The organism is Legionella feeleii, assembly GCF_001467625.1.
GTDB classification, from domain to species: Bacteria; Pseudomonadota; Gammaproteobacteria; order Legionellales; family Legionellaceae; genus Tatlockia; species Tatlockia feeleii.
In genome coordinates this window covers 1-57,671 of sequence record NZ_LNYB01000012.1, presented here as the reverse complement: position 1 = coordinate 57,671, position 57,671 = coordinate 1, and the positions used below count along the sequence as shown (strand labels likewise).

The following is a 57,671-nucleotide window of genomic DNA, read 5'->3' as shown; positions in this document are numbered from 1 at the left end:
AAAAATACTCTCTTTTGCGTTTAAATCACAAGGCACTCGACAGTTCACCACTCCATTATCAGCTAATCGACATTCGCAACAAACCATTGCAACACGGACTGGCTGCCAATACCATCAATACAATTGCTGAACATCTCAAGCAAGGTAATCAGGTACTGGTTTTTATTAATCGGCGGGGCTTTTCTCCTGTTCTATTATGCCACCAATGTGGCTGGATGGCTGATTGCTCTGCTTGTGATAGTCATCTAACTCTGCACCGCCAATCGGGACGCCTTATATGCCACCATTGCGGAGCAACAAAAGCGATTCCGCACCATTGTCTGCATTGCCATGGTAAAGAATTACTACCCATCGGAGCCGGTACTCAACGAATTCATGAGTATTTGGCCGAACAATTTCCTCAGACCAAGCTTCTGCGTATCGATCGCGATGAGATTCAAAAAAAAGATGCTTTGAATAAGCATCTTACAAGCATTCACAACGGCGAGGCCCAATTAATTGTGGGAACACAAATGCTCGCTAAAGGCCATCATTTCCCTCGCTTGACCCTGGTGGTCGTCCTGGATGCCGATGCCGGATTTTATAATCAGGATTTTCGTGCCATTGAGCGCCTTGGCCAGCTGCTAGTCCAGGTCGCCGGCCGCGCCGGCCGCGCTCAATATGCCGGCCAGGTCATTATCCAAACGCATATACCACAACATCCTTTGCTCAATCGCCTCATTCAGGAAGGTTATGAGTCGTTTGCCACCGCCTTATTAGCAGAGCGTCGCGAAGCTGAACTACCGCCCTATCATTTTCTGGCAGTGATCCGAGCCCAAGATAAACAGACAAGTAAAGTGTTGGAATTTCTGCATGCAATCAAAGCACAATTATTTCATCAAAAACTTAAAATCTTAGGCCCGGCACCTGCTCCCTTAGCTCGTAAAGCCGAGCAACATCGTATGCAATTACTTATTAAATCGCCCTCACGTACCCTTTTGCAAGCCACATTGACGGCGTTGAGAGAGTGGTTAACAATAAATAAATTAAGCAATAATATCCGCTGGAATGTGGATATTGACCCTATGGATTTATCATGACTGACACGAAGATAACTGTACACCAAAAAACGTTTGCCATTGAATGGGGTGATATGGATGCATTGGGCCATGTGAATAATGGCCGCTACTTTGATTACTTCCAGCAGGCTCGTATTGAGTGGTTGGAAAGCCTAAATTTGGATATGAAACAACAAGTCGGTCCTGTCGTCATTCATGTCGCTTGCACTTTTCTAAAACCAATCGTTTATCCGGCAACCTTGACAATAAAGAGCAGCGTTCACACTCTCGGTCGTTCCAGTATTACGATGGATCATGATTTATACCAAGGCGAAACCTTGATGACCCAAGGAACAAGTAAAATAGTCTGGGTGGATTATCGCGCCAATCAATCTGTCCCTATACCCGATTCAATACGAAATTTATTTTAGCCATTTTAAGATTAAGCGCTTATTTTTATAACCTGCAAAGCAGCAGACTATTTATTCACCTTTTATTTAGGACTCTTCATGGCCAATATAGAGCAACCGCATCTAATCTCCCACAACATCGCAGAGGAAACACTAGCTGTCGTTGTTGATAAAATTGCAGCCCGAATTAAACAGGAAGGTGATAAACCTTATATTACCGTAGCAGGACAACTTGATTTGCTTAACCAATTAGCGGAATTTGATTTCGGCCGTTTTTTATTACAAAACCAGGGGATTAATGGTTACTGGACTCATTACATGCTCTATCACCCTCAAACTGGGCGTAAAACTGGCAAAAACAACCGCGGCCAACCCTTTACGGAGTTGGAAGCGTTTATTCTCGACCGCTCTCCTATAATTCTTGCAACACAAGAACGCTGTCAAATTTTCTTGCAAGAAAATCAGGAAAAAGTACTCAACGGCGCCAAACTTGCCTGTATTCCCTGCGGCTTAATGGGGGAACTTTTATACCTTAATCTAGAATCGGTCCATGATATTGAACTCATCGGGTTTGATTATGACTCAGCTACTTTAAAGGATGCCACTCAGTTGGCAGAACAACGTGGCTTAAACCATCTAGTGAAATTTTATCAGCAAGATGCTTGGGAATTGGATTTCCACAATGAATTCGATTTAATTTCGAGTAATGGTCTAACCATTTATGAGCCTGAGGATGAAAAAGTGATGGAGTTATTTCGCCTTTTTTACCAAGCTTTGAAATCAGGCGGGAAATTAGTCACCAGTTTTCTCACACCTCCGCCAACCCTTACCGAACACTGCGAATGGGATTTCTCTGTGATTAACCAAAAGGATTTGTTATTGCAGAAAATTCTTTTTGCCGACCTCATGGCCGCAAAATTCCAATGTTACCGCTCTACTGCGTTAACTAAAAAACAACTGACGAGCCTGGGGTACACCGATATTAAGTTTTTTTATGACAAAGCAAAACTGTTCCCAACTGTTATCGCTTATAAAAACTAGCTTGGCATACTCGGTACTCCCCATTAAGCGGTAGAAAAATCACCGCTTAATGGTAAAAAATTAACGCTCGTCACAAACGCTATAATAGCCATGGCGATAAGGATTACTGCGTGATCTAAAAACATAATCACGGCAATGCTGGCCACGATCGTCAACATAACGTTTATCCAATCGGAAAGCAAAATCGCCAAAATTCATATCTTGCTGCCATTCCTGGGCTTGACGTGCTTTATCGTTGGCTTCCATTTTGTTTAAATATTTACTCAACTTACTGGCATGCCCCAGCGTTAGGCACAATACAGCACTCAGAATGACTATTAGTTTCTTCACAATTACAGACCCAATAAAAAGCAAGAAGGACAATATTAAACCATATTATGGGCGAATAACAAAATTACTGGTGCCTTCTCTGCAAGAAATGGCTGCCCGGCCAATAAAATTTATCTAGATATCAATCAGTAAACATAGGCACTGCAGCATACCTTGTAGCAGCCCCTTTAAACAGCAATAGGGGCTTTGATAGCCGGATGGGATTGATAATTCCGAAATTCAAAATCAGCAAACTGATAATCAAAAAGTGAAGGTGCTTTTTGTTTAATAACAAGTTGAGGTAACGGTAAAGGGGTGCGCTCCAACTGAGTACGTGCTTGCTCAAGATGATTTAAATACAAATGGCAATCGCCACCAGTCCAAATGAATTCCCCCACGTCCAGATTGCATTGCTCTGCCATCATGTGAGTAAGTAAGGAATAGGAAGCGATATTAAAAGGCACACCTAAAAAAACATCCGCCGAACGCTGGTACAATTGGCAAGAAAGACGATTATCTGCAACATAAAATTGAAATAAGGCATGACAAGGCATTAAAGCCATCTTGTCCAGTTCACCAACATTCCAGGCGCTTACAAGGAGACGACGAGAGTCGGGATTTGTCTTGATTTGGGTAACGACTTCCATCAATTGATCGATAGAGCGGCCATCCGGTGTAGGCCAGGAACGCCATTGGCGGCCATAGACAGGACCTAAATCCCCCTTACTATCTGCCCATTCGTCCCAAATAGTTACGCCATTCTCATTCAGATAAGCAATATTGGTTTCACCCCGCAGAAACCAGAGCAATTCATGAATAATGCTGCGCGTGTGTAATTTTTTAGTGGTAAGCAAAGGAAAGCCATCCGCCAGATTAAAACGCATCTGATAGCCAAAAACAGATAGGGTCCCGGTGCCTGTTCTATCTGATTTTTTTGTCCCATGCTCTAAAATGTGTTGGAGAAATTGCAAATATGTCTTCATCGTTTAGCCCACCGGAATAAACATAAACCTGCCACTAACATCGGGATAGATAATAATTGTCCCATTGTTAACCAATCAAAGGCAATATAACCTAACTGCGCATCAGGCTGGCGAAAACACTCAGCAATTAAACGGCAAATGGCATAACCAATTAAGAACATTGCTGATATAGCACCCTTAGGCCTCGGTTTGGCAGCATACCACCACAGAAAGATAAATAAAGCAAGACCTTCCAAGCCAAATTCATATAATTGGGAAGGATGGCGGGGTTGTCCATCGGAATGGGGAAAGACTATAGCCCAGGGCACGTCGGTAACGCGCCCCCACAACTCTCCATTAATAAAATTACCGATACGACCTGCAGCAAGCCCCAAAGGTACTAAGGGAGCAAGAAAATCTGTGATCTCTACAAAGGGTTTTTTAACTTTACGGGCAAACAGGAACATTGCTACAGCGACCCCAAGCAAACCGCCATGAAAGGACATACCACCCTCCCATAACTTCAATAAATCCCAAGGCCTGGTAAATAAATGCTGTGTATTGTAAAACAACATATAACCTAGCCGGCCGCCAATAATGACGCCCAGAGCAGAATAAAAAATTAAATCGCTAATTTGCTCAGAAGTCCAATCCAGATGGTAAAGCTTCACCCGCAAGTGGGCTAAAAGCCAAGCGATAAAAAAGCCAGCCAAATACATCAGACCATACCAATGCACCTTGATAGGACCTAGAGAGAATGCAACAGGATCAATAGCCGGGAAGGGCAGCATACAATTACCTCTAAAAAAATCCTTTAAATTAATAAGTTGATGGCAGTGAAAACCAGGATAACAACAAACCCATATTTCAAATGCTTAATGGGCAAAACATACGTCAATTTCGCCCCGACAGGAGCAAAAATACTGCTTGGAATAGCTATACACAATACTGCTGGCCAATAAATATAGCCGGTTGTGTAAGCTGGCAAGCCAACCTCATTTAGACCGGTCATTATAAATGTTATGGTGCCAATAATTGCAACCGTCATTGTACATAAGGCCGATACTGGCGCAATTTTCGGCATTTCCATACCACAATAGCTAAGATAGGGAATAATGACTGTTCCACCGCCAACCCCTAATAACCCCGATTTACAACCGATTAAGAAACTTATCAAATTGTTAATCCAGGGGCGAGGAAATTGCTGTGGGCGAGTGATTTGCATGCCAGATAACATCTTGAAAGCAACAAACAACAAAAATAGTCCAAATAGTATCTCCAACCAACGCGTTGGCAATTGATCGGCAAGCACCCCGCCAGTTATCGCACCGATTATAATACCAGGCCATAAACGATTATAAACACCCCACTGAATACCACTCTGGCGATAATGGGCGCGGATGGATGACTGCGAGGTGAACAACATAACGGCCAGGGAAGTTCCAGCAGCAAAATGCATCGTCAAATTGGAAGGGAAAGCCGGATTATGTTGAAAAATAAAAAGCAATGCAGGTACCACAACGATACCGCCTCCTATCCCCATAAGGCCTGACATAAGGCCAGCAAAAGCACCCGCCAAGGCATAAATGCCGCCATTCACAGCTATTTCCGATAAAATCACGATCTCCCTGCCCTGATTAAGCCACCCAGGCCCTCGTCCTCCAATGCTTTTTGTAAATACAGTCTGATCTCAGCCGGATGTTCAAGTTCTAACACATCCGCCAACACTTTGCGCGCCTGTGCGAGAGAAATATTACGAATCACCCACTTAACTCGCGGCAAGCTTGTTGAGTTCATACTCAAAGTATCAAAACCCATTGCCAGCAATAGGATCACAGCGAGAGGATCACTGGCCATCTCGCCGCAAATACTTACTTCAATACCCGCAGCATGACCACCTTCTACCACTTTCATTAAGGTCCGTAGCATCGCTGGATGAAACCCATCATAAAGTCCTGCTACACGTGCGTTATTGCGGTCAACTGCCAGCAAATATTGCGTTAAGTCGTTACTACCTACAGATAGGAAATCAACACGCTTTGCTAATTCACGCGCAAGATAAACTGCTGCTGGTACTTCAACCATAACACCCAGTTTAGGTCTTTCAATGCGATACCCCTCTTCTAACAATTCTTCATAAGCCTGCCCCACCAGATAGGCAGCCTCTTCTACCTCACTTAAAGTAGTCACCATGGGTAACATGATACGTAGATTATTCAGCTCTTCACTGGCACGCATCATTGCGCGCACCTGCATCAAGAAAACATCGGGATGATCGAGCGTGACACGGATGCCCCGCCAACCCAAGTAAGGGTTATCTTCTTCTACTGGAAAATAAGGAAGTATTTTATCCCCGCCAATATCCAACGTCCGCATTGTTACAAATCGTGGTGCAAACGCTTTAAGAATCTGACGATAGATAATATGTTGTTCATCTTCAGAGGGGAACCGATCACGGCTCATAAACGGCACTTCCGAGCGGTAAAGCCCTACCCCTTCTGCCCCAACACTCATCGATAAGCCCGCATCCATTGCCAGTCCAGTATTCACTTGTAAAGAGACCCGGTAGTTATCCAGTGTTTCCGCAGGCTTATCTCGTAAACTCACCAGGCTTTGATTTAATTCTTGCTCTTCTTGCGCCACCTTTTTAAATTCTGCCAGAACAGTTTTCGAGGGCGACACATAAACGTGGCCGTAATACCCATCAACGACAACAGCACGACGCGATAAATGTTCAATTTTAAGTCCACGAACCCCCATGACCGTAGGCACACCCAAAGCACGCGCTAAAATAGCAACATGAGAGTTATTTGCTCCTTTTGCAGATACAACCCCAACCAAATACCCCTCCGGTACTTCAGCTAATGCTGCAGCAGTGATTTCTTCACCAATCAGGATAGTTCGTCGGGGGTAGATTATTTCTTCCCGTTGAGACCATTGCAGCTCAGCAAGTACGCGTCGACCTAAATCACGAAAATCAGAGGCTCGTTCACGTAGATAGTCATCCTCCATACTTTCAAATAGTTGTACATGTTTTTTGATAACAACCGCCAAAGCGGCCTGGGCACTAAGATGTTCTTCCCGGATAACATGTTCAACTTCAGCACCTAGACTATCCTTATCCAGGATACGCAAATACACATCGAATAAAGCATGCTCATCTTCATCAACGGTAGCTTTCATACGCTTGCTTAAGCGTTGCATATCTTCACGTGCCATTTGTAAGGCATGAAAGAAAGCAGCCAGCTCGGCATCAAGATCTTCGACAGTACGGCGGGGGACTGCATCAATGTCAGCAGGAGGATAAACAACAACGGCTGTACCAATACCAACACCAGGCACGCTACCGACACCAGTCAATGCCATGGGGGCCGAATCAACCTTGTCCGTTCCCAAGGGTTTTGGCTGGGTTAATTGTGCTAATTCGCCTGTTGCTTCAGCATGAGCAATAATACCACCAAGCTGCGCCGCCAAGGTAATTAAAAAGGCTTCTTCAGCATCATCAAAACAACGTTGTTCTTTTTGTTGTACGGTTAGTACACCATACAATTTACGATGTTGAATGATCGGTACACCTAGAAAAGCATTCAGATGCTCTTCACCCAGCAGGCTATGTTGGTAAAAATCGGGATGCGAGGGTGCATTTTCAATATTAATCGGTTCTTCGCGACGCCCCACTAAACCAATCAAACCACTGTCTAATCCAACACGCACTCTTGATTCTGCTTGCCTGTTTAAGCCCTCTGTGGCGATCAATACATATTCGGCGTGCTTGTTATCAATAAGGAAAACGGAAACGGCATCAGCATTCACTGCTTTGCGCACTCGTTGCACCAGGATTGTCAATGCATCGGTTAATTGAGTGGCTGTGGTTACATCCTGTACAATTCGTTTTAATATTTTTAGCATTTATCGACTATGATTACCTCGCTTGCGGCGTGCACCAAATGGAGTGCGACGTTTCTTTAACAAGTACTCTAATTCTTTCATGGCCTGAGCATAGACTTGTCTTTTGAAAAAAATAACCTGCTCTTGCGGCTCGTGATAATCAATCCAGCGCCAGCTATCAAACTCCGGCGAATCACTTAAATCCAGTCGAACTTTCTGCTCAGAAGCAACTAATTTTAATAAATACCATTTTTGCTTTTGACCAATCACCAGAGGCTCTTTGCCATGGCGAAGATATTGCTTAGGCAGACGGTATTTGAGCCAGCGCTTGGTCGAACCTAAAACTTCGATATCCTCTCTATCCAAGCCTATTTCTTCTCGCAATTCGCGATACATGGCCTCTAATGAGGTTTCGCCTGTAGCAAGCCCCCCTTGCGGAAATTGCCAGGCATCATGACCATAGCGCCTACCCCAAAACACCCGGCCAGATCCGTTGACCAGAATGATCCCAACGTTCAGCCGGTACCCGGCTCGATCAATCACCATGTCGCCACTGCTTACACTAAACCATTAATACCTTGATTTTTCCACAAAGTACAAGAGCTTGGCAAATAAATCTGTACTTAAAGGACTGGCGATTCATTTCCAAGGTCATCATTCGTAGACGAAGACACCACAGGATTTGCCCAGGTGGAAGCAACTGGTTGTTCAGACAGTGGTTGATAGTAAGCCGCCATGAGTCCCCAAATCGATTTTTCACCCGTTGCAAATAGCATAGGCGGCGCCTCATCTAAGGAAATACGTTTTATCGCAGCAATTTTTTTAACACTGACTATAACCTGATTTGTCTTTTGATAGGCAGTCATTAGCAATTCGGTTTTAAGCTCAGGGAGCCTCTCTAAAGCCGCATCACGAAACTGGACGATTTCCCTGTTTATTTCAGCAATGAAATCAGGCGAGATAGTCAGGCTGCCGTATAAACTGGAATAAGTACACTGAGCAGCATAGAGATTATTAGCAATATTCTTCAACAATGCTTGCCATGCTCCATCAAAAAAAAGCCAAGCCAATTTAGTATTGTTAGGGAATTTTTTGTAACAGTCTTGCAAATAAAGCCGCCCTCGTTCAAATTGCTCTACAAGTTGCTGTACTTTAAATGGCAATTCCTCGTCAAAGGTTTGAGCCCCCTCATAGACGTTAACAAGCAATGCATTAATCTTTTTCTTGTTCGCTTTTGCCTGCCGTAACCTGTTTTGTAAATCTACTTTTTCCCCAGACTCTGGCAATAGATCTTGCAATTGCTGGGCTAGACAGAGGCACTCTTTATGAGCAGTGAGATCTAAATAAGAATACCTGATCATTGCGAAATAAATATCGCAAATACCCAAACTTATTCGGTAAGCAGTTAAACTATCTACAAATTGCTGCATGAAATCCTGTACTTTGGCGGGATAAGGCTTTTCCAGCTTTAGCTGGTATTGATTATTCAACACAATGACAGGTAAACCACTGGTTACAATATGTTCATCTAAAGCATGTACCAAACTAGGCAGAGTCCTTCCTGATGCCGCATTAAATTGCTCTGCCGTAGCAATAAGCACTTCCTCCTTGACCAGACACCGCTGCACGCCGTCCTCTAACTCGGTCTGGGCTTCTTCAACCAACATTGCCTTTGTTGTTTCATTAGAAAAATGAGTTAACAAGAGCTGTCTTATTTGGCTTGCTGTATTACTAAAATATTCACAACGAGCATGGATAGGCTTATACGCTTTATCGTATTCTTCCTGCAGTGTTTCTAAGAGATTGCCTCCCATAACCGCTCCCATTCAATCCTTGTGGATTTAATTTCTACAAGGCAGTCGTCAGCTTGTCAAGATTGCAGTCAAAACAATGAAGCATTCCACAATGCTTGGGATGACAGGTATAATTTCAACAACTCTCTCAGCAGGCGCGCCCATGAAAAAACGCATTTTGATCCTTAATACCGGTGGAACAATTAGTTCTGTAAAAACTAATCATGGTTATGAACCAGCCATGGGATACGTCCAATCAGCCCTGGCTAAAATCCCCGCATTAAATCATGCTGAAATGCCTGATTATGCTATTAAGGAGTATCAGCCGCTGCTTGACTCATCCAACATGACAGTAATGGATTGGAATCGCATTGCGACCGATATTGCTAATGAATATGCGAAGTTTGACGGCTTTGTAATTTTTCATGGCACGGACACCATGGCATACACAGCGTCTGCTTTATCATTCATGCTGGAAAATCTGGGAAAACCGGTCATTGTTACTGGCTCGCAAATTCCTTTATCTGAGGTTCGTAATGACGCACTGGACAATGTAATTACCTCCCTGTGGCTATGTGCGCATCAACCCATTAATGAAGTATGTATTTACTTTAATCAACATTTATTGCGTGGTAACCGGGCTCAAAAAATCAGCGCGCAACGTTTTAATGCCTTTGATTCACCCAATGCCCCTCATTTAGCAACGATTGGAATCAGCATCCAATTGCATCAAGAACGTCTACTACCGCCACCGATCAGGCCTTTTTGTTTACAAACAATAAGCCCCCAATTTATTGCTAACTTTCGTTTATTCCCGGGTTTTGCCACAAAAGTATTGGAATTTATTTTGCAGCAGCCACTAAAAGGTCTGGTCTTGGAAACCTATGGCGCGGGGAATGCGCAAAACAATGATCCGCAATTTTTGGCTCTTTTAAAGAATGCTTGTGAACGGGGCATTGTCATCGTCAATTGCAGTCAATGCCAGCATGGACGGGTGGAAATGAGCCAATATGCCACCGGGCATACTTTAAAACAGGCTGGACTTATCAGCGGCCATGATATGACACCAGAAGCCGCCCACTGCAAATTGCTCTATCTATTCAGTAAAAACTTGAGTAATCAAGAAGTCAAAACGTTGATGGAAACGAATTTATGCGGCGAACTAACCCCTTAAAGTGCATATTTTATATCCCTACTTACTGACGGTGTATCCTACAGAGAGCAAATAGAGATCTGGGTTACTTCAGGCGGATTAATCTCCGATACTGCCGCTTCAGCACACTCTTGCAAATAACCTGGACCTGGCTTGAAAGTCGGTAGGGCAATACTAAGTGAAGTAAAAAATATCACGCTAACGGGGAGACTAATTTTCGGGCCAAAGCGCTCACATAAAGTTTCATTCTCTTCTTTTAAAGCCTTTAAAGAGGACAAAACACTCTTCTTTCTCAATGCCGGATAATCGACAGGCTTTTTTTCAACAAGAATTTTACTTGGCTTGGGGATTTCTGCATCCTCGATATCCTCATCCTTTATAACCTTCTTTGCTTCTTCCAGAGCCTTCCTTGCTCTTTCAGCCTCACGACGAGCAATTTCTTCAAACTCATTAAGCTCCCTTATATTTTCTTCACATTGTTTTAAATTGGCGATAAGAATTTTTTCCTTCTCTTCTGCCAATTCGTGGCAAGAGGAAATTTTCGGATTCTGTAATAACTTGTTGATGAGTGACTGGTTGCCCGCGTCTTCGACTTTCTGGGCCAGATATCTTATTGTCTGATAACGATAAACATTCAACGGCGTACCATCATCGGGGGTATCAAGAAGTTTGACGCCCTCTTCGCTCTCTTTTTCTACGTCTTTGCTCTCTTTTTCTACGTCTTTAAGTTTTTTGTATATATCATCCAGTAACGTAATTAACGCTTGCAACGCAGGGCCCGAAGTTCCTTCATCATACCCTTTTTTGCTACTTGCTATCTTCGCTGAATTTTTATATTTGCTAATCAACGTTTTCAGCGTTTCCAATGTAGCCTCATCATTCTCGCCATCCTGGACATCGTTAAGTTCAGATAACAAATCATCGTCAAGATCTTGCTTGGTAGCAGATAGTGCTTTATCACGGCCCAAAAAACCGAGGCTAAAAAAAGTAATTGCGAGGTTAGTCAACCCTGTATCCGCACTAACAGAATCATTCCTAATTTGTTTAATTCTTCTAGCGAGAATAATTTTTGCAACCTGAAGAAAATTGGACATGGCACTACTCCTTTGCTCATATTTTTTTTATCATATCCATTAATTATTCTATTCGCAACATACAGACAGATTGCTTAATTCAGTAGCCACCCTGAGTAATGTTGTTCCAAAAAAGGAAATCGTAATCCTATGACACTACAAATTATTATTCTTGCCGCCGGTCAGGGTAAACGCATGTATTCCAGTACCCCAAAAGTATTGCACAAGATTGCTGGAAAGCCGATGCTCGTACGTGTGGTAGAAACAGCACAACAACTCAATCCAGAGGCTGTTTACGTCGTTTATGGTCATGGTGGTGAACAAATAAAAGCAGCGCTTCCCGACCTGCCTGTCAACTGGGTATTACAAAAAGATCAACTTGGCACCGGACATGCGGTGATGCAGGCCCTTCCTCATATTCCGTTAGATTCACAAGTGCTCATTCTTTCAGCAGATGTTCCTTTAATTGAGGCGAAAACGCTGCAAAACCTGATTGATACACACCACGCTGCTCCTGCACAAGCCAATTCCTTAAGTTTATTGCTGGCAAAACTTGATAACCCAACTGGACTTGGCCGCATTGTCCGCAATGCCCAAGGCGATATTTCGGCCATCGTCGAAGAAAAAGATGCCACCGCCGAGCAAAAACAAATCCAGGAAATATACAGCGGCATTTGTTGTGTTCAAGCAGCTGACCTTGCTCGTTGGTTACCACAGTTAGGCTGCAATAATGCCCAAGGCGAATATTATTTGACAGAAATCATTGCCATGGCAGTCAATGAACAGCAAGTGATTACCTCCCTGCAGACACCAAACCTTATGGAAATTCAGGGAGTGAATGATCGTTTACAATTACAGCAGTTGGAGCGTATTTGGCAACAGCGCCTTGCTAAACAACTCATGCTTTCTGGTGTTTCCCTGGCTGATGCTAACCGCTTCGATGTACGGGGTGAACTTCATTGTGGCCAGGATGTATTTATTGACGTTAATAATGTGTTTAGCGGCAAAGTAGTGCTGGGTAATGGCTGTTCTATAGGCCCCAATTGCATTCTGCATAATGTTACTTTAGGTGCTAACTGTGAAATTCTCGCTAACTCTGTCCTTGAAGACTGTCACCTTGGTGAGTCTTGTCACATTGGTCCCTTCGCACGTTTAAGACCAGGTACGCAATTAGCTAATGATTGCAAAATCGGCAATTTTGTTGAAACCAAGAAAGCGGTTTTTGGTGAGGGAAGTAAAGCCAGCCATCTGAGCTATTTAGGTGATGTAACCCTTGGCAAGGAGGTTAATATTGGTGCGGGTACTATTACCTGCAACTACGATGGTGCTAATAAACATCAGACAATCATCGAAGATGGCGTTTTTGTCGGCTCTGACACCCAATTAGTTGCTCCCGTGACAGTAGGAGCAAATGCTACTATTGGCGCCGGTAGTACTATTCGCAAAAATGTACCTGCTAATGAATTGACCTTGACTGAGAGTAAACAAAAAACAATCACTGGCTGGAAAAGGCCTGTCAAAAAATCTTAATTAAAATTTGCCTGTATTCAGCCAGGCTTAGCTTTTACAGCATCCCTGTGAATGCTTGCGTTAGCTGGCCAGTAAACCAGTCGAGTTTTCCATCTGCTTGTGAAATTGATTGCATAACCATAAAATCAACGGCAAACCAATCAAAGTCGCTATTAGTTTATAGAGCCAGTAGGTAATTGCCAGAGTAAAAATTTGCTCATGAGGATAAATACCGGCATACAACAAACTGTAATTAACGATGCAAATCAACGTAGTGGCACAAATATTAGCAATGAGAATCCGCGAATAACGACTCGTGACAAGCTGGGCTTTCTTCAAATACTCCAATAAAGAAGCATTGGTAACAAAATTAACAAATAAAGCCAGGGATGCTGCGGGTATCTGTCGCGGCATCACTAAAGAATAGAAAGGATTCAGATTAAAAAAATCAGGTGATGGCAACGCAACTGCCCCCATTAGCAAGAAATCGAAGACTAATTGTGTGATTAACAGCACGATGATTAAACGAAGATTTGCTTTATAACCATAAAGTTCGCCAATAAGACTACTAGCCATCATTGTAAGGGGAAATAACAATCCACTGGCTGTTAAAGCCCAACCATTGGGAAAAGAAACCAGTCGATATTCACAAGCCAAACAGATCAACAAGATAGCAACCGAAAAACTAACCAAATAATGGTATAAGGGGAATGACAAATACTGGGGTAAGTCTGCAGGCTGTTTTGTTTGATTTGGCCTGTTGGAGAGTAATAGACAAACCAGATAGACAATTCCTATTAACAATAGAAGAGTCAATGCAAGCATTGAAGAGTCAAGATAAATTTGATTAAAGCTATGAATATGCGGATCAGAAAAAAGTAAAACGAAATCCAAACTAAAAAAAGAAAAACCTCCCAAAAGCGCCATTAAAAGGCATTTTCTAGGTGAGGCAAACAGTTTACTGTTTCTTGCGCAGCAAATCATGTGCGGCAAATAAAAACTCAAGCCAAAAGCCAGCGTTGATGCAAAGAATTTTTTAGGAATGTCCTCGAAAACAATCTGATAGGCTGGGTTATCATACATTGTTTCTGCTGCTGGCAAATTTACCAGCAAATAAATCCCTATAGAAAACAAATACAAGGCAAGGAGCGATTGATTAAGTATATGGCGTTGCTGGACAACATTGCATTCTTTTAAAACCAATAAATAAATAAAGGCTATCAAAGGGCAAAGCACTGCACTCGCAGTAAAGATTAAACCCTGGATCATAATGATCTTAAACGAGACATTGATCAACAAAATAAGACAAGTCATCATACCCACAGTAAGAGGGTGATAACTGCGTTTCTGCAGCGCAGTTGAAAAAATCGTCATCATTCAGCCCGGACTCATATTACACATCTGAGACTAATTCTTACCCAGATAGTACTTCGAATTGTGCAGTAATATACCATTGTTATCTTTCTTTTGGCAAATTCTCTCCGTCAAAAACTAGAGAAATAAAACGATATTTCCTTTCCTAAATAAATTATTATGTCAGAATCAATGTTGACTGAATCTTTTTACGAAATCAGAATAGTAGTGATACAGCCTAAGGAATAACTTATGGATTCACATAAGAAAACATCATCAGCAAAAAAAGGGATGCTCCCGGGTTCAGCTATCTATGTTGGTGAAAACCCACCGGTTAAAACCAGGATTTTCATCCACATTTACGATTGTCATCACTATAAAAGAATTGAAGGCTTATCCTTGCCTGCCATTCAGGATGCTTTGAATGCGAATCAGTCTGTCTGGGTAGACGTCTCGGGACTTGAAAATAGCCCACAGATTAGTGAGCTCTGCGCTGAATTTGCCATTCACCCTTTATTTGTTGAAGATATCTTAAATACCCATCAACGTGCCAAATTAGATGAAATCGATGGTGGTTTCTTTATTGTTTTTAAGTTGCTGCATAGCGCTACTCGTCGTCTAAGCTATAATGTAGAACAGCTCAGCATGCTGGTAAAAAAAAATCTATTAGTGACTTTTCGTGAATCCGATAACTATGATTTGCATCCCATTTATAAGTATCTAAGCGCACAACATTCTTTGGTAAGGGAACATGGCAGCGAATACCTGACACATCTCCTAATGGACAATATAGTCGATAATTATTTCAATTTCGTTGAAGAGGTTGAAAAAAATTTGAGCAACATGGAAGATCTGCTCCTCAAAGATCCTCAAGCTATCGATCTCTCCAGTTTGTATACCATTAAAAGACATACAATGACTCTGCGAAAAGCGATCACCCCGCTGCAGGATATTGTCGATTTGTTATTGTCAGAACGTAAGCGTTTTATCGATGTGAAGTGTCGCCTTTATTATCGCGATTTACATGATCACTGCGTGCGTCTTTTGCAATCGATTGATTTACAAAGAGAAATGAGCAACTCCATTCTAGAAATTTATTTATCAACTATTAATAATCGCATGAATGAGACCATGAAGGTCCTTACCGTATTTGCCAGCCTCTTTATTCCCTTGACTTTTATAGCAGGTATCTATGGCATGAATTTCGTCAACATGCCGGAGTTAAAATGGCGTTATTCTTATCCATTTACTCTGGGGTTAATGCTATTGCTAACTATTCTCATGCTTTACTATTTTAAAAGAAAAAAACTTCTTTGATTCAAGCCAGCGTCAATTCGCTATAAAAAGCAGGTTCCTGCTTTTTATAGCGCTAAACGAACATAATCCCTGGGGATAGCCTATATACACTAGCGCTGTTCGATATTAATACGTTGATTAATCCATTCTACCGAGCTGCAGGACTCTTTCCCTGACGCCCCTTTAAGTATTTAAGTATATTGATTACCGGACGGCTCTCCTATATATACCTGCTCCGTACTATCCCCTGAACTTCCAGTCATAATAACGCTTGTGGGATCTGTCTTAAAAAAACGGGAGCCCCCTCTTCCAATTACCGCACTTGCGCTTATTTTTGGGTGATTGGAACGTTTTCGAATAACATTCTCAGCATCCAATTTGGTAGATTTTTCGTGTCTGATAACGGTTTCCGGAGCAATTTTATGCGGTTTACTGGCGGTAGATTCCGGGTTTTGGACCGGTAATTTCTGTCCGACTTGCTTCTCATGACCTCGTAGAGAGGGTGAATCCTCCTCAACCGGTATTGGTGGTGGGGGACCAACATGCAGACCCTCCAATTTTTCACCATAGGTCCCCAAAGCCAGCATAAAGTCTTCATTGCCCATAAGTCTTAATAAAAACGCTGTAAGAGGCTCAGGAACACCAAAAAATGCCTTGGCTGCAGTAGAGGAAGCGCCAGGCAGTTGCCCTGCGAAGAAGATTAACCAGCTTTCCCGCTTTTCTGTAAAGGTTTTAATCTCCTTTACCAACTTATTACGTACACCATTCCAGTTAGGGGAAATGACTGGATCATCAATGAAATACTGCATGCTTTGTAGTGAGTGTGGTAACAAAATAAATCTCACCCTGTCAGCCCAGCGGTGAAGCCAAATGGCCTCTCCCAACTTCCAAATTTTTCCGACCTGGGCTAAAGAAATAGTAGGCAAGCGCTCCTTGTTCACCATACGGGGTAATACGATTCTTGAGCCTGCGAACACAATTTCAAAAACCACCCCGATCGCACGTCTGGCGGCTATTATCGGATCACGAATAGCATAGGTTGACTGAGGTACGGGTGGGGGTAACTTCATATGGGCGGCGATACTGAAAAAAAGAACGAGCAGGGCACTACTGAAAGCCTCTTCGTAATAAAATTTAGGAAGGGCAATCAGGTACTTCGAAGTCAAATATTCTATTAAAAAGGCAGCCCCCTTGGCCGTAAGAGCATGTCCAATCCCCAGAGCCAAAATAAGCCCTGCATATTCATTAAAATATTCTTCCTGGTGGCGATCACAAACCTCGGGAATTATCGTTGACACAATATAACTCCCCTCATTATAGGCCAATGCCAGAGAGGTCAGTGGCTCACCTACAACAGGTATATACCCAATTAGCTTTACCAATTGTTTTGTGGTGGAATACTTAATAGTACTGCGAATGACCCCTTTTAAAAAACGTGCGTCTGTACAGGCCTCTTCACTACAAATAGTCATCTTCGGTTTATTCAAAGTTAAGTCATCGCCTGCCTCCAGGAGCACTACCAGCATACGCATCGTCATTTGCAACCGGTGCCTATTGGTATAGGCCCAAACACTCCAATCTAAAAGTCCTAATGCCATGATTATGCTGGTATCTATACTTAGCCAAGGGACATCTGATTCATTATTTAGATAGCTTTGGCCACTTTGTTGGATCAACGTATTAGCATACGAAGGTGCCATGATAAGGGGTAAATCTTCAACCAGAATACGAGCTACATGACCAGCAACCTTATGGGTTTGGGGATCAACAACCGCTGAATAAAGGACCTTTGGCGCAGCATCGATTTCTTTAGCTAAATGCTCTAAAACAGAATAGGAAGAACGAAATCGATCGACTGCTGTTTTCTTAATATACTCGTTATTCCACAGGGAATTACCCCACTCCTTGACTGTGCTCCATGCATCCCAAAACCCCATATTGCTCTCCAGCAATGGTCAAAATTTTATTCTAGGAGCAACCTTAAAAAATTACCAGAGTAGATTAGGGACTGCGTAATCTGATTATTTGGTTTTATGTTCATATTCGCAGAGATCGCGAATAAGGCAATCGGGGCAACGCGGTTTACGAGCAACACAGACATAACGGCCATGTAAAATAAGCCAATGGTGAGCATCATGTATGAATTCTTTATCCACCTGCTTAAGTAAAGCCAATTCAACAGCCAGTGGTGTTTTTCCTGCGGCTATACCAGTTCGATTGGCAACCCGAAAAATATGGGTGTCTACTGCCATCGTTGGCTGACCAAACGCTGTATTGAGCACCACATTGGCTGTTTTACGCCCTACACCCGGCAACGCTTCCAAGGCTTCACGACTGTCTGGTACTTGACCTGCATGTTTTTCAATCAGGCATTGGCAGGTCTTTATCACATTTTGCGCTTTACTATTAAACAAGCCAATTGTTTTTATATAAGTTTTTAATTGCTCTTCACCCAGAGCCAATATCGCTTGGGGTGTATTGGCAACAGGAAAAAGTTTAGCCGTTGCCTTATTAACACTGACATCAGTTGCCTGTGCGGAAAGCATGACAGCGATGAGCAATTCAAACGGCGAACTATAATTCAATTCTGTTGTAGGATGGGGATTTTGAGCGCGAAAACGTTCAAAAATAGCACGACGATTTGCTTTGTTCATTTCTTCTTTGCCTGCACTCTCATGAGTGCTTGCCTGATATAGTCCTGCTTGGCTTGTACATCCTGCCTGACATCACTGGTTTTAACAGCCAATTGGCGCTTTTCACGATAAATTTGCTGTTTCTCCTGTTCTTCCCTTAACAGACGCGCCTGTTTGGCATGAAACCGTTGGCGAGCAACTGCTTTATCGTAGCCAGGCTCCGGCAAATCCACCAGTTCAATACAATCTACCGGACAAGGCGCCACACAAAGCCCGCAGCCGGTACATTCATGAGCAATAACAGCATGCATCAACTTGGCACTACCAATAATCGCATCGACAGGACAAGCTTGAATGCATTTGGTACAACCGATGCACTCTGTTTCACGAATAACAGCTAAAGAAGGCGGACGGGTATTTGCTTCGACCGTCGCCAGGTAAGACTCTGTATTAACGCCTAACAACTCACCAAGAGCGCGCATTGTCGTCACCCCGCCAGGTGGACAGCGATCAATAGGCGCCGTACCTTGCGCCAATGCTTCGGCATAAGGTAAACAGCCTGAATAGCCACACTCACCACATTGCGTTTGTGGTAATAACTCGTCAATTGCCTTAACAGAAACCATTATTTTATCTTCATACCAGGCTGTGCCCCTGCATCCGGCTGTAAAAGAAAAATATCTTTTCCATCACCCGCTGCCAAGACCATGCCTTCAGATATCCCAAAACGCATGGTTCGTGGTGCCAAATTGGCTACTACCACAGTCAAACGACCGATGAGATCATCGGGCGCATAAGCGCTTTTAATTCCGGCAAATACTTGTCGCTGCCCATCGCCCAAATCCAATTGCAGACGCAATAACTTATCCGCTCCTTCAACAGCTTCAGCAGACATAATTCGAGCTACCCGTAAATCAACCTTGGTAAAATCCTCAATACTGATTGTATTCTCTATGGCCTTAGCCTGGTTTTTTTGAACATCAGTTGCATTCACCAAAGACTCCTTGGTTTGTAATAGCATGGCATCAATTTTCTCTTTTTCTACTCTCACCATGAGAGGTTTAAACGTATTAATCGTGTGGCCAAGTAACGGTTTATCGATATTATCCCAGCCAAACGCTTCGCAATTTAGAAATTGTTCGCAAGTTTCAGCCATCATCGGTAATACTGGTTTTAAATAAGTCATCAACAAACGAAACAGATTCAAACCCATAGTACAAATTGCCTGAACATCAGCCAAGCGCTCATTATCCTTGGCAAGTACCCAAGGCTTGTTCGTATCGATATACTGATTAACCCGATCAGCACATTCCATGATTTGTCTGATAGCACGCGCATAATCCCGCTGGACAAAAGCATCAATAATCTCTGTCTTTTGAGCCAGCAGCTGCTGGTAAAGAGCAGGCTCAGCCAACTCCGTTGCCAATTGATTATCAAAACGCTTATTAATAAAACCAGCACAGCGACTAGCAATATTAACCACTTTACCGACTAAATCTGCGTTCACCCGGTTAATAAAATCATCAAAATTCAAATCCAGATCATCAACACGACTATTTAGTTTTGCAGCAAAATAATAACGTAAATACTCTGGATGCAAATGAGCGAGGTAAGTACGTGCCTCAACAAATGTACCTCGTGATTTTGACATTTTCTGGCCATTCACGGTTAGAAACCCATGTGTAAAAATGGCTGTGGGTAATCGATATCCACTGGCTGCTAATAAAGCCGGCCAAAACAACGCATGGAAATAAACAATGTCCTTGCCAACGAAATGGTACAACTCTGTTGTAGAGTCTTTATTCCAAAACTCGGCAAAGGACAAACCACTTTCATCACAGTATTTCTTAAAACTAGCCATGTAACCAATCGGTGCATCTAACCAAACATAGAAATATTTATCATTTACATTAGGAATTTGAAAACCAAAATAAGGCGCATCACGGGAAATGTCCCACTGTTTTAAGCCAGCCGCAAACCATTCGTCCAATTTGTTAGCTACTTCTGTTTGCAAATGGCCATTGCGCGTCCATTCCTTTAATAATTGTTCATAACGTGGCAAATCAAAGAAATAATGCTCAGACTCTTTTTCAATAGGCTTTGCGCCGGAAATAGCGGAAACGGGATCAATGAGTTCGGTAGGTGCATAAGTTGCGCCGCAAGATTCGCAGTTATCACCGTATTGATCGGCAGTACCACATTTGGGACAAGTTCCTTTCACATAGCGATCGGGCAAAAACATTGCCTTCACTGGGTCATAGGCTTGGCGAATGGTTTTTTTAACAATAGCACCCGCCGCTTGTAATTGCTCATAAATTTGAGCAGACAATAACCGATTTTCCTCGGAATGAGTTGTATGGTAAGAATCATAAGCAATCGCAAATGCTTTAAAATCCTGCTCATGACTCTGCCTCATCTGAGTAGTCAATTCTTCCGGAGTTATCCCTAATTGTTCGGCTTTCAGCATAATTGGCGTACCATGGGCATCATCACCACAAACGCTGATACATTGATGACCTAGCATTTTATGAGTACGCACCCAAATATCAGTCTGGATATGTTCGACCAAATGCCCCAAGTGTAGGTGCCCATTCGCATAAGGGAGTGCGCTGGTCACCAGCATTTTGCGGACTGTTGTCATAAAGTGATTACTCGCAACAATAAAAATGGCAAATTATAACGCATACGCCGCTGGAATGCTCGATTTATACGTTACAATAGAGACTAATATTATAGTTGCACGATGAAAAAGGATAATAATCCTCATGAGTAACCCACGTCTTATTATTGGTATTAGTGGCTCATCCGGTATTATTTACGGTATTCGCTTACTGCAAGTCTTAAAAAATTTTCCTATTGAAACCCACCTGATAGTGAGTAAAGCCGCTCAACTAACCCGTGCTTGCGAAACCAGTTTAACAATGGAAGAGCTTAAAAATTTGGCTGATATTTATCATCCTGCTAATGATATCAGTGCTTCTATCGCGAGTGGATCCTATAAAACAAAAGGCATGATTATCGCCCCCTGCTCCATGAAAACACTCGGCGAAATAGCTCATGGTATTACAGGGACTTTGCTTACCCGCGCAGCCGATGTCGTTCTTAAAGAGCGCCGCCGTTTGGTTTTAATGCCGAGAGAAACGCCCTTGCATCTGGGACATCTGCAAAACATGGTCACCATTACACAAATGGGAGGGATTATTTGCCCACCTGTCCCCGCCTTTTATACTCAGCCACAAACGATCGATGATTTGATTAATCATACCGTCGGCAGAATTTTGGATTTGTTCGATATCGATAGTGGCTTGGTAAAACGTTGGCAAGAATAATCGCTAGCAACCTACAATAAAAAACTGTTACTAGAGCCGTTCTTGCCTCCCTAATTAAAAACAATTATTTTTTCGGGGAGAACCTGTCTCTGTAGAAGGAGAAAGATGGCCATGAACCTTTATGCCTCGGGTCGTCGAATCAATGGGCGAAAAATGATGAGTATCGTCACCATAAGTTTCACCGCCAGTAGTAGGAGCCATCTCACCATTGCCTGATTGTCTCTTTTCCAACCCCCCCTCCTGCATATTACGATGGCTACTGGTTATTAAATGCTCCGACAGTTCGGGCTGCAACAAATGATCCAAACCATTATAAATAGTAACGACTGTATTAAAGAGAATACTGGCAACCACATTCATGCTGAACACAAGGGCCGTTATCGTAAGAACAGCCGCTGGGAGAGGCATAGGTCCTATAAATGCTAAAGGCGTGGTATCAAATAAAGTAAACCCGGCAATTGCCAGAATGAATGGTGGATAAAGAAAGCTAACCGTAGCAATTGCTATAGCAAATGCCGTTGCAATCAGAAGGGCGAAAGTCATCGCCCAATGTTCACTGAGTAATTTCCGTAAATCTCTATTCTTTTCACTGCTATAACCGTCGCCTAAATTAATATCGTCAGGGCGAAAAAAATGGTCCATCGCGTTGTATATCGCAACCACTATATTAAAGAACGTACTAAGAATCAGATTGATGCTAAAAACAAGAGCGGACAAAGTAGTAATGGCGGCAGGAAGTGGCATTAACCCAATAAAGGCCAAGGGCATAGCATCCGATATGGTGAACCCTGCGACTGCTAGTATAATTCCGGGATGAAGAAAAATTATTGTTCCCGTCGCAAGTGCAAGCGATGTTGCAATAAAAAGAGCTGATGCCGCAGCCCAATGCATCCTTGAAAACTCCAAAACAGTCATGTCTTTCTCCTTGTTTTAGTAACCGAGGCGAATCATAACAGGCGGTTAACTAAAAACGAACTGGAAATGTACAACCGTTGTCATAACGTAAAGCAAATGGCTCTAAAACGAACCTATTTCATAGAATGCCCAACCTCTACACGGAATCCATATCCTGGTTCCATATGAGAAATTATTTTTAATATCGAACACGCTGGGGAATACTTTAAAGATACAATGTTGGATCGGCAACTCCAGCAGCCTCGAAGCCTTGTCGGCGGTAGGTACAGCTATCACAGCGCCCGCAAGCATGGCCACTCTCAGTTGCTTGATAACAAGATACGGTCAATGCATAATCCACGCCTAAATGCTTGCCCGCTAAAATGGTTTCTGCCTTACTCAAATGTTGTAAAGGCGTATGTAATTTAACCCCTTCACCTTCCAAGCCAGCCTTGGTTGCCAAATTAGCCATGTGCTCAAAAGCTGCAATATACTCCGGACGGCAATCTGGATAGCCAGAATAATCAACCGCACTGACACCAATAAAAATGTCACGCGCACCAATTACTTCCGCAAAACCGAGTGCAATGGATAAAAATACCGTATTACGTGCAGGGACATAAGTGACTGGAATCAGTCCATCTCCTTTATAATCAGGTACAGACAGTGTTTCATCGGTTAAGGCCGAACCGCCGAATTGACCCAGATCGAGTGTCACGACACGGTGTTCTACTACTGAGAAATGAGCAGCAACGCGCCGTGCTGCCGATAATTCCACGGAATGCCTTTGGCCGTATGCAAAGCTAAGTGCATAACAGGCAAATCCTTGCGCTTTCGCCATCGCCAAACAGGTCGTAGAGTCAAGGCCTCCTGATAATAGAACAACTGCTTTTTTCATTTTTCACTCATTTTATGAAAGGAATAATTTTACACTCTGGTTATTTGACTGCCAACCACCCCTGTTTTTAGTGACAATTATAATTATTTTGGTTACAATTACGTCTCTGGTTTCTTTTTTTTAACAAAATCGCAGCTGATTTCATAATTAATTTATCAATTGTGTAAATTTATTCCTTGCATGCTTGTTCCATAAACAGAGATTATGTTATAAAAAAAGAACATGTTGCACTATTTCAGTGGTGTTCCTTGTGCACTAACTTTTTACTGTTGAGGTGATATTATGCCTACAAGCGTTCCTTTTGTAAAAATAGCCTTGCTTTCGCTTAAGGACCGCGGACATATTATTTTAAATAATTTACTGCTCATTCCCTCGCTTATAAAAAGAATAATCACACGTAGTATGCGTGCTCGCTCTTCATAGCGAGCTTTTTCCCGCCATTGCTGATTACAGCAAATGAGCACTCTCTAAGTAAATTTTTAAATTATTGCTTTGAAACCAGGAAATTATTTATGCCTCCATCTCATCTAAATCAGCTTAAAGACAGCTTTTTTAATAAAAAACCTAAAGTACCAGAAGCCTTTGACTTTAAGGCTGCTGATTTTAACCTAAATCAGCTGGATGCAGAATTTTCATCTTTATATCAGTTATTCATTTCTAATAAAAAGCGCTGGGAAAATGAGCGGAATAACGAGATAGTAAGCTGTATGGAAGCGCTTTGTGATTTAATGATCGTCTATTATCAATGCAACTATGATGAGGCTACGCTTAATGATCTGCAGAAGAAGAAAGCAGAGATAGTTGCTTTTAAAACACCAAGTGTCTCTTCCAAATCTAAAGACGGTAAAAAAGCAGTTCCGCTTTCTTCTTTTATCAGAAATAAAGTATCTGATACTGTGTCTGATTATAAAGCGAGCTTAACTGATTCAGCCAAGTTCCGTGATAACATCTCTAATTTAAATAACAATCGTATTTATTGGATTTACTGTCATGGCATGATCAACAACGCCATTGTTCTTTTGCAAAAAAGTGGTATCCCTGCTTACTTAAAAAGAGTAAACGCAACATTGGGACACCATTACAGTATGGATGACTTTGTCAAAGCGCTCGATAAGCCACAGCAGGTCTTATACGTGTTGAGTGTCGGTATTTATGCATTTCGCTTTATAATTAACCTGGTCACAGTAACAAAACGCGTTATGGATGCCGAATCAGGAAATGTGTTATCAGGCAAAAAAGTTTTAAAACAAGAACTGGAAAAATCTGGCTTTTCCATGCTCAATGATAGCGTTTGGGGCACGGTCAACTTGCTAACCAATTACAATAAGCTTTTCCATATTTCGGTCGCCGCAGCGGATAAAATAACCGTAGCCTTTTTAGTTTTCGATGTAGCCCTCATCATGGCAAGCTGGCTGTTTGAAAAAGCCAAATATAATCATCGTATTGCAGAATTAGAGAAGCAAACTACTGAGTTGCCTAAATCAGAACAACAATTAGCCGTTATTAACCGGCAGATTGATATCTTAAATGACGAATGGGCAGCTCAAACGTCTTATTATGCTTTTAACGTCGCAGCAGCAAGCGCTGTCGTCGCTGGCTTTGGGGCAACCTTGATTTTTACCGGAGGGCTTTCTCTGGCTTATCTAGCTGCTTTAAGCATGCTGGGAACTGCCATGTATGTGTCCGCAGATGACTACAAGACCTATAAACAATCGACCATAGCCGTTCAGCGCGAATTGGTCAATGGTAAACTGGCCGATGATACAATACATCAGGAATTACTTATCCAATTAAAGAAGGAAAGCAGTGACGCCTATTCCAATTTTTGGAAAGGGTTATTCTACAATACAACCGGACCGGCATTCTTTATCACTGCAGCAGCGGTTTCCTGGCCATTAGCTCTTTTAATGACTGCCGCTTATCTATTTTACCAAATAGATAATGCTCATAAAGAAAGTATGGCAGAGAATAACTCAGCACCAGAGACCCCGGGCATTTACCGTTTGATAGGTTAACAAACAAGCATAGACATTAATAATTTGTTCCTTGCAAGGACGCTTCAAGAATCAACTTTTTTATTCATGCTACTTAGAGGTTGGGTATGCTAATAAAAAAATGTATAATTGCTGATTTGTTGCGCAATAGTTTCCTTAAATGAATCTTGAAAAACATTACGACGTTATTGTTGTCGGCGGTGGCCATGCCGGTACTGAAGCAGCACTTGCAGCAGCCCGTCTAGGTGCTCAAACGCTGCTACTTACTCATAACATGGATATGCTTGGGCAAATGTCTTGCAATCCTGCTATCGGCGGTATTGGTAAAGGCCATCTGGTAAAAGAAATTGATGCACTTGATGGTGCCATGGCTTTAGCTGCCGATAAGGCAGGTATCCAGTTCCGTATCCTCAATGCGTCTAAAGGGCCGGCCGTGCGAGCCACTCGAGCACAAGCAGATCGTGTGCTTTATCGGCAAGCAATTCGTCAACAATTACAAAATCAAGTTAATTTAACGTTGTTTCAACAGGCCGTTGATGATTTGCTGGTTGAAGGGGAACATGTCAAAGGCGTCGTCACCCAGATGGGTTTAGTTTTGCGAGCCCATGCTGTCGTTTTAACTGTTGGTACTTTTTTGGGCGGCAAAATCCATGTGGGAATGAGTCAATATGCTGGTGGGCGCGCTGGTGATCCACCTGCTATTGCCCTGGCAAAACGCTTACGTGAATTAGAATTGCCTGTCGGCCGCTTGAAAACCGGAACCCCCCCCCGTATTGATGGGCGCTCGCTTGATTATGCGCAAATGTCGGTTCAACCTGGTGATACGCCTGTACCAGTATTCTCCTATCTCGGGACTACGGCACTACATCCACAGCAACTGCCCTGCTACATAACACACACAACTGCTGCTACTCATGAAATTATTCAAGCCAATCTGCATCAATCACCTATGTATGCTGGTGTCATTGAGGGTATTGGTCCTCGCTATTGTCCTTCAATTGAAGACAAAGTAGTTCGCTTTGCCGATAAAACATCCCACCAGATTTTTGTTGAGCCCGAGGGATTAACCACAGACGAAATATACCCCAATGGCATCTCAACCAGTTTACCTTTCGAAGTACAAGTTCAATTTGTTCGCACTATCAAGGGCTTTGAAAATGCTCATATTACTCGCCCTGGTTATGCCATTGAATACGATTATTTTGATCCACGTGGTCTAACACCTTACCTACAGACCAAACCGCTTTCCAATCTGTTTTTTGCTGGTCAAATCAATGGTACTACTGGCTATGAAGAGGCGGCAGCGCAAGGTTTGATTGCCGGCATGAATGCAGCCTTACAAACGCAGGAAAAGACCTTATGGTGCCCTCGCCGCGATGAAGCCTACATAGGGGTCCTCATTGATGATTTGATTACCTGCGGGACCCAGGAACCCTACCGGATGTTTACCTCCAGAGCAGAATATCGCCTGCTTTTACGTGAGGATAATGCCGACCTTCGCCTCACAGAAAAAGGCCGCGAACTGGGATTAGTAGGCGATGAACGCTGGCAAGCCTTTTGTAAGAAACGGGAAGCGATAGAGCAGGCACAAACCCAACTGAAAGACACCTGGATCCGGGTTGCACATAATGAAGATTTCGCTGCAATAATTGAAAACCCGCTGCAACAGGATTGCCGTGCGGCAGATCTCCTTAAACGACCGGAAATCAACTATAAGGATTTGCAAGCAGTTACTCATTTGGGTTTACCAGAGTTAGCGACTGATATTGCTGAACAAGTAGAAATTCAAAGTAAATACGCAGGTTATATAGAGCGGCAGCTCCTGGATATTGAGCGTTTACGCAAGCATGAGAACACGCAGCTACCGGAAAACCTGGACTATACGGCTGTTCCTGGTTTATCGACCGAAGTCATCCAGAAATTAAGCCGTATCAAACCAAGAACGATGGCCCAGGCAGGACGCATTTCAGGTGTGACACCGGCAGCCTTATCCTTGTTGTTAATTTATCTCAAAAAGCATCGAGAACCGGCATGAGTATCTCACCTGAGCTGGCTTTAACTCTCAATAAGGGTCTGAAAGAACTTGGCATAACAACAGAAGCTGAACCACTGTTGCACTATTTATCATTACTAAACAAATGGAATCGTAGTTATAATTTAACTGCGATTAGAGATATGGATGTCATGGTTACCCGTCACCTGCTTGACAGCTTGGCTATCGCACCATGGATTCGTGGCAAGCGTTTACTTGATGTTGGTACCGGAGCCGGTTTACCTGGTATACCGCTGGCACTTATACAACCTGCCTTACACGTGGTTTTACTAGACAGTAATGGCAAAAAAATACGCTTCCTGCAAGAAGTAAAGCGCGCTCTGACAATAGACAATATTGAAATCGTGCAAACTCGTGTAGAAAACTACCACCCATCACTCGGTTTTGATACAGTAACAAGTCGGGCCTTCAGTGATCTGGCGCAAATGTTAAAATGGACTAACCATCTTGTTGAGACAGATGGTATCTGGCTTGCCATGAAAGGACGCTATCCTGAAACCGAACTGGCGAGCATCAACCTACCCTATCAAGTCCAGTCCTATACAGTACCCGGCCTGGATGGTAAGCGTTGCTGCGTCATTATTGAAAATGCAATCAAGGAATAACCATGGCAAAAGTCATAGCCATTGCCAATCAGAAAGGGGGCGTGGGCAAAACCACGACAGCAATTAATCTAGCAACGTCTATCGCTGCGAATCGTCAACAGGTTTTACTCGTTGATTTAGATCCCCAAGGTAATGCAACGATGGGGTCAGGCGTTGATAAAAGCACTCTGGTGCATACTGCGAATGATGTTTTACTGCGTGATTGTCTCGCCGAGCAGGCTTGTTTAACCACAGCCTGTGGTTTTGATTTAATACCGGCTAATGGCGATTTGACTGTTGCTGAAGTTAGTTTGATGGAAAGAAACCATCGTGAAACCTTCCTGTTTAAGGCATTACAATCCATACAAAGCGCCTATGACTTTATCCTAATCGACTGCCCTCCTGCATTAAATACGCTCACTATCAACGCATTAGTGGCCGCCGATTCAGTGTTAATTCCGATGCAATGTGAATATTATGCGCTAGAAGGTTTAGCTGCCCTGGTGTCAACTATTGAGCAAATTAAGGCCTCGGTAAACCCCCGCCTGCACATTGAAGGTGTTCTACGCACTATGTACGATGCACGCAATCGCTTGTGCTCTGACGTCTCAAAACAGCTATTGGAACATTTTCATAATAAAGTATACCGAACGGTAGTTCCACGGAACGTACGTCTTGCTGAAGCACCCAGTCATGGTTTGCCAGCGCTACACTACGACAAATCATCACCGGGCGCAGCCGCTTATATGGTATTAGCTGCTGAAGTCATTAGTAAGCAACCCGTAGCCGGTTAATCGAGGTAATTATGACAACAAAACGCAGTGGTTTAGGACGTAATTTATCTGCATTACTAGGTAATTCTGCGGTAAATGTGCTTAATGAAAAAGCAACAACTGAGCGATTAAACCTGGCCATAGATAGCTTGCAACCCGGTAAATATCAACCTCGAGCAGAAATCGAGGAGGCACCTCTGGCTGAACTGGCTGCATCAATCAAGCAACAAGGCTTGCTACAGCCATTGGTAGTTCGAGAAATTGCCAATGGACGTTATGAAATCATAGCCGGTGAACGGCGTTGGCGTGCCTGCCAATTAATCGGTTTTACTGAAGTTCCTGTCGTCTTGCGCCAGGTTGATGACGAAACTGCTATGGCTATCGCTTTAGTGGAAAATTTGCAGCGCGAAGATCTCAACGCCATGGATCAAGCTCGCGCCATGCATCGCCTTACTGATGAATTTGATTTAACCCATCAGCAAGTTGCCGACCTATTAGGCAAATCGCGTACGGCGGTTAGTAACTACCTGCGCTTATTGGGTTTGAACACGGAAGTAAAACAATTTTTGGAGCATGGTGATTTGGATATGGGGCATGCGCGAGCCTTACTTATGCTCAGTGATGAGCAACAAAGTCAGGTTGCACAATTAATAGTTGCTAAAAATTTGTCAGTGAGGGAAACAGAAAAACTAGTCGCGCGGGTCAAAAATGGTAAACCTGAAACTGGCGTGAAAGGAGAAATTACCCCGCTAATCCAGGAGCAGATTGAGACACTTACCCAGCAATTGAAAACTCAAGTTAAAATCAAACCAGGCAAAGCGGGTAAAGGAACCATAATCATCCATTACGATACCTTACAAAATTTGCAAACTGTTATTAAGCAATTAATCAATTAGGTACTCAAGTTTTTATCTTATCTGCCGATATTAAGTCATATGGCGGAGAAGTACTATGCAAATCCAACCTGTGCAACCAGTTGCCGTCAAGTTAAAATGCGGGCACGCCCAGGCATCTTGTTGGTTGATTGAGCTCGGGGAAAGTGAAATGCAATTGACTAGTACTGATTACCTTGATAAAGAAAGTCCTGTCGTTTTTAACGCCGATTTTTTTCGTGGTGAAGCGATCATTACTAATATCAGCTTTCATCGCTACCGTTTTACTTACACGTTAACAATTAATTTTATCCAATTTCAACCTGGCTTACTGATCAACACAAAGCTGTAATGAACTTCTTGCGCATACAGGCATGTTTGCTTAAGAGCCATCATCAAAAGTTAAGTTAAGTTAGCACTGGTGACAACCGCCACCTTTGGCGCTGGACATTCATGACTAGCATCATATTCATAGTGGGCGAATAGATCCTCGTCGACTAATGCGGTTTCCTTTATACCCTCATCAAAAGGAACATCCATCCTCTTTACAGTCCACGCCCCGTGGGTGTAACTGGTATACTTGCCAAGCCTCCGATTTGAAACCGGACAGGCTTTCGTCTCGGGACAAGCATCCTCCGATGTTCTAATTCCTGCTTTTTTTAATGCTTCTTCCAGTTCGGAGATCATGGCAACCCATTTTACTTCATCATACTCCGGATTAGCATTACAATAAATCACCACTTCCCTACCGACCATCTTTTTGTCTTGACTCTTATGTAAGTGTTCTGCTTGCGTTTGCGACATCATTTTGAATGTACCTAGATTGAATTTGTTGGCAAAAGTGGCAATGATTGGAAATGCCCTCTCGAGATCCTCCTTATGAATAGCCAAGTTAAGTTTCCAATCAAACTCATCGATTTGTGGGACTACTGGCTTGCAACGCTCATAAGCGATCCACTGAGTGAGTTCCGCGAAAGAATCACTAAAATGAAACCTTTCTAGTCTAAAATTAAAATCTTGGTATTCCACTGTATGATAACGTCGTAAAGAGGTATAATTTCGATCACGAGGAGGATTTCGATAATAATCGACCACTACTTGTTCAAGCGTATCTGCCTTTTGCTCAACGATTTTCGTTTGTTCAGAGGATTGTGTATTAAATAAATCGAAAGCCTTGCCGACTATTCTAAAAAAAGTATAACTAACCCCACCCTGGCTAACAGGGCTTTGAGGAGTCTCTACCATCGTTTTATTTGTTACTGAAGACTTTGTCTTAAGAGAGGAAGGTCGGCCTTTACCTATAAGTAATCCCTGAAGTGTTTTATTTTCACCCAAGAAGCCGCTGTAGACAGAGTCACTTACCTTCGATTTAAGCTTATTGTTAAAATCACTATCCTTGTCGTCATAAGGTTCTGTTTTGATTAAGTCCAAATAAGCAGTTTGCAATATCCTTAGGTCAGATAATTGCTGAGGACTGTAATGTTTACCCATCTTATCCGTGTATAGCTCTTGTGCATTAATAACAGTAGCGAAAGCGACATCCAAGAGTTTTAGTTTCATGAAAAGATTGCCACATTTATTGAGCTTTTTCAGAATGTTCTCAATCGTCATTGACTCCTGTTTCTTGCTACCCAGTAAAGGATATAGAACATACTGCGCAGGAATATGGTCTTCTTCAATGCTCTGGTAACCACAATTGTCTGAATTTAACAGCTCTATGTATGCCATCGATATCTGCTGAAGATAAGCAACTTCTAACTTTTTATTTGCTAAATTAGCTGACACGACATAATCACTCAATGACAGCAAGAATTTAATTTTATTATTGGTAGTGACTGCCGTTTCTTCCTCGCCAGTATAATTTTTTTCAGTGTCACTTAACCTGCTCAGTATCTCTTGCGCTGAAAGTGATTCCTGCCGATCAATTCTTTTACTAAAAGGGTTGGGGATGCTAGAGGGGCATTCACGGCACACTAAGTGTACGGCAAATAACATGTCCTCAGACCAGGACTTCGCAATGATCTGGTTCATTGCTTTTAAATTTCTAGCGACAACCTCTAATTCATCGCTAAATAAACGGGGATGGTGATTGATAATGCTTAAAGCCTTCCATTTATCTACCGCAAAAAGCTCCGCTAATAAAATAACATATGCCTCTTTTAAGACAGACTGAGCTTGGAGTTTCTGTTGTTCTTCGGAAGTATAGGGGGTGTGATTCACCAGTGACGTTAGAAAATTTAGCTGCTTAAAAGACATGATCTCGGTAATGGGTTTACTGTTTTCGCCCTCAGACAAAGAGAAACGCTTATGAGGCTCCTCCTCATCTTGCTCTCTCGACTCAAATTCACCCCAGTCTGCTTCTTGCAGTTTTTTAAAAGCACTTTCAGTAAAGGGAATCGGAACTATAGGAGATTTTTCATTTTTCTTATTAATGTAATAAAGTGCTTTTCCATTGTCTAAGAGTACATAGGCTTCGTCAGCATGAACAGATTTTAGGAGCGTTTCATTATCCAATGATGAAGCCGCTAAAATGAAACTTACTCGTTTTTCACTGACTTCCAAACTTTTTAGTTGTTCGTCGATTAATGCAAGTTTTTTGCTGCCATCGTAAAGTGATTCCCCTGATGTGCCTCGATACTGATTCTCTAATCCTTCCAATTTGCGTATAACATCATTCGCATCAACGTTTTTAGAATTATGGAAGAGTGCAACAAGAGGGTTTTTTATTTCTAAATCGGAAACATTATAATAATGGGCTTTCTTATAAAAACGAACGACATCATCCATTTTAAAGCACCTTACAAATACCCTTTGCAAAGGCTCGACATTCAAATCAGTTCTTCTATTTGCCCATAGCTCCAACCTATAATGCAACGGTGAGCTTTCATTTCTATCATCAAAGTATTCTTGGATCTCCTCAAATGATTTCTGGGAAAGAAGATAAAGGTATTCATTCCTCAGTAATAAAAGCGACTTAAATTGCATTAAGGAAATCTTATCCAGAGGATCGTTCCATAGATACTTGGAAATTCCTGCCCTTTTAGTAATTGAGATAAATAATTTTTCGATATACTGAACTTTTTCATCCCAGGTTAGTGAATCATTTTTACTAATTTCTTGGTGAAAGTTCACTTCTTCACCTTTATCTATCTTGGCTAATAATGGCAAATCTTGTACGTATTTCGAATAAGCCTTCTCCAATATCACTTTACCTGCGGCTGCTGCATGCTCTCTGATATTTTCTCGCCGCCGATTGATGTACTTGGTTGACTCACGCTTGCTTTCTTCATAGTGGTATTTTTGTTTATGCATTGTTACGAAAGTAGCCGGATCGAGATCGAAATCTTTGGACTCTTTTAACGCTTTTTCCATGGCTTGATGAGACTGACTCATGGCGATAATTTTAGTGGGCATATCGCTGATTCTCACCCAACTTATTTTGTCTAATACGTCAAGTTGGACATGCCGTGCTTTCATCATCATTGCACCACCTTGAGGTATCTTAACTGCTCGGGTCTTGCCAATGTCTTTATCTTCTTCGTACTGTTCAGGCAGATAATCAAAAGCGTGTGCATATTTGCCAAATTCATTCAGAGCTGCAAGAGTATAAATTGCACAATTATAACTATCTTTCTGTATATCGGAGACACAGGATTTAAACTCAAAATCCAACCCCATGCTAGACAGCTTTTTGTAGAGTAAGTCAACTGTCTCCAGGTGTCTCGGATCACTTGCTGACTCGAAGCAAAAAATTTTAAGTTTACCATCCTCATCTCGTTCAACATCAAAGCCTATGGCGTGCTCTTCGTTTAAATGATAATAGAAAAATTGCTTACGCTCTCCTTTGCCAAGTCCAGCAATGCCTTTCACAAGCTTTCTGAGAGTGGAGTCAGAAGCATATTCAGCACAGCTAATGGGAACAATATCCAGTGAGCGGGCCAGAAATTCATTACGGCGATTTTTAGCCTTGATAAATGGAGCTATCTCTTGTCGTGTAATTTTTTGTCCATCTCTAAGTCTTAGTAACGTTCGTTCTAGCTCACCACTTAATGGCAGATAATCCGTTGTTGTGAAATCTTCGGTAATGTACTTGGGCAAGGTTTGCTTTATTTTTTGCTGTTCGAGGTAGCGTTCTAACACTTCGTTAACTTGTTTCGCAATCTCTACGCTGGGAGCGTGGACATTTACGTCCCCCCTTTGCATCAGAGTTTTTCTTAATTGATACCTGACAAACGAATGGAATTGCAACCAATAGGCAAGATTTTCAACCTTGCCTTGCTCAATTAGATCAACCAATTCATCTTTGAATCCGCCAGTGACAAGGGGTAACTTCTTGTAACTACTTATGATTAGCTCAGCAAGCTGGCTGGAAGATAATTTTGAAGCAGGCATACTTATATCCTATTAAAAAAGGAAACCCCTATTATAAAAATAGTTTAAATATTGAACATACTAAAGCGAAACAGCATTGTTTACTCTTGCCGTCCTCTTCTGAGGGAAGATATGTTGATAGTCTCAATTTTTGAAGGGGATGGGGCTATTGTCAATGATAACCTCACAACCAGCGTCCTTAACAAGCTCTAATGTATTTTGAGAGTTGTGAAATGCAGCATTATACATTATCACCAATATGACCACTTCCTAGTTGTGGCAGAAGAAAATTACTTAACCAAAATTTGAATAATCGATTTTCCATCGTTCCTTAGTAGCAGAATAGCGCAACAATATTTAAGAAATCCATCCGCAGCTAACAGGGTAGATTAAGACCCTGCTAGCTCATTGAACAATATCGCTCAGACAGACTAATCTGGTTTAGAGCCAGTAAACAAAAATAAACAAAAATAGCCAAACCACATCTACAAAATGCCAATACCAAGCGGCCGCTTCAAAGGCAAAATGGCGCTCTGGCGTAAAATGACCACGAATGCAACGCATCAGAATCACAATCAGCATGATTGTCCCGATGGTAACATGCAAACCGTGAAATCCAGTCAGCATAAAGAACGTCGTGCCATAAATTCCGGCATCGAGTGTTAGATTCATTTCGGTATAGGCTTCATGGTACTCATAAGATTGCAGCATCAGGAAAAGTATACCCAGCGCAATAGTACAGCTCATCCCTGCGATGAGTTGTTTACGTTTATTCAGTTTCAAAGCCCAATGTGCCCAAGTTATCGTCGCTCCCGATGTCAACAAAATAAGTGTGTTTACAGCAGCCAAACCCCACGCTCCCATCGCCTTGTCAGCACCGACAAACACTTGATTGTCCGGGTTTGTCAGCAAGGGCCAGGTCGCCTGAAAATCAGACCAAAGTGTGATATGGGTTATGGGATGGATATCACCGCCAAGAAGAGGGACTGACCAAAAACGCGCGAAAAAGAGAGCGCCAAAGAAAGCACCAAAGAAGCAAACTTCAGAAAAAATAAACCAGCTCATGCCCCAACGAAATGAGCGATCAACCTGTAAATCGTATAAGCCCTTTTCATTCTCGTAAATTACTTGACCAAACCAGCCAAACATCATAAACACTAAAATGGCTAAACCAAGAGTAAAAATATAAGGACCATACCAATCGTGATGTAACCAAGAGGCAGCGCCAACCAGAGTTGTCGTCAAACCAATTGAGCCCACTAATGGCCAGTGACTGGGTTTAGGTACGTAATATGTGCCATGTGCTCCCATTGTATATTTTTCTCCTGTTCTATCTATATCGCTAGCGCAACTGCACTGCGATGCTTAGTTAACGTGAGTCCGCTATTAAACGAACTGGGACATAGATACTGGCTCCCACACAAATGCTGCGCATTTTACAGGATAATGTTCGCCTAGCGATATAAAAACAGCGCCTGCTTCTATATCAACTAGTTAATCACTTTATTAGTGACATCAAACAAAGTGTAGGACAGCGTAACTGTCTTAACATTTGCCGGTAAATCTGTATCCAGATGGAATAATAAAGGCATATCCATCGCTTCATGCCCATTCAAAGTCTGTTGTGTAAAACAAAAACATTCCGTCTTTTTTAGGTATTTAGCTGCAATTCCTGGTGTAACACTGGGGATTGCTTGCACAGTCATGCGATGATTTGTCTTATTTTCTGCATAAAAAGCAAGTTTAGCAATTTCGCCTGGATGCACTCTTAACTTCTGAACCTTGGGATAAAATGCCCAAGGGACAGAGCTATTATTTGTGGCGACGAACTCCACGACAACTTCTCTTTCATGCTCGATTTTTGCCTGCTTTTCATCATAAGCGATTGCTTCGGTATTCGTTTTGCCGTTGACCCCCAGCACTCGACATAAGCTATTGTAGATGGGTACCAAGGCAAAACCAAAAGCAAACATGCCGATAACAACCACTGCAAGACTAATCACCAATTTTGTATGACCTTTTTCAGCCATTCACTTCACCACCCTACCGATTATTAACTACTTATTTACCATCAAATTTCAGGCGGCGTAGTAAAGCTATGATAAGGTGGGGGTGAGGGTAGAGTCCATTCCAGGCCGTGTGCACCTTCCCAAACTCGAGCATCTACTTTCTTACCGCCACGCACTGTTCTTATCACATTGTATAAAAATAATAACTGTGAGAACCCAAAAATAAACGCACCAATTGAAGAAATCATATTGAAATTAGTAAATTGCAATGCGTAATCCGGAATTCGCCTTGGCATTCCAGCCAAACCCAAGAAATGCATGGGAAAGAATGCGATGTTTACTGAAATGGTAGACAACCAGAAATGCCATTTTCCTAAACGCTCGTTATACATATGTCCGGTCCATTTTGGTAACCAGTAGTAGGTTGCCCCTAGCAGGGCGAATATAACGCCTGGTACCAAAACATAGTGGAAGTGGCCAACCACAAAGTAGGTATCCTGGTATTGGAAATCCGCTGGTACCAAGGCCAACATCAAGCCGGTAAAACCACCAATAGTAAAGAGGAAAACAAAGGCAATGGCGAAAAGCATCGGGGTTTCAAAAGTCATTGAGCCTTTGAACATCGTGCTTACCCAGTTGAAAACCTTAATACCAGTTGGAACCGCGATCAACATCGTTGTATACATAAAGAACAATTCTGCGCCTAAAGGAACACCCGTAGTAAACATATGATGTACCCAAACAACGAAAGATAGTATCGCGATACTTGCGGTCGCATAAACCATGAAATGGTAACCAAATAGTGGTTTGCGGCTAAATGTAGGAATAATTTCTGACACTACACCGAAGGCAGGCAGAACAAGAACGTATACTTCCGGATGACCGAAAAACCAGAATACATGTTGGAACAAAATGGGATCACCGCCGCCAGCCGCTTCGAAAAAGCTGGTGCCAAAATGCCTATCGGCAAGCATCATTGTTACAGCCCCGGCTAATACCGGCATAATAGCGATTAGCAAGAAAGCCGTAATCAACCATGTCCAGACAAACATAGGCATTTTCATCAAGCTCATGCCTGGAGCGCGCATATTCAGAATTGTAGCGATAATATTGATTGAACCCATGATGGATGAAAGTCCCATCATATGAATAGAGAAAATCATAAAATCAGTGCTGGGCGGCGCATATTTGGTCGACAAAGGTGCATACATAGTCCAACCGAAATTCGGTCCACCACCACTATGAAACATTGTTGATCCCAGGAGTACAAAGGCAAAAGGCAATATCCAGAAACTCCAGTTATTCAAACGTGGCAGGGCCATGTCCGGCGCACCTATCATCATAGGAATTTGCCAGTTAGCCATCCCTGTAAATGCAGGCATAACTACCCCGAAGAGCATAATCAAACCATGAAGAGTGGTCATTTGATTAAAAAAGTTGGGGTCGACAAATCGCTGGCCAGGCTGAAAAAGTTCAGCGCGAATAATTAACGCCATGGAGCCGGCAATAAAAAAACTGATCAAAGCCAACCAGAGATAAAGAGAACCAATGTCTTTGTGGTTTGTCGTAAACAACCATCGTTTTACAAAACCGCTTATTCCTTTCCCCTGTTCTGGGCCATGATGTTCGTCGTGATCAATATCATGCGTTAATATATCACTCATCGCAAACCTCCAGCTTGAGCTTTATTCACCATTTTAGGTTGTTGATTATCACCCTGACGTACTTTTGCAACATCGGCAGGCTGAACTTCATCGTTAGTATTATTTTCCCAGGCATTACGCTCATAGGTAACAATTGCGGCAATTTCAGCATCGCTTAATTGGTCTTTATAAGCTTGCATAGCAGAGCCAGGTATGCCATGCAGAACCAATTCAATATGACGTGAAATCGGTTTTCCTACTGCAACTGAACTTCCTTTAAGAGCAGGGTACATAGGCGGCAACCCCTTACCATCAGCCTTGTGGCAGGCTGCACAAATAAGATCGTATTTTTGCTTACCCATACTCATCAGTTCAGCACGAGTCATTTTCGGCTGTTCTGTTGGCTGAGCTGCACTGGCATCATATTCATCCTTGACCTTAACCTGCTCAGCAACCCATTTATTGAACTCTTCATCACTGACTGCTTTTACAACAATGGGCATAAAGCCATGGTTAATACCACATAATTCAGCACACTGGCCACGGTAAACCCCAGGCTTTTCTATTCTGGCCCAGGCTTCATGCATGAATCCTGGCATGGCATCCCGTTTTATACCAATCTCGGGAACCCACCAGGAGTGAATCACATCATTAGAAGTAACCAAGAAACGAATTTTTTTATTAACAGGTAAGACCAGCGGTTTATCCACTTCCAACAAATACCACTGTCCTTTCTTCTGCTTATTCTGTATTTGTTCATAAGGAGTCGATAAATTACTAAAATAGCTAATACCTTGATCGAGATATTGGTATTGCCATTTCCATTGATAGCCAACAACCTTAATGGTGACATCAGACTCCGCTGTATCATCCATCCGCATCAAAACTTTGGTAGCAGGAATGGCGAGGCCAACAAGAATCAGAAAAGGAATTATCGACCAAACAATCTCCAGGCGAGTATTGTCATGGAAAGTAGCCGGTGTGTAACCTTTCGATTTACGATGGTGTATTAGTGAATAAATCATCACCCCAAACACCACGATACCGATGATCGCACAAATCACCATAGCAATCATGTGCAAGTCATACATGTCCTTACTTATAGGCGTTACACCTTTATACATATTTAGCTGCCATTTATCCGCTGCAGCCATTGCGGACTGGCTTATCACCAGCCCTGTCAAGGCGGCAAGCACCTTGCTTACCTTAAACCTGTTTAGCATCCCCGTCCTCACCTCTTTAAATAGCCAGGTATTATTCGCTGGCCAATAATTAAATAAATTTATAATCAAACCATAAGCAATGCTTCAATTACCAGAGGGAAAAGTTCCCTTCCGTTTTTGATTGACTCACCATATATTTAATTGCCTCAATAACCTCACCGGTTGTGCAATGTTTACACCCACCATTTTTCGGATGTGCTTCACCCTTAATCGTATTTTCAATTAAGACATCCATATTTTTAGCAATTAATGGCTCCCAGATCGCTTTATCACCAATTTTAGGTGCCCCTTGCTTGCCTGAGTCGTGGCACATGCTGCAATTTTCGTTATAAATTTCTTTTCCATTTGAAGGGTATTTTTTTGATCCACCTGCTGCCAAATCACTCCACTGTGATCGGGATAGCGATTTGTTAAGAATATAATCAACTGCAGCTAAAATATCGTTATCAGAGCAAGTCACACAAGCTCCTTTTACAGGCATGCTGTTGTAGCCGTGGATAGCATGGCGGTAAAGCCCTGTTAAACCACTGTTCTTTAAGCGCATATACCAGTTGGCTCCATTGCCAATTAATGGCGCACCCATCTCCCCTTTTTGGTGACAGATAATGCAAGAATTAACATAAACCTGCTTGCCTCGTTTCAGTGTTGGCTGGCTTTCTGATGGAGAAACACCCAAAGGCTCCTCGCTTACAACTGTTTTTAAATAGGTAGCAATTGCCAATCTATCTTCTTCAGTCAAGTAAGTTAAACTATTATGGTTAACTTCTGCCATAGGCCCCGCAACCGGACCTGCCTTATTAATCAGTTGGCCCTGAGCAAATACATCTGCCACTTCATAATGGCTTGCTGAGTGTAACCCATATTTCGTGATATTAGGTGCCCAATAACCATCAATAAAACCGCCTGTGAGGTAGAAGCGATTCTTAGGCGCTCCAAAAATATTGAGCGGCGTATGGCACATACTGCAATGGCCTAAACCATCAACGATATATTTGCCCCGATTCCATGCTGGTGATTTGTCAGATTCATAAGTAATAGCATTATCTTCCGGGAAGAAAAACAATAAATTCCATCCCCATAAAGAAAAGCGGGCACCGGGCACACCGAAGGGGAAAGGCAAATCCTTATTCTTTTGCTTGACCGCAGGAATATTCATGAAATAGGCGTATAGTGCCCGCGCATCATCATCCGAAATTTTGGAGAAATAAACATAAGGAAAAACAGGGAAATAATTCCTACCCTGAGGATCCCGCCCTTCTTTCAAAGCACGAATAAAATCCTGCTCTGTCCAATTCCCAATCCCTGTTTCTTTATCAGGTGTAATATTGGGGCTGTAAAACGTACCAAAAGGAGTATTGATCGGCAAACCTCCTGCAAAAGCAGGTGTTTTCCCTTTAACATCGGTATGGCAGGCAATGCAGTCCCCCATACGGGCCAAATATTCACCGCGCTTAATTAATTCTGCCTGGGCACCACTCGCAGGAGTAGTCGGAGGGTAACTAGGGTAATACCCTTCGATCAAAGGATCCATCGGTTCGCTGGAATTTTCTTCAGCAGCCCATAAAGCCCCTGAAAAAGCCATCACCAACGCTAAAAAAGACACAATGATTGCGTTTTTTTTCAACAAAGAGCCCACGCTCCCTCCTTAAACTTATTACCCTTGGTAATCTACAGACAGGAAAAATAATCTGGCATTTTATACCCCTACTCACGCAACTTGCAATGTTGTTGGTACTAGATTTAACGAAAAACGACAATAGACTTCTTCCGAAGCTCGCTGCAATGAGAGCAGAGCAAGGAGAAACGGCGCGCAGAACCGCAATGTTCACATCAGTACACGAGGAAGGACTTACGAAAAACTTCGAGGTCGAGGCAAAATTTGATTTTAATGAGGGAGTTTAGCTTCACTAAATGACCGAATTAAAATCAAATTTTAACGAAGAGATCGGAGTTTTTCGTAAGTCCTGTAGGATTCGAGTACTGGATCGACGACATAATGCGCCAATGCAGTAGCGTTTCGAAAGAAGTGAAATAATTCGGCTGACATCTCCGACAAGCGTTGTTATGATTCCATCCTTCATGGACAACCAAGGAATTCTTATGGTGTGGAAAGCGGCAGTTGATTTAGCCCAATTACAACAAACGGAAAGAGAAACGTTGCTTATTGACGGTCACAAAATCCTCTTTATCTGGCATAACGAGCAAGTACACGCGGTACAGGCACAATGTCCACATTTCAAGCTTCCCCTCGCTAAAGGTAAAATTACGGATAACTGCGCTATTGTCTGTCCTTTTCACAAAAGTGAATTTGATTTAGCCACAGGCGATGTAAAATGCTGGTCACCCTGGCCACCTGCTGTAGGCAATCTCTTAGGAAAAGTTGTCAAACCTAAGAACTTGAAAATTTACCCTACTCGAATTGATCAAGGTAAAGTCGAAGTTGATGTCGTTTAAACGCACTGGATCCTAATTTTATAGTTAGATTTAAATTAGAAACCGCTTTGCTCCTTCTGCAATCTTATCTATAAAAAGCTTGTATTGCCTGGCAGGTAACTGCCAGTAATGCAAGTATAATGGCATCAACCAACGTTTATCAGGGCAAAGCTCTACTAACAGACCCTGTGCTAGCTCGTCACGAATATCCAGGCGTGGGATCCAGCCGTAACCATAGCCGTTTAAAGCGAATTGCTTATATCCTTGCACGGAAGGCACCATATGATAACGATACCTGGTAAATGAATGCGCAAAGAAATGTTTAAAATAATGGTCCGGTAGGCGGTCGCGACTATCAAAAATAATCACCGGTGCAGCTAACAAATTATCGAGCACCGATTTTTTGGCCTTAAAATGACGGGCAATAAAATGGGGCGAGGCTACTAATAAATAATCCATATGCCCCAACAAGACACATTCACAGCCTGGTAAAGGCCGATCGTAGCTGGTAACACAAGCCGATACTGAACCTTTACGGAAATAATCAATGGTTACTTCCTGATCATCAGTGATGATATCAATATTGATTTTTTCCAACAGCTTTAATTCTTCCAACAAACGGACAAACCAGGTTTCCAAACTATCGCGATTCAAAGCAACAGAAAGGCGAGCTGGCGTATCTTGTTGAATTTCTTGTAATAAATGCTCTTCTAGCAAACGGGTACGACGTAGCAAACTAAGTAATTTTTCTCCCAAAGGAGTCGCTTGATAAGGCAGTGAACGAATAAGTAACGGTTGCCCGAATTGGGTTTCCAATTGTTTGATACGCAAACTTACCGCCGGCTGCGTAATAAATAACTGCTTGGCTGCTGCCGCAAAACTCTGGGTTTGAATGACTGCATCTAAAGCCTGTAAGCCTCTTTGCTCTATTCTCATAAGTAAAATTTATCAATGATTATAATTATTAATTTTAATTATAATTAAAAATGCGCAATAATTGCCACATTTGATTTCAAGGGATAATCCACCATGACGGTATATCTAAATGGTTTAATGCTCGGCTTATCGCTAATAACGGCTCTGGGTCCGCAGAATGTCTTTCTGATTCGCCAGGGTGCACTACGTAACCACGCCGCCCTTTCAGCCCTCGTTTGTTTTTTCTGCGATATTATTCTGGTTTGTGCCAGCGTTGCCGGTTTGCACGAGGTACTTAAGCTGCATCCTACGTTGCAGGGATGGGTAACCTGGTTTGGCGTCGCCTTTTTACTGTACTATGGCTACAAGACATTAAAGCAAGCTTTGAGCAAAGAAATGCAGATGGTTGCTAGCGACGAGCGAACACCTAATCGTTTACAGATTGTCATGCTTGCCCTTGGCTTTAGTTTACTAAATCCGCATGCAATTATTGACAGTCTGGTCATCATAGGAGGAGGCAGCAGTCAATTTCCCGAGCATCAACAAGCCTTCTTACTCGGTGTGCTGACCTCCAGTCTCCTGTGGTTCAGCTCACTGACATTCACAACCCATTATTTTGCGCATGTTTTGTCTCGGGCTAAGGTCTGGAAGCGCATCGAATTTTCCAGTGGAATACTGATGCTATTTTTAGGCTTAAAACTGGCTTGTAGTCAATTTTAATAGTCTTTATCCCGTAGAAGAAAGTACAGTCCTTCTAACCGCTTCGTTAGCTAAATCTTTACCATTGGCTTGTAAAAAGACAGACCACAAATCATCTGTGCCCCCCTCACCATAAATTTTGAATCGCCACTCTTTGGTTTGCTCACCCGCTGCAAACTGCGTTAATTTTGCTTTAAAAAGAGTGGTTGGCTCATTGTCCCTTTTGGCACGTGATAAGATAGAAGCCGGCTCAAGATCACCCATATTCCAAGTGCAAATCGTTTCACTTTTTACCCAGGGACCTAACGTCAATACAAGATCCTGCAGAGATAGCACACCCAATTTATACCAATGGTCGCCCGTATTTCGTCCCATTGACCAATTATAGGCGGCAATCAAATCATTTAAGGCCTCCTGATATTGTTTAAATGCTTCTGCATGATGTGCATAGTGATAGGTAGCAAAACAGAACGCCGCTATAGACACAGTAACTAAAGGGAAAACATAGCTCCCTACCCAGGAAGCACTACCAATTACCGCTCCTCTTACAATATTATTATCGATTCGATGTAAATGTTTTTGTGCTTGTTGGAAACGCAAACAGCGTTTGCCGATGATATCGAGATGCTTCGCCGATTGGTAATTAAAATTCCCATCCCCCAGTTCTACTCGCGGGATTAAAGCCGGCTCTTCAAAAAATCCAAACATTAGGCAGCTCCATTGCTTATCATTTGGAATATTTTTATCGCAATAAAAAAAAGATAGCAAGAAACTTGAGATAGAGAATTAATAAAGAACTAAAAATAGAAAGGGTCAATCAGTGTGTCGCCAATTGACCCAGTGGAATGACACATAGCAAGTCCAACCTCGCGTGGCGAATATCGCACAGCCCAGTCAGCATTGTCAATACACAAGAACCCTTTTACATGAAACTTCTTTCGAAACTGGCTACAGTGAGAGTAATACGAGGAAAACGGCGCGCAGAACCGCAATGTACATACCAGTACATGAGGATTCGAGCACCGGATCGACGACGCTATGCGCCAATGCAGTAGAGTTTCGACAGAACTTTATTTGTTGTTCCTTTGTTCATACGCTAGACTGCCCCCAAGTTCAGTTCATAGCGGGTCTATCATGTTTTACGGCGACAATGTGCAAGATACGAGACAACTGTTTTTTTCCAGCTGGCAGAAATACCTCCAAAAGCAACCTTTGCTGCCTCTGGAACAACAAATTGTCGACGTTATTCTGGTTCATCCTGAATACCATAGGCTCCTGGAAACCGCTTCCCCTCACGACAGTCAGCCCTATTTTCCTGAGCTGGGACAAACCAATCCTTTCTTGCATATGGGCTTACATATAGCAATTCGCGAGCAAATTAGTACTGACCGACCTGGCGGCATTGACTCGCTTTATCGTCAATTACTGCAAAAATACAGCGACCGATTAGTAGTCGAACACCTAATGATGGATTGTCTGGCAGAATCTCTTTGGCGCGCCCAGCGCAGTCAAACATTTCCTAATGAAAAAGACTATCTTGATGCCTTAAATCGCCTATTAGGGGTTGGCTAGGAAAGATTCTTCCTGCGGTTCACCCACTTCAGCGCTTTTGCGTAAAAGAAAGAACGGCGTCATGAGTGAACAAACCGTTATGAAATAGATAAAAAGTCCCCCCATCCCAAAAACGTGCATAAACCAGGGAGCCAGTAAGGGCCCTGCCATGGCACCAAGGCTGTAAGCCAATAATAAGCTTTGTGTCCCTGCAACAATATCGCGTGTTTCTAAAGTATCGCAAGCATGGCTAATGCTAATTGGGTAAAGAGTGAAGGTCAAACCACCAAAGAGCAACATCAATATAAAAAAGCACCAGGGATTAATGTGAGTTGTCATTAAAATGAAAGAAACAATACTGGTAGCCACTGCAATGAGAATCAGCACTAAACGGCGTGCAACCAGATCAGACAGCCTCCCTAATGGATACTGTAATAACATCCCGCCAAAAATAATGGCAAACATATAGTTAGCCACTTTAGAATTATCATGAAATAAATCACTCAGCAGTGTCGGCATCAAACCGTAGATACCTCCCATAATCAATCCTGAGCTTAAGCAACCGACAAAACCCGCCATCGATTTATCAAGTAATTTCTGTAAACTGAGCGTTGATGCCTCTTCGTACTTCGGTGGATTTACACGCGACATGGCCAAGGGAATAATAGACAACGAGCAGAGTATGGAAGTCAGAGCAAATAATGACAGAGTGTCTGGCTCCGCAAGATTTAAAAAAAACTGGCCTAAACTCTGTGCTGCATAGTAGCTAATCATGTATAAAGACAGCACTCGTCCTCGATTCATTGCCGTACTTTTACCAAGCAGCCAGCTCTCAATCACGACAAACAAACCCGCTGAGGCAAAGCCGGCTAAACCACGTAAAAATAGCCACAGCCCAACCTGATAAAAAATACCATGCAATAAACAGATAATTGCCTGCGTAGCAGAAAAAACCACATAGGCACGGATATGACCAACCCGGTTAATGAAGCGATCCATGCGAAATGAGCCCACTACCAGTCCGGCATAAAAGACACCTGTCATGGCACCAATTGCCAGTGGCGACGCTTGACTTAAGGTCATATTCAAGGCTAACAGCGTGGAGAAAAAACCCGTTCCGAGGATAAAAATAAATAAACTCAATAGGGGCACAAAAATCTCAATCATAACAACTGGCATGGTGATACACTCGTTAGAGATTAGAGTAGGCAGAAAAAGATACAGAATGAGCATAACAAACTATTGCCTGCACTGCATCCACCTTCGTGTAATTATCCAAACAGGAGACTAAAAATAAGTCAGACTTAACAAGACTCATCAACATTTTTGTTTTATAGCCCTGGAATCGGTTAAGATAAGCAACCTGCTCCCTATACAAACAACCAATGACCAAAAAAGAAAAAAATACCCATTTTGGCTTTGAATCTGTGGCCTGGGATGAAAAAGAAAAGAAAGTTGGCGCCGTCTTTCACTCGGTTGCCAAGAACTATGATTTAATGAATGACTTAATGTCTCTAGGCATTCACCGCCTCTGGAAGCGATTCACGATTGCCCTAAGTCAGGTACATGCCGGACATCAAGTGCTCGATTTAGCGGGTGGCAGTGGCGATTTAACCCGTTTACTGAGTAAGAAAGTAGGCGATCAAGGACAAGTAATTTTGGCGGATATCAATGCTGCCATGTTAGCTGTAGGACGGGACCGCCTGTTGAATGAAGGCTTGTATAACAATATCAATTTCGTACAAGCTAATGCCCAAAGCCTGCCTTTTGCTGACAATAGTTTTGATTGTATTACGATAGGCTTTGGTTTGCGCAATGTCACAGATAAAGAAGAAGCGTTACGTTCTATGTATCGTGTTTGTAAACCAGGTGGTAAATTGATGGTTCTGGAATTTTCCACGCCGACACTTCCGGGACTAAAACCGATTTACGATTGGTATTCTTTTAATGTATTACCTAAAATTGGGCAATTGTTCGCGCAAGATGCTGACAGCTATCAATATCTTGCTGAGTCAATTCGCATGCATCCCACCCAGGAAGGCTTAAAGGTAATGATTGAAAGAGCAGGATTTGAAGATTGTCATTATCATAATTTAAGTGGTGGAATCGTTGCCTTGCACATCGCCCATAAATATTGAGAGTAATATGATTAAAAAATATTCATTGAAAGCGCTGCAAAAGGCTATTAATCACGCCCTGGCACTGGACGACTCCATGCCAGCCAAAATCGCAGCCTTGCAGGGTAAGGTGCTCGAAATTATCATCGCCCCCTTGGGTGTTAATTTTTTCATTCATTTTGATCATCAACAATTGGAATTACTCGCCGACTATGAAGGACGCCCTGATACGATTATTCATAGCAGTCCACTTGGTTTAATTCGTTTAAGTTTTTTACCGGCTTCCAAAGCACGCTCTCTATTTAACGATAAAATCCGGTTATCAGGTGATGTGGAGCTTGGTCAACAGGTCAAAAAGTTGTTCGATGAGCTGGACATTGATTGGGAGGGCCATCTGGCCCATTTTACCGGTGATGTCGTAGCCCATCAGCTGGGCTCCCTCGTCCGTCATGGTTTGGCATTTAAAAAACAGCTAGGGGAATCGCTGCGCCATAATTTGACTGATTATCTGCAAGAAGAACTGGCTGCTGTCCCGCCGCGTGAAGAAATCGATGATTTTTTTAACGATATCGATAAGCTGGCACTTGATGTGGAGCGTTTGCAAGCCCATATTAACCAATTGATGGCAAGCCATGAATTCAATTAAACAATTATTAAGACTGCTGCATATTAATCTGATATTGGCCAAAAATGGCCTCGACCAGGTCATTGTTTCCATTCGGCTTTTTTCACCTTTTCGTTTTATAGTTTATCTAAACCCCTGGAACTGGGTACGCAAAGAAAAATTAACCCGTGGAGAAGCCTTAAGAAAAACCCTGGAAGAGTTAGGTCCCATTTTTATTAAATTCGGCCAGGCCTTATCAACTCGTCCTGACATCCTGCCCCCCGATATCGCATTGGAATTATGTAAATTACAGGATAAAGTCCCGCCCTTTGCCAGTGAAAAGGCTTTAGCCATTGTTGAAGCAGCCTTTGGTCAATCAGCCTTTCAAGTCTTTGCCCAGTTTGATCCCATTCCTCTTGCTTCTGCATCGATGGCACAGGTGCATGCCGCCACCTTAAAAACAGGGGAAGAGGTCGTGGTGAAAATTTTGCGCCCCAATATGCGCAAAATTATTGAGAAAGATTTAAGTATTATGTACACCATAGCCAACTTCGCTGACCGTTATTGGGCTGAAAGCAAGCGTCTAAAACCCAAAGAAATTGTCCAGGAATTCGAACATAATTTATTTGATGAACTCGACTTGCAACGGGAAGCTGCCAATGCAGGTCAGTTACGACGAAATTTCCATAATTCACCCCTTCTCTACATTCCAGAAGTCTTTTGGGACTATACGCGTGAAAATGTCATGGTTATGGAGCGCATCTATGGAATTCCTGTCTCGGATATTGCTACCTTGCAGGAAAGAGGCGTCAACATAAAAAAACTGGCAGAACGGGGCGTAGAAATTTTCTTCACCCAGGTATTTAGAGATTGCTTCTTCCATGCTGATATGCATCCGGGCAATATTTTTGTATCCCCCCTCCACCCTCATGATCCGCAATATATTTGCATTGATTTTGGCATTATAGGCACCTTAAATGACAGCGATAAGCGTTATCTCGCAGAAAATCTATATGCCTTTTTTAACCGCGATTACCGACGCGTTGCGCAATTGCATGTTGAATCGGGTTGGGTTGCAAGAGACACGCGTATTGAAGAATTTGAAAGTGCTATTCGTACCGTCTGTGAACCTATCTTCGAAAAACCTTTAAAAGATATTTCCTTCGCCCAGGTAGTCTTACGCCTTTTTCAAGTGGCAAGGCGCTTCCATATGGAAGTACAACCCCAATTAGTACTCTTGCAAAAAACCTTATTGGCAATAGAGGGCTTGGGGCGCCAACTTTATCCCGAGCTTGATCTCTGGGTCACCGCTAAACCCTTTTTGGAAAAATGGCTGAAAGAACAAATGGGGCCTAAAGCCTTCATTCGCCAATTACGCGAGAATCTGCCCTTCCTTACGGAGCAATTACCTCATATGCCACGGCTATTACACGACGTATTGGAATTAACTAAAGAGCAAAAAATCCGTGCATTGATGCCGGTCAACAACCAGCAGAATGCTTACATGACAAGAAATGCTTGGTACAAAGGGCTCGGTTTAGGTATTTTTATTACTATGGCGACAGTTGGTGCGCTCAGTTATTTTAAATTGTTAAACCATGATAAATTGTCAGCTATAGCGATAACCATTGCAATTGGCGGCGGATTTGTCGCCTTCATTAACCGTACTAGCAGGAGTTAACATGGGATTAAGCGGGATCAGTCCTTTATCATTACTATTAATATTACTCATTGTTGTAGCCTTGTTTGGTACCAACAAATTAAAAAACATCGGCTCTGATTTAGGCACTGCAATCAAAAATTTTCGCCGTGCTATGAATGAGGATGATGATAAAAAATCATGAGTAGCGGAGAATTACTACTTACTTTCTTAGTGGCCATTGTGGTTTTTGGCCCGAGCAAATTACCCATGCTTGCAGAACATCTAGGCAAACTTGCCCGTCATTTAAACCGGTTAAAAGAGCAAGTGACTACTTTTTGGCAAAACCAATTAAGCGAACAGCAACTCAAAGAAAATACACGCAAAGCAGAAAAAGCAGATGCTGCTTATCAGCAAGAAGATAAACCCTCCTGATTTAAATCCCTCCAATACCTGCGAAGCCAATTATTAGCCTGAAGCCAGTCAGTCTCTCGACTCCCTCTCTAATAACAAATCGTGCCCCTGAGCGTATCTATGCCCGACTTTTCAGGGGCAAAGAAACCTCTACCTCACTGCAAGAGCGCATTGAATCACGCAAAAAACGGTACGCAATAACACTTGAGAACCAGACACGAGCACGATTTGTTCAGTGCCATTTTTTTATACCTGCAAAACCAGCGACTACTCATCATCCTGTTAAAGTTCTCTTAAGCATCGAATGTTAAAATAATGCTCATATAGATTAATTATTTAATATCGAGATATCATGTTTTCCAAACAAGAAGTCGAATCCACAGAAAGCAATATTGTCTTAACAGCCCTTCCTTATGCTGCTAATTATTCGAAATTTTGCTCTCCTTTTAACAATCCTTTCGATAATGCCAAAGCCGTTTTGAGCAACTACTGTTCGAGAGATTGGCTTCAATGGGCCCCTAAAGGTCCCCTTCAACGTATGGGTAAAAATCGCTCTGCAAAGAATATAAAAGCTGTCGATGAGATATTAACTAATCCTGATCTTACTTCAGTAACCATGCTTGTTGATTCAATTAATAGCCAGGTTCAAGATTATTCTGAAGATAGCTCTTTGCTAAAACGTTTGGTATTTATTTGTGCCATGGCAAACATTCCCTATCAAATCGTTAAGAAAGATAAGAAGTTAGTTTTAGAATTACTTGAAGCCCCAGCATTAGGCCTGGTGAGTAACAGTATACAAACAACTACAATGACAACCGATAGTTCAGGCTTGTTACTGCAATCTTACAGACAATACCCTCTTCACCCTCAATATACTAAATCTCAAGTAATTGCCTCCGAAGATCTCGATTATAAAGGCGTTATGGTCACTAATGATCCCGCCATGCTAACGCCAAATAAGAACTATCTATACGTTGTTACTTTAGAAGGCGAAGTCTGGTTTGCACCTCAATTTAACGGCCTAACTAAATTAACCCACGGAGGCTTGGCTCGCCAGGCACAATTACTCTCTGGCGGGTCCAACGGAAATGCTGTTCTTAGTGCCGGTGCCATATCACTTGGCCACAATGATGCCATCTTTAATTTAGCGAGCGGTCATTTCCAACCGGAATTCGGAGCCTATATACCTCTTATTGAAGCCTTAATGGATAAACTTCCTGGTTATAAGTTACTGTTACAAAGGACTTATTACAAAAGTTTAGACGAGCGCACTTGCGTGGAGGCTTCATTGGATTTAGTAGAAGGTATAAGAAATCTTAAATTAAACACACTCACCTATTTACAGCAAGTTAGATCTAGTCCTTTAGTTGCGATTGCCCGGAAAATTTTTCTAAGCATCAACACGGCCGGAGCTGACTACAAAGAGGAATCTGTTGTATTCAGTGAGGAAGAATTAGAAGCGCTGTTTAAAGACAAGGAATTGAGCAAAATCGTCTGTGAGTCTTTGGATTATTGCCCGGAAGCAATTCAGGAATATGGCAAAAAGCTGTTACCAAGAGAAGAAACGAACTTCACTCTTTAATTGCTCGCTCGGCCAGCTCTACCTAACCAAATCGTGGTTCTGGCCGGTGACAGTAAGGTGCTTTGCTGTGTTTGCTGTAGTAGTCCTGGTGATAACCTTCAGCAGGCCAGAAAGGCTGTACTTCCAATAAGCGGGTAATTACATTGTAACCACGTTCTTGTAGTAATTTAATCAATATCTGTGCGTCTTCCCGTTGTTCTTCATTGTAATAAAAAACCGCACTTTTATATTGGGGACCGATATCAGGACCTTGTCCTGTGCGTTGCGTAGGATCATGGATTTCAAAGAAACGTTTTAGAACCGTGTAATAATCTGTTTTCGCCACATCATAAACCACTCTTGCCACTTCATAATGCCCTGTATCGCCGCGACAAACCTGTTCATAACTCGGATTGATAACTGAACCACCGGAATAACCTACCTCAACCTTAAGTACCCCTGGAACAAGGCGTAAAAAATGATCAACCCCCCAAAAACAACCACCCGCAACAATCGCCTCTTCCGTATCCAAAACCTGATCATCAGCCACAAAATCAAGGGACGCCGAATTCACGCAATGGCGAAGATTTTTGTGGGTAAAATACTCGCCAGTGAAGACGTGCCCTAAATGCCCATCACAGCGGGCACAAAGTATTTCCGTCCGTTGGCCATCCTTGTCCGGGATTTGTTTGACCGCCTGAACAATATCATCATCAAAACTGGGCCAGCCACAGCCAGAATGAAATTGGCTTTGGGCACGGAAAAGAGCCAGGCCGCAACGGCGGCAAAGATACGTTCCGCTTTTTACCAAATGGTCAGTATATTCACCTGTATTGGGATATTCAGTTGCTTTGTTACAAATGATACGTTTGGCAGCAGGAGTTAAACTGGCTGTCTTATCAAGATAATTGCTCACAGATCCACCTCTTAAACAGAAATCGAGCCTTTAGCCGTCAAAGGCGGAAGACAAATTCCGCCTGTTAAAATCCTCTTGTAATCTACTTAACACGATTACAAATTTTATCGGCCATATACCCGATTGCACCAGCATAGTAGATAGAATTATTGTAGCGCAAAATCATCTTATAGTTAGGATAAGCGAGGAAAACTGGCCCGCCATTCGGTTGTACGATGCTGGCCTCTAGCTCCTGGTGAGGTAAAGGTTGGCCATTTTCTGTACGCACACCTAGCGCATTCCACTCACTGACTGGCTTGACAACCGCTTTCCCCTCTAATTTCATATCAAATTTCGGAGGGAGTTTCACTTGGATAGCCCAAGGCTGACCAGTTTGCCAACCATTCTTTTTCATGTAATTTGCAATTGATGCGAAGACGTCTGCTTTGCTTTCCCAAATGTCTTTACGACCATCACCATCATAATCGACAGCAAATTCTAACCAACTGGAAGGTAAAAACTGTGGTTGACCTGAGGCGCCAGCCCATTCTCCTTTGAAATGCTGTAAGGTTACATGACCATCATTCAAAATATGGAGTGCCAGGAATAATTGTTTACGGAAAAAATCCCGTCGATTGGAATCATAAGCCAGGGTTGCTAACGACTTAATGACTGGAAAATTACCCATGTAGGTGCCATAGCTACTTTCCATTCCCCAGAAGGACACAATAAAGCAGGGATCAACACCGAAATGCTGGCCAATTTCATCTAATAATTCTTTATTCTTGTTGTATTGCTTACGCCCCATCATAATTCGGTAATTATCGGCACGAGAATGCAGATATTTACTAAATGTTAATCGATGCTCAGGTTGCGAACGCGCCAGGCCTTTTACCTGGCGGCTTGGCTCACGAATATCCGCAAAGGCTTGATCAAAAACCGTAGAAGAAATACCTTGCTCCAGCGCCTGTTGCCTGACTTCAGCAACCCAGCTATTCCAATTCTGTTGGGCAGCCATAAGCCACTGTGATAGCATCAATAGGCCTAAAGTTGCCGCACGACGTCCCCATTTTTTCATGACCATTCCCCTTATTGTTATTCTTGCTACTACCAAATCAATAAGAACGCTTCTTTTTGACCAATTAGCACTGTATTTAGCTCACAGCAAGAAGTTGAAAATTTATACAAGCAGGAATCATGCCTGCAAGCGTCGCATACACCAGTATACAACTAACCGAAGAGAAGGCCCAAGATCACTCGTTAGTGATATCAAATCTAACAAATTGCATGATACATCTTGTCTCTTAATCAATAGGATCCTAAGCCGACGTATTTTACATTCTCAAAAAAATAAATACCTGCGTTCCTTCGCTTAATAACTTGATTTTACTTTAACAGGCGAATTATGAGCGACAAATCATGAATAGATCTGCCGCGATGATAAATTCAATTGCCTTTACTATTCCCTTTTGACTGTTGAAACAAGAATTTCCTCTTTGTTTTGCACCAAATGCTTCGCTAAACGACTGTTTTAGTGCTACTTTGTAATTAGAAGTCTGAAAATTATACAACCCCAAGGAAGGGCAATGGCTGGATCAAAAAATAAAACTTCAAAAGTACGACGATTATCAAAATCACGCCCGACAACCATAATTCCTGGTTATCCTGAGCGAGCGTCTTCCTTTAAAGAGGCCAGTGAGTTAGTTGTTTTTTTTAATCTCTTTGATCAATTTTTTCAGGCAAATCTTGCTAAAATATCTGCCGGAATAAGTCCCGCAGCCCTCAGCACGGCTTATTTTTCCTGGCTAGCCCAGTTAGCGCTCTGCCCAGGCCGCTTAACAGAACTGGCGCTTTATCCACTTCTCCATACCGAAGATTGCGGCAACAAAATTCTATGCGAAACCAGACCAGGTAACGGCCGTGATGTAAGATTTCATACCGAAAATTGGGAATCCCTTCCTTGGCGTTTTTGGGCTGAGGGCTTTCTCCAAATTGAAGATTGGTGGCGGCGTGCGACCACCGATATTCCGGGGTTACCCGAACATGTCGAACGAACGGTTGCCTTTTGCATTCGACAAATCATGGATGCTTTATCACCTTCCAATTTTGTATTGACTAACCCTAATCTCTTTTATGAGACAATTCGCTCAAATGGCCTTAATTTAATTCACGGAACTAAACTCGCCCTACAAGACACCCTGGAAAGATTAATCGGTTCGCCGCCAGCTGGCATTGAACACTTTATCCCTGGCAAAACGGTGGCTATTACACCTGGAAAAATCGTCTTTCGTAATCATTTGATTGAGCTCATCCAGTATAAACCACAGACCCAAACCGTTTTTAGAGAGCCTCTCTTAATATTGCCCGCGTGGATTATGAAATATTATATTCTCGACCTCTCGCCGAAAAACTCCATGGTGAATTGGTTTGTTAGCAAAGGACATACGGTCTATATCGTTTCCTGGCGCAACCCAGATAGCAAGGACCGTAATTTAGGCCTGGATGATTATTATCGCTTAGGGGCTATGGCAGCAATTGATGCCGTTTCCACCATTCAACCAAAAACCAAAATTAATCTTATGGGCTACTGTCTCGGTGGTACCTTAGCGATGATTACTGCGGCAGCAATGGCCAGAAATGGTGATGAGCGCCTTAACAGCCTCGTATTATTAGCAGCACAAGGCGATTTCAGTGAAGCAGGAGAACTGATGCTCTTTATCACGGAAAGCCAAGTCTCTTTTCTGAAAAATATGATGTGGGGACAGGGTTATCTCGATACTAAACAAATGGCTGGCTCTTTCCAGATGCTCCGCAGCTATGACTTAATCTGGTCAAAAATGGTGCATGATTACATGGCGGGTACTCAACGCGGTCTAATTGATCTGTTAGCGTGGAATGCCGATGCCACGCGCATGCCCTATAAAATGCATAGTGAATATTTGGAAAAGCTTTTTCTCGATAATGATTTTTCTGCCGGGCGCTTTAAAGTTGAAGGCATGCCTGTAGTCGCTGCAAATATTCATTTGCCCGCCTTTATTGTTAGCACAGAAAAAGATCACGTCGCCCCCTGGCGTTCGGTCTATAAAATTCATTTGATGATCAATGATGATATTACTTTTGTATTAACCGAGGGAGGGCATAATGCCGGAATAGTTAGTGAGCCAGGACGTAAGAATAGAACTTACCGCATCCATAGGCACAAGAAAGATACAACCTATATTGATCCAACTAACTGGCTCGAAATTGCAACAATCAAACACGGCTCATGGTGGCTTGCCTTACACCATTGGTTGGTTCAACACTCTAGCACAACACGGGTCTCCCCCCCAAAACTGCCTGACTCCCTTCCTGCTGCTCCCGGCAGATATGTCTTGCAGAAATAAAGCATTATTGCTTATATTGCTCCATAAACCAATGGGGTTACGGTTGGTGTTTATAGCGCATTCTTAACGGCAACCTGGATTGATTCATGAAGAAAACAACCCGAAGCCTACCTTCAAAAACACCAACCGTCTTCGGTATATTTTTACTTTTCCTCAAATTAGGCTGCACTTGTTTTGGTGGCCCTATTGCTCATCTCGGCTATTTCAGAGATGAGTTTGTTCTACGCCAAAAATGGTTAACCGAGCAATCCTACGCCGATTTGGTTGCCTTATGTCAATTTTTACCGGGTCCAGCCAGTAGTCAAGTGGGTATTGCTCTGGGTTTATCACGTGCCGGACTTAAAGGTGCAATAGCAGCCTGGCTAGGTTTTACCTTACCATCAGCTATCATAATGCTAGTATTTGCCATAGCGATGACTCACCTGCAAACTGCGAATAATAATTGGCTGCATGGTTTGAAGGTAGTTGCTGTTGCAATTGTTGCCCAAGCATTGTGGGGAATGGCAAAAATCTTAACGCCTGATGGGATTCGTGTAAGTATTGCCCTTGTCGCTGCAATAATTACCTCGTTAATCGTTGGCATTTTAGGACAAATCATTGTTATTTTGGGAGGCGGTCTATTAGGCTGGTGGCTACTCACGCCACCAACCCAGCTACCTCATCGTTCGCTGGCAGTCCCCATCAATAAAAAGCGTGGTTTGGTATGTTTGACTCTCTTCTTTCTTTTGCTTTTTCTATTACCCGTGCTTGCCTTAGAAACTAAGAATTATGCGACAACGTTATTTGCTGGATTCTATCGTGCCGGAGCCCTTGTGTTTGGTGGCGGGCATGTAGTTTTACCCCTACTACAAACATTGGTAGTTCCTTCAGGTTGGGTAACAAACAATCAATTTCTTGCTGGTTACGGAATAGCTCAGGCCGTACCAGGTCCTCTCTTTGCTTTCGCTGCCTACCTAGGGGCTCTATCCACCCAAACACCGGCAGGCTGGATAGGTGCTATTATTGCTCTAATCGCCATATTTTTACCTTCCTTTTTGCTAATCACAGGGACCTTGCCTTTCTGGGAAGTCTTACGTAACCATTTTGTTATTCAACGCGCAATGCTGGGAGTAAACGCCGCTGTGGTTGGCCTCTTATTGGCTGCCTTTTATAACCCCGTATGGACAAGTGCTATTTACAATCTCGCCGATTATTTTCTGGCAGTAGTTTGTTTTCTATTATTGCTTTTCTGTAATATACCTTCCTGGGCCGTTGTTATTTTTGCAGCGGTTGTTACCGGACTAGGTTGGCCTTAAACGGTTATCAGGATGAGTTGCCGTGAGACAACTATTAACAACCCACCCTGTCTCCCAATCAATCAATATTTATCGTATAGGAATAGGTATTAAATCCATCATAACTGAGTCCCTTATACTCCATCCCACTACAGGCAGCCCTAATAGACGGGTGCATCATATACGGGCCATCTTTAATATCCAATATACACCAATGATAATCATCATAAGCGACCCCAACGTGAGCATAACCTGTGTTGCAGGTATCCGTATCTCTAATTTCAAAGCTACGAGGCCCGATTATTAAAAGGTTTAAATCCTGATTATTGTTGGCACTGCGGATATAAATACCTGGATGGGTACTGCTGCTTAAATGAAAATAATCTTTATAACCGCAGAAAAAAGTACTTCGCTGTGTAGAGGCCTGTACATTGGAAAGAAACAAGCCGGCAAGTAAAACAAACACTATCCTCTTCATAATTCACGCCCCTGTGTTAAATGAAAGCACGCGAATTATATGTAAATGAACCCTGTGAAACAACTGATATTGCTTAAGTAATCATTACAAAGTATCAGGGCAAGAAAAAGCATTCTTTTTTAGTCATAGAACATTTGCCCTTTTTAAAGAAAACAATATAAGTCAGAACTCTTGTAGAAAAACCTGTTTCTCATCCAAACAGTAACACCTACCCGCAATTTAAGTCATTAAAGTTTCAGTAAACGCTGAAAAATACTTTTTTTTTCAGTCGTTTTTTCCTCAATCCCTAGTTCTTTCAAATTGTTAATCAATTCTTTATAGGGCTCTTCTTTGCCATTAAGTTTTTTTTTCATTTCATCATTCACAGTAACCACATCCTTCAAGGTCTGGGACAGTACAATAATATCGGGGCCTGAGTGACTATTAATTTCACGGCTTTTTTCCATAGAACTCTGCGCTTCACTTAAATCATGTAGCAATGTTTCCTTCTCGGCATTATCGTGAAAAACGACTAGCTTGCTAGGCTCAATCACCATTTAAATTGAATACAATAAAAAAATCCGTAAACTGTTATTTTTCACAATTTCAAGGGAATAGTAGTCAAATGC

At 42.5% G+C, this 57,671-nt stretch carries 52 protein-coding genes (1 of these 52 running past the window's edge); 24 read left to right on the top strand and 28 right to left on the bottom strand.

What is annotated here, in order from left to right:
• The 3 genes from Lfee_RS01610 to Lfee_RS01600 all read left to right on the top strand — a co-directional run.
• Positions 1-1,079, top strand: partial view of a primosomal protein N' gene (locus Lfee_RS01610; RefSeq protein WP_058443539.1) — the 3' portion only. 1,102 nt of this gene lie to the left of the window's left edge; only the last 1,079 of its 2,181 coding nucleotides appear in the window; the start codon falls outside the window, past its left edge; its stop codon occupies positions 1,077-1,079.
• Entirely contained in the window at positions 1,076-1,468 is a 393-nt protein-coding gene (locus Lfee_RS01605) for an acyl-CoA thioesterase (protein ID WP_058443538.1), read from the top strand. Before Lfee_RS01610 ends, Lfee_RS01605 begins: the two co-directional genes overlap by 4 nt.
• A 78-nt stretch (positions 1,469-1,546) precedes the next feature.
• Positions 1,547-2,488, top strand: coding sequence for an SAM-dependent methyltransferase (locus Lfee_RS01600; RefSeq protein ID WP_058443537.1), 942 nt, complete (start codon positions 1,547-1,549; stop codon positions 2,486-2,488).
• A gap of 60 nt (positions 2,489-2,548) precedes the next feature.
• On the opposite strand, the gene Lfee_RS01595 is transcribed toward Lfee_RS01600, so the two are convergent.
• From Lfee_RS01595 to Lfee_RS01565, 7 genes are all read right to left on the bottom strand, one after another.
• Positions 2,549-2,818, bottom strand: coding sequence for a hypothetical protein (locus Lfee_RS01595; RefSeq protein ID WP_058443574.1), 270 nt, complete (start codon positions 2,816-2,818; stop codon positions 2,549-2,551).
• Positions 2,819-2,985: 167 nt separating this feature from the next.
• On the bottom strand, positions 2,986-3,780 hold the full coding sequence (thyA, locus tag Lfee_RS01590; protein ID WP_058443536.1) for a thymidylate synthase: 795 nt from the start codon (positions 3,778-3,780) through the stop codon (positions 2,986-2,988).
• Positions 3,777-4,550 (bottom strand): prolipoprotein diacylglyceryl transferase, encoded by a 774-nt coding sequence (lgt, locus tag Lfee_RS01585; RefSeq protein ID WP_058443535.1) that lies wholly within the window; start codon positions 4,548-4,550, stop codon positions 3,777-3,779. The genes thyA and lgt overlap by 4 nt, the downstream gene beginning before the upstream one ends.
• A 23-nt stretch (positions 4,551-4,573) precedes the next feature.
• Complete coding sequence (locus tag Lfee_RS01580; protein ID WP_058443534.1) at positions 4,574-5,380, bottom strand: sulfite exporter TauE/SafE family protein; 807 nt, start codon at positions 5,378-5,380, stop codon at positions 4,574-4,576.
• Positions 5,377-7,668 (bottom strand): phosphoenolpyruvate--protein phosphotransferase, encoded by a 2,292-nt coding sequence (ptsP, locus tag Lfee_RS01575; protein ID WP_058443533.1) that lies wholly within the window; start codon positions 7,666-7,668, stop codon positions 5,377-5,379. The genes Lfee_RS01580 and ptsP overlap by 4 nt, the downstream gene beginning before the upstream one ends.
• The gene (locus tag Lfee_RS01570; RefSeq protein WP_058443532.1) at positions 7,669-8,193 is read right to left on the bottom strand and encodes an RNA pyrophosphohydrolase; all 525 of its coding nucleotides are present in this window, start codon (positions 8,191-8,193) and stop codon (positions 7,669-7,671) included.
• 77 nt (positions 8,194-8,270) lie between these two features.
• Positions 8,271-9,461, bottom strand: a complete 1,191-nt coding sequence (locus Lfee_RS01565; protein ID WP_131753151.1) for a hypothetical protein — start codon at positions 9,459-9,461, stop codon at positions 8,271-8,273.
• 142 nt (positions 9,462-9,603) lie between these two features.
• Here Lfee_RS01565 and ansA point away from each other — a divergent pair, with 142 nt between their 5' ends.
• Positions 9,604-10,614, top strand: a complete 1,011-nt coding sequence (gene ansA, locus Lfee_RS01560; protein WP_058443573.1) for an asparaginase — start codon at positions 9,604-9,606, stop codon at positions 10,612-10,614.
• A 38-nt stretch (positions 10,615-10,652) separates the two neighbouring features.
• Here the strand turns inward: ansA and Lfee_RS01555 are convergent, their stop codons facing one another.
• Entirely contained in the window at positions 10,653-11,687 is a 1,035-nt protein-coding gene (locus tag Lfee_RS01555) for a hypothetical protein (protein WP_058443530.1), read from the bottom strand.
• Between the two features lie 129 nt (positions 11,688-11,816).
• On the opposite strand from Lfee_RS01555, the gene glmU reads away from it, so the two are divergent.
• Positions 11,817-13,196: a bifunctional UDP-N-acetylglucosamine diphosphorylase/glucosamine-1-phosphate N-acetyltransferase GlmU gene (gene glmU, locus Lfee_RS01550; RefSeq protein ID WP_058443529.1), complete on the top strand. Its 1,380-nt coding sequence runs from the start codon at positions 11,817-11,819 to the stop codon at positions 13,194-13,196.
• Between the two features lie 60 nt (positions 13,197-13,256).
• Here glmU and Lfee_RS01545 read toward each other — a convergent pair whose 3' ends face one another.
• Positions 13,257-14,552: a VUT family protein gene (locus Lfee_RS01545; protein ID WP_330981739.1), complete on the bottom strand. Its 1,296-nt coding sequence runs from the start codon at positions 14,550-14,552 to the stop codon at positions 13,257-13,259.
• Positions 14,553-14,780: 228 nt separating this feature from the next.
• Here Lfee_RS01545 and corA point away from each other — a divergent pair, with 228 nt between their 5' ends.
• The gene (corA, locus tag Lfee_RS01540; protein WP_058443528.1) at positions 14,781-15,845 is read left to right on the top strand and encodes a magnesium/cobalt transporter CorA; all 1,065 of its coding nucleotides are present in this window, start codon (positions 14,781-14,783) and stop codon (positions 15,843-15,845) included.
• A gap of 170 nt (positions 15,846-16,015) precedes the next feature.
• Here corA and Lfee_RS01535 read toward each other — a convergent pair whose 3' ends face one another.
• From Lfee_RS01535 to metG, 4 genes are all read right to left on the bottom strand, one after another.
• Positions 16,016-17,761 (bottom strand): hypothetical protein, encoded by a 1,746-nt coding sequence (locus tag Lfee_RS01535; RefSeq protein ID WP_058443527.1) that lies wholly within the window; start codon positions 17,759-17,761, stop codon positions 16,016-16,018.
• Between the two features lie 84 nt (positions 17,762-17,845).
• A complete protein-coding gene (gene nth / locus Lfee_RS01530) occupies positions 17,846-18,478 on the bottom strand; it encodes an endonuclease III (RefSeq protein WP_058443526.1) in 633 nt (210 codons plus the stop codon).
• Positions 18,475-19,083 carry an RnfABCDGE type electron transport complex subunit B gene (locus Lfee_RS01525; protein WP_058443525.1) on the bottom strand — a complete coding sequence of 203 codons (609 nt, stop codon included), beginning with the start codon at positions 19,081-19,083 and terminating at the stop codon, positions 18,475-18,477. The genes nth and Lfee_RS01525 overlap by 4 nt, the downstream gene beginning before the upstream one ends.
• Entirely contained in the window at positions 19,083-21,098 is a 2,016-nt protein-coding gene (gene metG / locus Lfee_RS01520) for a methionine--tRNA ligase (protein WP_058443524.1), read from the bottom strand. The genes Lfee_RS01525 and metG overlap by 1 nt, the downstream gene beginning before the upstream one ends.
• Before the next feature lie 124 nt (positions 21,099-21,222).
• Here metG and Lfee_RS01515 point away from each other — a divergent pair, with 124 nt between their 5' ends.
• Positions 21,223-21,786 carry a UbiX family flavin prenyltransferase gene (locus Lfee_RS01515; RefSeq protein WP_058443523.1) on the top strand — a complete coding sequence of 188 codons (564 nt, stop codon included), beginning with the start codon at positions 21,223-21,225 and terminating at the stop codon, positions 21,784-21,786.
• 54 nt (positions 21,787-21,840) lie between these two features.
• Here the strand turns inward: Lfee_RS01515 and Lfee_RS01510 are convergent, their stop codons facing one another.
• Both Lfee_RS01510 and queC read right to left on the bottom strand, forming a co-directional pair.
• Positions 21,841-22,701 (bottom strand): hypothetical protein, encoded by an 861-nt coding sequence (locus tag Lfee_RS01510; protein WP_058443522.1) that lies wholly within the window; start codon positions 22,699-22,701, stop codon positions 21,841-21,843.
• A 205-nt stretch (positions 22,702-22,906) separates the two neighbouring features.
• Positions 22,907-23,578 carry a 7-cyano-7-deazaguanine synthase QueC gene (gene queC, locus Lfee_RS01505; RefSeq protein ID WP_058443521.1) on the bottom strand — a complete coding sequence of 224 codons (672 nt, stop codon included), beginning with the start codon at positions 23,576-23,578 and terminating at the stop codon, positions 22,907-22,909.
• A 512-nt stretch (positions 23,579-24,090) separates the two neighbouring features.
• On the opposite strand from queC, the gene Lfee_RS01500 reads away from it, so the two are divergent.
• From Lfee_RS01500 to Lfee_RS01475, 6 genes are all read left to right on the top strand, one after another.
• The gene (locus Lfee_RS01500; RefSeq protein WP_058443520.1) at positions 24,091-25,593 is read left to right on the top strand and encodes a hypothetical protein; all 1,503 of its coding nucleotides are present in this window, start codon (positions 24,091-24,093) and stop codon (positions 25,591-25,593) included.
• Between the two features lie 139 nt (positions 25,594-25,732).
• The gene (gene mnmG, locus Lfee_RS01495) at positions 25,733-27,607 is read left to right on the top strand and encodes a tRNA uridine-5-carboxymethylaminomethyl(34) synthesis enzyme MnmG (protein WP_058443519.1); all 1,875 of its coding nucleotides are present in this window, start codon (positions 25,733-25,735) and stop codon (positions 27,605-27,607) included.
• Entirely contained in the window at positions 27,604-28,230 is a 627-nt protein-coding gene (gene rsmG, locus Lfee_RS01490) for a 16S rRNA (guanine(527)-N(7))-methyltransferase RsmG (RefSeq protein WP_058443518.1), read from the top strand. Before mnmG ends, rsmG begins: the two co-directional genes overlap by 4 nt.
• Before the next feature lie 2 nt (positions 28,231-28,232).
• Positions 28,233-29,003: a ParA family protein gene (locus Lfee_RS01485; protein WP_058443517.1), complete on the top strand. Its 771-nt coding sequence runs from the start codon at positions 28,233-28,235 to the stop codon at positions 29,001-29,003.
• Positions 29,004-29,014: 11 nt separating this feature from the next.
• On the top strand, positions 29,015-29,878 hold the full coding sequence (locus Lfee_RS01480) for a ParB/RepB/Spo0J family partition protein (protein ID WP_058443516.1): 864 nt from the start codon (positions 29,015-29,017) through the stop codon (positions 29,876-29,878).
• A gap of 55 nt (positions 29,879-29,933) precedes the next feature.
• Positions 29,934-30,206, top strand: a complete 273-nt coding sequence (locus Lfee_RS01475) for a hypothetical protein (RefSeq protein WP_058443515.1) — start codon at positions 29,934-29,936, stop codon at positions 30,204-30,206.
• Between the two features lie 50 nt (positions 30,207-30,256).
• On the opposite strand, the gene Lfee_RS01470 is transcribed toward Lfee_RS01475, so the two are convergent.
• The 6 genes from Lfee_RS01470 to Lfee_RS01445 form a co-directional block, all read right to left on the bottom strand.
• Positions 30,257-34,246, bottom strand: coding sequence for a YopJ family acetyltransferase (locus Lfee_RS01470; protein ID WP_058443514.1), 3,990 nt, complete (start codon positions 34,244-34,246; stop codon positions 30,257-30,259).
• 420 nt (positions 34,247-34,666) lie between these two features.
• Positions 34,667-35,536 carry a cytochrome c oxidase subunit 3 gene (locus Lfee_RS01465; RefSeq protein WP_058443513.1) on the bottom strand — a complete coding sequence of 290 codons (870 nt, stop codon included), beginning with the start codon at positions 35,534-35,536 and terminating at the stop codon, positions 34,667-34,669.
• Between the two features lie 179 nt (positions 35,537-35,715).
• Positions 35,716-36,255, bottom strand: a complete 540-nt coding sequence (locus tag Lfee_RS01460; protein ID WP_058443512.1) for a cytochrome c oxidase assembly protein — start codon at positions 36,253-36,255, stop codon at positions 35,716-35,718.
• A gap of 41 nt (positions 36,256-36,296) precedes the next feature.
• The gene (ctaD, locus tag Lfee_RS01455; RefSeq protein WP_058443511.1) at positions 36,297-37,898 is read right to left on the bottom strand and encodes a cytochrome c oxidase subunit I; all 1,602 of its coding nucleotides are present in this window, start codon (positions 37,896-37,898) and stop codon (positions 36,297-36,299) included.
• Positions 37,895-39,100, bottom strand: a complete 1,206-nt coding sequence (coxB, locus tag Lfee_RS01450) for a cytochrome c oxidase subunit II (protein WP_058443510.1) — start codon at positions 39,098-39,100, stop codon at positions 37,895-37,897. Before coxB ends, ctaD begins: the two co-directional genes overlap by 4 nt.
• Before the next feature lie 88 nt (positions 39,101-39,188).
• Positions 39,189-40,631 carry a c-type cytochrome gene (locus Lfee_RS01445; RefSeq protein ID WP_370447014.1) on the bottom strand — a complete coding sequence of 481 codons (1,443 nt, stop codon included), beginning with the start codon at positions 40,629-40,631 and terminating at the stop codon, positions 39,189-39,191.
• A 569-nt stretch (positions 40,632-41,200) separates the two neighbouring features.
• Between Lfee_RS01445 and Lfee_RS01435 the strand changes: the two genes are divergently transcribed.
• Complete coding sequence (locus tag Lfee_RS01435) at positions 41,201-41,554, top strand: Rieske (2Fe-2S) protein (protein WP_058443507.1); 354 nt, start codon at positions 41,201-41,203, stop codon at positions 41,552-41,554.
• A gap of 30 nt (positions 41,555-41,584) precedes the next feature.
• Here the strand turns inward: Lfee_RS01435 and Lfee_RS01430 are convergent, their stop codons facing one another.
• Positions 41,585-42,469 carry an ArgP/LysG family DNA-binding transcriptional regulator gene (locus Lfee_RS01430; protein WP_058443506.1) on the bottom strand — a complete coding sequence of 295 codons (885 nt, stop codon included), beginning with the start codon at positions 42,467-42,469 and terminating at the stop codon, positions 41,585-41,587.
• 93 nt (positions 42,470-42,562) lie between these two features.
• Between Lfee_RS01430 and Lfee_RS01425 the strand changes: the two genes are divergently transcribed.
• On the top strand, positions 42,563-43,168 hold the full coding sequence (locus tag Lfee_RS01425; protein WP_058443505.1) for a LysE/ArgO family amino acid transporter: 606 nt from the start codon (positions 42,563-42,565) through the stop codon (positions 43,166-43,168).
• Between the two features lie 6 nt (positions 43,169-43,174).
• Here Lfee_RS01425 and Lfee_RS01420 read toward each other — a convergent pair whose 3' ends face one another.
• Positions 43,175-43,855 carry a hypothetical protein gene (locus tag Lfee_RS01420; RefSeq protein ID WP_058443504.1) on the bottom strand — a complete coding sequence of 227 codons (681 nt, stop codon included), beginning with the start codon at positions 43,853-43,855 and terminating at the stop codon, positions 43,175-43,177.
• Positions 43,856-44,281: 426 nt separating this feature from the next.
• On the opposite strand from Lfee_RS01420, the gene Lfee_RS01415 reads away from it, so the two are divergent.
• Positions 44,282-44,719: a DUF1841 family protein gene (locus Lfee_RS01415; protein WP_058443503.1), complete on the top strand. Its 438-nt coding sequence runs from the start codon at positions 44,282-44,284 to the stop codon at positions 44,717-44,719.
• On the opposite strand, the gene Lfee_RS01410 is transcribed toward Lfee_RS01415, so the two are convergent.
• Positions 44,705-45,877 carry an MFS transporter gene (locus tag Lfee_RS01410; protein ID WP_058443502.1) on the bottom strand — a complete coding sequence of 391 codons (1,173 nt, stop codon included), beginning with the start codon at positions 45,875-45,877 and terminating at the stop codon, positions 44,705-44,707. The two genes, Lfee_RS01415 and Lfee_RS01410, sit on opposite strands and share 15 nt — an antisense overlap.
• Before the next feature lie 206 nt (positions 45,878-46,083).
• Between Lfee_RS01410 and ubiE the strand changes: the two genes are divergently transcribed.
• The 6 genes from ubiE to Lfee_RS01380 all read left to right on the top strand — a co-directional run bounded on the left by ubiE (position 46,084) and on the right by Lfee_RS01380 (position 51,054).
• Positions 46,084-46,836: a bifunctional demethylmenaquinone methyltransferase/2-methoxy-6-polyprenyl-1,4-benzoquinol methylase UbiE gene (gene ubiE, locus Lfee_RS01405; RefSeq protein WP_058443501.1), complete on the top strand. Its 753-nt coding sequence runs from the start codon at positions 46,084-46,086 to the stop codon at positions 46,834-46,836.
• A 7-nt stretch (positions 46,837-46,843) separates the two neighbouring features.
• On the top strand, positions 46,844-47,461 hold the full coding sequence (locus Lfee_RS01400; RefSeq protein ID WP_058443500.1) for a ubiquinone biosynthesis accessory factor UbiJ: 618 nt from the start codon (positions 46,844-46,846) through the stop codon (positions 47,459-47,461).
• Complete coding sequence (gene ubiB / locus Lfee_RS01395) at positions 47,448-49,100, top strand: ubiquinone biosynthesis regulatory protein kinase UbiB (protein ID WP_058443499.1); 1,653 nt, start codon at positions 47,448-47,450, stop codon at positions 49,098-49,100. Before Lfee_RS01400 ends, ubiB begins: the two co-directional genes overlap by 14 nt.
• A gap of 1 nt (position 49,101) precedes the next feature.
• The gene (tatA, locus tag Lfee_RS01390; protein WP_058443498.1) at positions 49,102-49,263 is read left to right on the top strand and encodes a twin-arginine translocase TatA/TatE family subunit; all 162 of its coding nucleotides are present in this window, start codon (positions 49,102-49,104) and stop codon (positions 49,261-49,263) included.
• Positions 49,260-49,493, top strand: coding sequence for a Sec-independent protein translocase subunit TatA/TatB (locus Lfee_RS01385; protein WP_058443497.1), 234 nt, complete (start codon positions 49,260-49,262; stop codon positions 49,491-49,493). Before tatA ends, Lfee_RS01385 begins: the two co-directional genes overlap by 4 nt.
• Before the next feature lie 331 nt (positions 49,494-49,824).
• Complete coding sequence (locus tag Lfee_RS01380) at positions 49,825-51,054, top strand: hypothetical protein (RefSeq protein WP_058443496.1); 1,230 nt, start codon at positions 49,825-49,827, stop codon at positions 51,052-51,054.
• A gap of 22 nt (positions 51,055-51,076) precedes the next feature.
• On the opposite strand, the gene Lfee_RS01375 is transcribed toward Lfee_RS01380, so the two are convergent.
• A complete protein-coding gene (locus Lfee_RS01375; protein WP_058443495.1) occupies positions 51,077-51,949 on the bottom strand; it encodes a bifunctional methionine sulfoxide reductase B/A protein in 873 nt (290 codons plus the stop codon).
• Between the two features lie 82 nt (positions 51,950-52,031).
• Positions 52,032-53,006, bottom strand: a complete 975-nt coding sequence (locus Lfee_RS01370) for a lytic murein transglycosylase (protein ID WP_058443494.1) — start codon at positions 53,004-53,006, stop codon at positions 52,032-52,034.
• A gap of 508 nt (positions 53,007-53,514) precedes the next feature.
• On the opposite strand from Lfee_RS01370, the gene Lfee_RS01365 reads away from it, so the two are divergent.
• Complete coding sequence (locus Lfee_RS01365; RefSeq protein WP_058443493.1) at positions 53,515-55,311, top strand: PHA/PHB synthase family protein; 1,797 nt, start codon at positions 53,515-53,517, stop codon at positions 55,309-55,311.
• 86 nt (positions 55,312-55,397) lie between these two features.
• Entirely contained in the window at positions 55,398-56,606 is a 1,209-nt protein-coding gene (gene chrA, locus Lfee_RS01360) for a chromate efflux transporter (RefSeq protein ID WP_058443492.1), read from the top strand.
• A 58-nt stretch (positions 56,607-56,664) separates the two neighbouring features.
• Here chrA and Lfee_RS01355 read toward each other — a convergent pair whose 3' ends face one another.
• Positions 56,665-57,063, bottom strand: coding sequence for a hypothetical protein (locus tag Lfee_RS01355; protein WP_058443491.1), 399 nt, complete (start codon positions 57,061-57,063; stop codon positions 56,665-56,667).
• A 227-nt stretch (positions 57,064-57,290) separates the two neighbouring features.
• Positions 57,291-57,599 (bottom strand): hypothetical protein, encoded by a 309-nt coding sequence (locus tag Lfee_RS01350; protein ID WP_058443490.1) that lies wholly within the window; start codon positions 57,597-57,599, stop codon positions 57,291-57,293.
• Positions 57,600-57,671 lie beyond the last annotated feature (72 nt).

What these genes read in the sequence shown, in the direction of transcription:
- Lfee_RS01410 (WP_058443502.1), bottom strand. Translation starts at nt 45,877, where the DNA reads ATGCCAGTTGTTATGATTGAGATTTTTGTGCCCCTATTGAGTTTATTT.
- Lfee_RS01420 (WP_058443504.1), bottom strand. Translation starts at nt 43,855, where the DNA reads ATGTTTGGATTTTTTGAAGAGCCGGCTTTAATCCCGCGAGTAGAACTG.
- chrA (WP_058443492.1), top strand. Translation starts at nt 55,398, where the DNA reads ATGAAGAAAACAACCCGAAGCCTACCTTCAAAAACACCAACCGTCTTC.
- Lfee_RS01460 (WP_058443512.1), bottom strand. Translation starts at nt 36,255, where the DNA reads ATGGCTGAAAAAGGTCATACAAAATTGGTGATTAGTCTTGCAGTGGTT.
- Lfee_RS01605 (WP_058443538.1), top strand. Translation starts at nt 1,076, where the DNA reads ATGACTGACACGAAGATAACTGTACACCAAAAAACGTTTGCCATTGAA.
- Lfee_RS01475 (WP_058443515.1), top strand. Translation starts at nt 29,934, where the DNA reads ATGCAAATCCAACCTGTGCAACCAGTTGCCGTCAAGTTAAAATGCGGG.
- Lfee_RS01480 (WP_058443516.1), top strand. Translation starts at nt 29,015, where the DNA reads ATGACAACAAAACGCAGTGGTTTAGGACGTAATTTATCTGCATTACTA.
- Lfee_RS01430 (WP_058443506.1), bottom strand. Translation starts at nt 42,469, where the DNA reads ATGAGAATAGAGCAAAGAGGCTTACAGGCTTTAGATGCAGTCATTCAA.
- Lfee_RS01515 (WP_058443523.1), top strand. Translation starts at nt 21,223, where the DNA reads ATGAGTAACCCACGTCTTATTATTGGTATTAGTGGCTCATCCGGTATT.
- Lfee_RS01350 (WP_058443490.1), bottom strand. Translation starts at nt 57,599, where the DNA reads ATGGTGATTGAGCCTAGCAAGCTAGTCGTTTTTCACGATAATGCCGAG.
- Lfee_RS01500 (WP_058443520.1), top strand. Translation starts at nt 24,091, where the DNA reads ATGCCTCCATCTCATCTAAATCAGCTTAAAGACAGCTTTTTTAATAAA.
- queC (WP_058443521.1), bottom strand. Translation starts at nt 23,578, where the DNA reads ATGAAAAAAGCAGTTGTTCTATTATCAGGAGGCCTTGACTCTACGACC.
- Lfee_RS01600 (WP_058443537.1), top strand. Translation starts at nt 1,547, where the DNA reads ATGGCCAATATAGAGCAACCGCATCTAATCTCCCACAACATCGCAGAG.
- Lfee_RS01545 (WP_330981739.1), bottom strand. Translation starts at nt 14,552, where the DNA reads ATGATGACGATTTTTTCAACTGCGCTGCAGAAACGCAGTTATCACCCT.
- ansA (WP_058443573.1), top strand. Translation starts at nt 9,604, where the DNA reads ATGAAAAAACGCATTTTGATCCTTAATACCGGTGGAACAATTAGTTCT.
- Lfee_RS01370 (WP_058443494.1), bottom strand. Translation starts at nt 53,006, where the DNA reads ATGAAAAAATGGGGACGTCGTGCGGCAACTTTAGGCCTATTGATGCTA.
- rsmG (WP_058443518.1), top strand. Translation starts at nt 27,604, where the DNA reads ATGAGTATCTCACCTGAGCTGGCTTTAACTCTCAATAAGGGTCTGAAA.
- Lfee_RS01385 (WP_058443497.1), top strand. Translation starts at nt 49,260, where the DNA reads ATGAGTAGCGGAGAATTACTACTTACTTTCTTAGTGGCCATTGTGGTT.
- glmU (WP_058443529.1), top strand. Translation starts at nt 11,817, where the DNA reads ATGACACTACAAATTATTATTCTTGCCGCCGGTCAGGGTAAACGCATG.
- Lfee_RS01380 (WP_058443496.1), top strand. Translation starts at nt 49,825, where the DNA reads ATGTTTTCCAAACAAGAAGTCGAATCCACAGAAAGCAATATTGTCTTA.
- Lfee_RS01465 (WP_058443513.1), bottom strand. Translation starts at nt 35,536, where the DNA reads ATGGGAGCACATGGCACATATTACGTACCTAAACCCAGTCACTGGCCA.
- Lfee_RS01400 (WP_058443500.1), top strand. Translation starts at nt 46,844, where the DNA reads ATGATTAAAAAATATTCATTGAAAGCGCTGCAAAAGGCTATTAATCAC.
- Lfee_RS01435 (WP_058443507.1), top strand. Translation starts at nt 41,201, where the DNA reads ATGGTGTGGAAAGCGGCAGTTGATTTAGCCCAATTACAACAAACGGAA.
- Lfee_RS01415 (WP_058443503.1), top strand. Translation starts at nt 44,282, where the DNA reads ATGTTTTACGGCGACAATGTGCAAGATACGAGACAACTGTTTTTTTCC.
- Lfee_RS01565 (WP_131753151.1), bottom strand. Translation starts at nt 9,461, where the DNA reads ATGGGAGGCAATCTCTTAGAAACACTGCAGGAAGAATACGATAAAGCG.
- Lfee_RS01470 (WP_058443514.1), bottom strand. Translation starts at nt 34,246, where the DNA reads ATGCCTGCTTCAAAATTATCTTCCAGCCAGCTTGCTGAGCTAATCATA.
- metG (WP_058443524.1), bottom strand. Translation starts at nt 21,098, where the DNA reads ATGACAACAGTCCGCAAAATGCTGGTGACCAGCGCACTCCCTTATGCG.
- ptsP (WP_058443533.1), bottom strand. Translation starts at nt 7,668, where the DNA reads ATGCTAAAAATATTAAAACGAATTGTACAGGATGTAACCACAGCCACT.
- nth (WP_058443526.1), bottom strand. Translation starts at nt 18,478, where the DNA reads ATGAACAAAGCAAATCGTCGTGCTATTTTTGAACGTTTTCGCGCTCAA.
- Lfee_RS01355 (WP_058443491.1), bottom strand. Translation starts at nt 57,063, where the DNA reads ATGAAGAGGATAGTGTTTGTTTTACTTGCCGGCTTGTTTCTTTCCAAT.
- Lfee_RS01535 (WP_058443527.1), bottom strand. Translation starts at nt 17,761, where the DNA reads ATGGGGTTTTGGGATGCATGGAGCACAGTCAAGGAGTGGGGTAATTCC.
- Lfee_RS01425 (WP_058443505.1), top strand. Translation starts at nt 42,563, where the DNA reads ATGACGGTATATCTAAATGGTTTAATGCTCGGCTTATCGCTAATAACG.
- Lfee_RS01555 (WP_058443530.1), bottom strand. Translation starts at nt 11,687, where the DNA reads ATGTCCAATTTTCTTCAGGTTGCAAAAATTATTCTCGCTAGAAGAATT.
- ubiB (WP_058443499.1), top strand. Translation starts at nt 47,448, where the DNA reads ATGAATTCAATTAAACAATTATTAAGACTGCTGCATATTAATCTGATA.
- Lfee_RS01365 (WP_058443493.1), top strand. Translation starts at nt 53,515, where the DNA reads ATGGCTGGATCAAAAAATAAAACTTCAAAAGTACGACGATTATCAAAA.
- ubiE (WP_058443501.1), top strand. Translation starts at nt 46,084, where the DNA reads ATGACCAAAAAAGAAAAAAATACCCATTTTGGCTTTGAATCTGTGGCC.
- Lfee_RS01485 (WP_058443517.1), top strand. Translation starts at nt 28,233, where the DNA reads ATGGCAAAAGTCATAGCCATTGCCAATCAGAAAGGGGGCGTGGGCAAA.
- Lfee_RS01510 (WP_058443522.1), bottom strand. Translation starts at nt 22,701, where the DNA reads ATGACTGTTTTGGAGTTTTCAAGGATGCATTGGGCTGCGGCATCAGCT.
- Lfee_RS01525 (WP_058443525.1), bottom strand. Translation starts at nt 19,083, where the DNA reads ATGGTTTCTGTTAAGGCAATTGACGAGTTATTACCACAAACGCAATGT.
- coxB (WP_058443510.1), bottom strand. Translation starts at nt 39,100, where the DNA reads ATGCTAAACAGGTTTAAGGTAAGCAAGGTGCTTGCCGCCTTGACAGGG.
- corA (WP_058443528.1), top strand. Translation starts at nt 14,781, where the DNA reads ATGGATTCACATAAGAAAACATCATCAGCAAAAAAAGGGATGCTCCCG.
- ctaD (WP_058443511.1), bottom strand. Translation starts at nt 37,898, where the DNA reads ATGAGTGATATATTAACGCATGATATTGATCACGACGAACATCATGGC.
- tatA (WP_058443498.1), top strand. Translation starts at nt 49,102, where the DNA reads ATGGGATTAAGCGGGATCAGTCCTTTATCATTACTATTAATATTACTC.
- Lfee_RS01445 (WP_370447014.1), bottom strand. Translation starts at nt 40,631, where the DNA reads ATGGATCCTTTGATCGAAGGGTATTACCCTAGTTACCCTCCGACTACT.
- Lfee_RS01570 (WP_058443532.1), bottom strand. Translation starts at nt 8,193, where the DNA reads ATGGTGATTGATCGAGCCGGGTACCGGCTGAACGTTGGGATCATTCTG.
- mnmG (WP_058443519.1), top strand. Translation starts at nt 25,733, where the DNA reads ATGAATCTTGAAAAACATTACGACGTTATTGTTGTCGGCGGTGGCCAT.
- thyA (WP_058443536.1), bottom strand. Translation starts at nt 3,780, where the DNA reads ATGAAGACATATTTGCAATTTCTCCAACACATTTTAGAGCATGGGACA.
- lgt (WP_058443535.1), bottom strand. Translation starts at nt 4,550, where the DNA reads ATGCTGCCCTTCCCGGCTATTGATCCTGTTGCATTCTCTCTAGGTCCT.